This window comes from Candidatus Aquicultor sp. (genome assembly GCA_036504445.1).
Lineage (GTDB): Bacteria > Actinomycetota > Aquicultoria > Aquicultorales > Aquicultoraceae > DASXVE01.
In genome coordinates this window covers 57,672-104,796 of the sequence record DASXVE010000028.1, presented here as the reverse complement: position 1 = coordinate 104,796, position 47,125 = coordinate 57,672, and the positions used below count along the sequence as shown (strand labels likewise).

General features: G+C 48.6%; 40 protein-coding genes (1 of these 40 running past the window's edge). 29 read left to right on the top strand and 11 right to left on the bottom strand.

Going from position 1 to position 47,125, the window contains the following annotated elements:
- Positions 1-181: integrase core domain-containing protein (locus VGK02_10020; protein HEY3375387.1), on the top strand; the 181-nt coding region annotated here is incomplete at its 5' end.
- Between the two features lie 293 nt (positions 182-474).
- Here the strand turns inward: VGK02_10020 and VGK02_10015 are convergent.
- From VGK02_10015 to fliD, 4 genes are all read right to left on the bottom strand, one after another.
- Entirely contained in the window at positions 475-741 is a 267-nt protein-coding gene (locus VGK02_10015) for a hypothetical protein (protein HEY3375386.1), read from the bottom strand.
- Between the two features lie 437 nt (positions 742-1,178).
- Positions 1,179-1,619, bottom strand: a complete 441-nt coding sequence (locus VGK02_10010) for a type II toxin-antitoxin system VapC family toxin (protein ID HEY3375385.1) — start codon at positions 1,617-1,619, stop codon at positions 1,179-1,181.
- Entirely contained in the window at positions 1,620-1,856 is a 237-nt protein-coding gene (locus VGK02_10005) for a type II toxin-antitoxin system prevent-host-death family antitoxin (GenBank protein HEY3375384.1), read from the bottom strand.
- A 236-nt stretch (positions 1,857-2,092) separates the two neighbouring features.
- A complete protein-coding gene (gene fliD / locus VGK02_10000) occupies positions 2,093-3,370 on the bottom strand; it encodes a flagellar filament capping protein FliD (GenBank protein HEY3375383.1) in 1,278 nt (425 codons plus the stop codon).
- A gap of 239 nt (positions 3,371-3,609) precedes the next feature.
- Between fliD and VGK02_09995 the strand changes: the two genes are divergently transcribed.
- The 19 genes from VGK02_09995 to nuoB all read left to right on the top strand — a co-directional run bounded on the left by VGK02_09995 (position 3,610) and on the right by nuoB (position 23,258).
- The gene (locus tag VGK02_09995) at positions 3,610-4,347 is read left to right on the top strand and encodes an ABC transporter ATP-binding protein (protein ID HEY3375382.1); all 738 of its coding nucleotides are present in this window, start codon (positions 3,610-3,612) and stop codon (positions 4,345-4,347) included.
- A complete protein-coding gene (locus tag VGK02_09990; protein ID HEY3375381.1) occupies positions 4,344-5,249 on the top strand; it encodes an ABC transporter permease subunit in 906 nt (301 codons plus the stop codon). Before VGK02_09995 ends, VGK02_09990 begins: the two co-directional genes overlap by 4 nt.
- Entirely contained in the window at positions 5,242-6,219 is a 978-nt protein-coding gene (locus VGK02_09985) for an ABC transporter permease subunit (protein ID HEY3375380.1), read from the top strand. Before VGK02_09990 ends, VGK02_09985 begins: the two co-directional genes overlap by 8 nt.
- Positions 6,216-6,848, top strand: coding sequence for a hypothetical protein (locus tag VGK02_09980; GenBank protein HEY3375379.1), 633 nt, complete (start codon positions 6,216-6,218; stop codon positions 6,846-6,848). The genes VGK02_09985 and VGK02_09980 overlap by 4 nt, the downstream gene beginning before the upstream one ends.
- 222 nt (positions 6,849-7,070) lie before the next feature.
- The gene (locus tag VGK02_09975; protein ID HEY3375378.1) at positions 7,071-8,063 is read left to right on the top strand and encodes a metallophosphoesterase; all 993 of its coding nucleotides are present in this window, start codon (positions 7,071-7,073) and stop codon (positions 8,061-8,063) included.
- Between the two features lie 28 nt (positions 8,064-8,091).
- Positions 8,092-8,766, top strand: coding sequence for a two-component system response regulator RppA (rppA, locus tag VGK02_09970; GenBank protein HEY3375377.1), 675 nt, complete (start codon positions 8,092-8,094; stop codon positions 8,764-8,766).
- Complete coding sequence (locus VGK02_09965) at positions 8,705-9,736, top strand: ATP-binding protein (protein HEY3375376.1); 1,032 nt, start codon at positions 8,705-8,707, stop codon at positions 9,734-9,736. Before rppA ends, VGK02_09965 begins: the two co-directional genes overlap by 62 nt.
- Positions 9,737-9,827: 91 nt before the next feature.
- On the top strand, positions 9,828-10,247 hold the full coding sequence (locus tag VGK02_09960; protein ID HEY3375375.1) for a hypothetical protein: 420 nt from the start codon (positions 9,828-9,830) through the stop codon (positions 10,245-10,247).
- Positions 10,248-10,457: 210 nt separating this feature from the next.
- Entirely contained in the window at positions 10,458-11,153 is a 696-nt protein-coding gene (locus VGK02_09955; protein ID HEY3375374.1) for a hypothetical protein, read from the top strand.
- Positions 11,141-11,857, top strand: a complete 717-nt coding sequence (locus VGK02_09950; GenBank protein ID HEY3375373.1) for an ABC transporter ATP-binding protein — start codon at positions 11,141-11,143, stop codon at positions 11,855-11,857. The genes VGK02_09955 and VGK02_09950 overlap by 13 nt, the downstream gene beginning before the upstream one ends.
- Complete coding sequence (locus VGK02_09945) at positions 11,832-12,518, top strand: ABC transporter ATP-binding protein (GenBank protein HEY3375372.1); 687 nt, start codon at positions 11,832-11,834, stop codon at positions 12,516-12,518. The genes VGK02_09950 and VGK02_09945 overlap by 26 nt, the downstream gene beginning before the upstream one ends.
- Positions 12,496-15,162: an FtsX-like permease family protein gene (locus tag VGK02_09940; GenBank protein ID HEY3375371.1), complete on the top strand. Its 2,667-nt coding sequence runs from the start codon at positions 12,496-12,498 to the stop codon at positions 15,160-15,162. Before VGK02_09945 ends, VGK02_09940 begins: the two co-directional genes overlap by 23 nt.
- Positions 15,163-15,329: 167 nt before the next feature.
- The gene (locus VGK02_09935) at positions 15,330-15,653 is read left to right on the top strand and encodes a metalloregulator ArsR/SmtB family transcription factor (protein HEY3375370.1); all 324 of its coding nucleotides are present in this window, start codon (positions 15,330-15,332) and stop codon (positions 15,651-15,653) included.
- Between the two features lie 93 nt (positions 15,654-15,746).
- Entirely contained in the window at positions 15,747-17,771 is a 2,025-nt protein-coding gene (hyfB, locus tag VGK02_09930; protein ID HEY3375369.1) for a hydrogenase 4 subunit B, read from the top strand.
- A gap of 1 nt (position 17,772) precedes the next feature.
- Positions 17,773-18,723 (top strand): NADH-quinone oxidoreductase subunit H, encoded by a 951-nt coding sequence (locus VGK02_09925; protein ID HEY3375368.1) that lies wholly within the window; start codon positions 17,773-17,775, stop codon positions 18,721-18,723.
- A 1-nt stretch (position 18,724) separates the two neighbouring features.
- Positions 18,725-19,384 carry a hypothetical protein gene (locus VGK02_09920; GenBank protein ID HEY3375367.1) on the top strand — a complete coding sequence of 220 codons (660 nt, stop codon included), beginning with the start codon at positions 18,725-18,727 and terminating at the stop codon, positions 19,382-19,384.
- Between the two features lie 2 nt (positions 19,385-19,386).
- Positions 19,387-20,847 (top strand): hydrogenase 4 subunit F, encoded by a 1,461-nt coding sequence (locus VGK02_09915; protein HEY3375366.1) that lies wholly within the window; start codon positions 19,387-19,389, stop codon positions 20,845-20,847.
- A gap of 2 nt (positions 20,848-20,849) precedes the next feature.
- Positions 20,850-22,439: an NADH-quinone oxidoreductase subunit C gene (locus tag VGK02_09910; GenBank protein HEY3375365.1), complete on the top strand. Its 1,590-nt coding sequence runs from the start codon at positions 20,850-20,852 to the stop codon at positions 22,437-22,439.
- Positions 22,440-22,448: 9 nt separating this feature from the next.
- Positions 22,449-23,258, top strand: a complete 810-nt coding sequence (gene nuoB, locus VGK02_09905) for an NADH-quinone oxidoreductase subunit NuoB (protein ID HEY3375364.1) — start codon at positions 22,449-22,451, stop codon at positions 23,256-23,258.
- 123 nt (positions 23,259-23,381) lie between these two features.
- Here the strand turns inward: nuoB and VGK02_09900 are convergent, their stop codons facing one another.
- Both VGK02_09900 and VGK02_09895 read right to left on the bottom strand, forming a co-directional pair.
- A complete protein-coding gene (locus VGK02_09900; GenBank protein ID HEY3375363.1) occupies positions 23,382-24,062 on the bottom strand; it encodes a hypothetical protein in 681 nt (226 codons plus the stop codon).
- A 525-nt stretch (positions 24,063-24,587) separates the two neighbouring features.
- Positions 24,588-26,501 (bottom strand): S8 family serine peptidase, encoded by a 1,914-nt coding sequence (locus tag VGK02_09895; GenBank protein HEY3375362.1) that lies wholly within the window; start codon positions 26,499-26,501, stop codon positions 24,588-24,590.
- Between the two features lie 298 nt (positions 26,502-26,799).
- Between VGK02_09895 and VGK02_09890 the strand changes: the two genes are divergently transcribed.
- Together VGK02_09890 and VGK02_09885 are read left to right on the top strand one after the other, a co-directional pair.
- Positions 26,800-27,372 (top strand): DUF362 domain-containing protein, encoded by a 573-nt coding sequence (locus tag VGK02_09890; GenBank protein HEY3375361.1) that lies wholly within the window; start codon positions 26,800-26,802, stop codon positions 27,370-27,372.
- 19 nt (positions 27,373-27,391) lie between these two features.
- A complete protein-coding gene (locus VGK02_09885; GenBank protein ID HEY3375360.1) occupies positions 27,392-27,562 on the top strand; it encodes a hypothetical protein in 171 nt (56 codons plus the stop codon).
- 93 nt (positions 27,563-27,655) lie between these two features.
- On the opposite strand, the gene VGK02_09880 is transcribed toward VGK02_09885, so the two are convergent.
- Positions 27,656-28,378 carry a DNA alkylation repair protein gene (locus tag VGK02_09880; protein ID HEY3375359.1) on the bottom strand — a complete coding sequence of 241 codons (723 nt, stop codon included), beginning with the start codon at positions 28,376-28,378 and terminating at the stop codon, positions 27,656-27,658.
- A 313-nt stretch (positions 28,379-28,691) separates the two neighbouring features.
- Between VGK02_09880 and VGK02_09875 the strand changes: the two genes are divergently transcribed.
- The 5 genes from VGK02_09875 (at position 28,692) to VGK02_09855 (ending at position 36,324) form a co-directional block, all read left to right on the top strand.
- A complete protein-coding gene (locus VGK02_09875; protein HEY3375358.1) occupies positions 28,692-29,834 on the top strand; it encodes a site-2 protease family protein in 1,143 nt (380 codons plus the stop codon).
- Positions 29,835-30,119: 285 nt separating this feature from the next.
- Complete coding sequence (locus VGK02_09870; GenBank protein ID HEY3375357.1) at positions 30,120-34,055, top strand: PAS domain S-box protein; 3,936 nt, start codon at positions 30,120-30,122, stop codon at positions 34,053-34,055.
- Positions 34,048-34,410 carry an STAS domain-containing protein gene (locus VGK02_09865; protein ID HEY3375356.1) on the top strand — a complete coding sequence of 121 codons (363 nt, stop codon included), beginning with the start codon at positions 34,048-34,050 and terminating at the stop codon, positions 34,408-34,410. Before VGK02_09870 ends, VGK02_09865 begins: the two co-directional genes overlap by 8 nt.
- A 311-nt stretch (positions 34,411-34,721) precedes the next feature.
- Entirely contained in the window at positions 34,722-35,339 is a 618-nt protein-coding gene (locus VGK02_09860) for a DUF47 family protein (GenBank protein HEY3375355.1), read from the top strand.
- Positions 35,332-36,324 (top strand): inorganic phosphate transporter, encoded by a 993-nt coding sequence (locus VGK02_09855; protein ID HEY3375354.1) that lies wholly within the window; start codon positions 35,332-35,334, stop codon positions 36,322-36,324. Before VGK02_09860 ends, VGK02_09855 begins: the two co-directional genes overlap by 8 nt.
- A gap of 98 nt (positions 36,325-36,422) precedes the next feature.
- Here VGK02_09855 and VGK02_09850 read toward each other — a convergent pair whose 3' ends face one another.
- The gene (locus VGK02_09850) at positions 36,423-37,328 is read right to left on the bottom strand and encodes a DMT family transporter (protein HEY3375353.1); all 906 of its coding nucleotides are present in this window, start codon (positions 37,326-37,328) and stop codon (positions 36,423-36,425) included.
- A gap of 167 nt (positions 37,329-37,495) precedes the next feature.
- A complete protein-coding gene (locus VGK02_09845) occupies positions 37,496-41,683 on the bottom strand; it encodes a PAS domain S-box protein (protein HEY3375352.1) in 4,188 nt (1,395 codons plus the stop codon).
- Between the two features lie 332 nt (positions 41,684-42,015).
- Here VGK02_09845 and VGK02_09840 point away from each other — a divergent pair, with 332 nt between their 5' ends.
- On the top strand, positions 42,016-43,827 hold the full coding sequence (locus VGK02_09840; GenBank protein HEY3375351.1) for a PAS domain S-box protein: 1,812 nt from the start codon (positions 42,016-42,018) through the stop codon (positions 43,825-43,827).
- Positions 43,828-43,842: 15 nt separating this feature from the next.
- Here VGK02_09840 and VGK02_09835 read toward each other — a convergent pair whose 3' ends face one another.
- Together VGK02_09835 and VGK02_09830 are read right to left on the bottom strand one after the other, a co-directional pair.
- The gene (locus tag VGK02_09835; GenBank protein HEY3375350.1) at positions 43,843-45,384 is read right to left on the bottom strand and encodes a PAS domain S-box protein; all 1,542 of its coding nucleotides are present in this window, start codon (positions 45,382-45,384) and stop codon (positions 43,843-43,845) included.
- 154 nt (positions 45,385-45,538) lie between these two features.
- On the bottom strand, positions 45,539-46,420 hold the full coding sequence (locus tag VGK02_09830; protein ID HEY3375349.1) for a polysaccharide deacetylase family protein: 882 nt from the start codon (positions 46,418-46,420) through the stop codon (positions 45,539-45,541).
- Positions 46,421-46,913: 493 nt separating this feature from the next.
- On the opposite strand from VGK02_09830, the gene VGK02_09825 reads away from it, so the two are divergent.
- On the top strand, positions 46,914-47,125 hold the beginning of the coding sequence (locus tag VGK02_09825) for a hypothetical protein (protein ID HEY3375348.1). The gene runs 640 nt beyond the window's last position; 212 of the gene's 852 nt are visible here — the first part of the coding sequence; the start codon lies at positions 46,914-46,916; its stop codon lies beyond the right edge, outside the window.

Below are 47,125 nucleotides of genomic sequence, written 5' to 3'. Positions count from 1 at the left end.
CTTTGGCAGGTTAAAGGATGAGTGGGCGGACGTGTTTGCCGCCGCTCAGAGCGAAAGTGAGGTGATTAAGCTTATCAACAAAGCGCTCTCGTACTATAATGAAAAGCGTCGGCACTCTGCAATCGATTATCTTGCGCCGGATGACTTCATCAAGCGAGAGTTTGCAGGAGTGTCAGCGTAATACCGCCATTCACCTTAGGATTCTTTCCTAACGGTTCAACTTTTGGGACGCGGCGCCATCTCGCACATACGACTCGACTGCTAGGTTCTCGAATACTTGGGTTTGCTTCTTTAGCTGCTCCCATAGCGCAGGCGTGAAGGGCTCAATAGTATCTCGCACCTAGGGTAGATCAATTGCAAAGCGGCCTTCGGCCGTATCAATCAAAGGATTACTTGTTAGTAAAATAAGGACCAATCCAGTGAGCCAATTTGACCCGAATTAGGAATCCTTCGTTTAGAAACCTTGATATAATATCACTGCAGCTCATCGACATACATCTTAAGTTTCTCCAGCTCAGAAAAGTTCAAATAGCGTCCTGTGAGGGCGACCAGAAAGTTCTTATTTGAACTTGAAGAAAAAATTAGATCGAAAGGGTTAGCAAAATCATTACTGCTAGCCTTTTTGCCTTTTATGTGGATCTTTTTGAAGAATGCTTGATTAAACATTCTCTTGGTCTGAGGGACAGCCAGCGCAGGTAATTGCATATTCGATGAAGGCGCAGCAGCGCCTGTATAAAACATACTGGAAGCTAGCAGCAAAAAGGGCAAGTCAAGTTGCCGTAGTAGCTGCCGCAAGGGAGCTAGCTGGCTTTGTCTGGGGCCTTATGGGTGAGAACCTCAACTAAGACCCAAGGTTTGAGCTGATCGGGATAGGCACGAATAAGGAGAAATTTCGGGGACACTATGCGGCGTTAAATCCGCGTGAATAGATTAAGACAGCTCCGGATGAATAATAATCAATGTGGTAGCCAATCCACGAATAGCAGGGCAATCATCGTCGAAGAGCCCTGTCCCGATCAGCTCCTTATTTAAAGGAAGCTTGAGATGTAAATCGTAAGCTTAAATTCGCAAACCGTATAAAAGAGGCCTGGTTGGTATTGACAGTGGCTCACTATAGCAGTGTCTACTAAAGACGACAAAGTTGGAAGATTATTGCTCTGGGGAGCCATAATCTTTTTCTATGGTTTTGATGAATCCTTTACGGACAAACCAATTGCTTTTGCGACTGCAAGCAATTCTTTATCCGACGATAAGAAATCAGCATCGGACACCTTTAATGCTGCCGCTAACTGAAGCGAATCCAATGTCCTTAAATTACGAGTTTTACCATGTTTTACGATAAGGACGGAGGCGCTTCTGAAGTCATCTTGGGATAGATCAATCAACTCAATGTTCTCTGCCTGTGTGTCACTCAAGAACGCTTCCCATATAAGTTGTTGCTCTTGTTCCTGCAGTTCGTTCATTCTGACTTTTTTCATTAATGCCGAGGCGAATTCAACAAGCGACAATTCGCACAGATATAGGCGCTTAGCACTTAGAATCATTTGCTCAACGTTATCGCTATCAGCTTCAGGATAATAATATTTGACCAGAGCGCTTGTATCGACAAAGACATTCAATTACAGGCGCTCCTCTCTGTTCTCGGAAATAATCTGAGATAATGGTGTTCCCGTAGGCTTGATGAGTTTTCTGAGTTGCTCACGACTTGAGAGAGTTTTCGGTTGTTTTACAGGGATAGGTACGATTTTGGCTATTGGTTCGTCTCTTTTTGTAATGATGACTTCTTCGCCTTTTTGGACTGATTCAAGATACTTTGTAAGGTTTTTTCTCATTTCTTTAATGCCAGTTCTAATCATGACTACCTCCAGGTTTACACTAGTGTACACCATAGGATAGCGCCTATCAATAGTCATTTACAAATTTATAGCGATTTCACAAGCTCAGCCAGGAACTCCAAGCTCAAATAGTGTTCAATCAGATGACAAAGTTAATGCCCTTGCGAAAAGTATCTTCGCAAGGGCATTTTATCTTTTGAAAACCAAGATGTGTGAAGACTTGAACAGGACCTAAAACGGTATTTGCTAGCTTAGGGTTACCTGTACATATTTATGAGCTGGCCTGTAGATAGAAACGCCGACAAAAGAGAGGATTGGTTAAGCGAACCCAGGTAGCTGTAAAGAACCGGTGCCGTATCATTTGCCAGCGGTGGCTGGCTTGCATAACTGTTGAGCGGGCTGACGGCGATTGACCGGCTTTGCGCACCGGCGTTGGTGGCAATACTATCAAGGCCGCTAAACGCAGCTTGCACGGACTTGAAATTGTTTTGCAGGGCACTGTTGAGTTTGCTCTGGTCTACCGCCAGTGTCTGATCCGGGTTTTGAGTGATGCCAATCGAGCGAAGGGCCGACATCTGGGACGTAAAGCTCTTATTTAAGCTGCTGGCAACTTGCGGCTTTATATACTGCTGGTTTTCGGCAGTAAAACTAACCATGTTGTTGTAGGCTGAGACAAAGCTGTTAACAGCAGTGCTCACGACTTGTGTGTCATTGGATACGGTGACCGTTGCATTATTGGTGACAGCAGCGATCGTCATCGTAACCTTTGAATTCTCCAGGTATACCGTATTTGAACCAGAGGTATAGTTGGTGCCGTTCACAGTATAGTTCGCATCTGCCGCGAGTGTGGATGCCGAGCTCACACCTGTAGAAGCCACGGCGGTACCGGTCATGTCGGTGATGGTAAAAGCGTTGGCCGTGCCAGTGTTATTCGCGGTGACTTGGAGCTTGCTTGTACCAACAGAAGTACCATTTACAACGGTTGCGGCGACACCTGCTCCCGCCGCGTTGATCGCCTGGGCCATTTTATCCAAAACCGTCTGGTTGGTATCGCCTGAATTGACGGCAAACGAGGTGGCATACGCAACACCGTTGGTTTGAACTTTGAACGTGTAGGTGGCGGCGGCTAGGCTCGTTGTCGCCGAACTCGTCAAAGCAGTTCCCACATTTTGCTGGGCTGCTGCGATCTGGGTTACGGAGACGCTGTAGTTAGTGAGTGTGGCTCCGGCCTGCGCCTTAGCCGTTACGGCGCTCGGTGTAGTTGAGGTCGCACTTCTCTGCAGAAAAACGTTGTCTTGTGTCGTCGGCTGAAAGGGCTTGGAGGCCTGCCATAGCCGGTTGGCGTTGCCGGTGAGTGCCACCAGGGCTTTAGTCATTAATGACGGCTGCTGCCGCTTCCAGGAATTTATCGCCAGGGATTGCTGGGCCACCGAGTATGTCGCCGATAATTGAGAGAGACCCCGACCGGATGTCGTGCTTGAAAGATACGCTGCCGTCCAATTGTTCAAATAACCAGAACTCAATGGACTTACCATTTTATACCTCGCTAAGCCAATAGACGTTAGCTGTAAGTATTGTTTACTTAGTATTATCGTCATTGAGTAGTAAAACCTTTAGATTGAATGTCAGAATATACCATAATGTGGAGGTAAATGGTTATAAGTTAGTTGACGTTCATGAGAAACAGATCAACCGCGCTCCCTCTTCATCCATTCTTCATCTTAAACAAATACAATAGATTTGTTAGGAGATGAGGAGCAATTTGAGTTTAACTATGAAAAATAAGCCTATTATCAAAACACAATCGCTTACCAAGAAATATGGCGATTTTATCGCCCTATCTAATTTAGATTTAGAAATAAACCATGGCGACATTTTTGGTCTGCTGGGTCACAACGGCGCCGGCAAAACAACGACAGTAAGTATCCTTACTACACTATTGCAGCCAAGCGATGGAGTTGCGGAAATATGTGGTTATGACGCTGCGACGAATAGCAAAGAGGTCTGCCGAAGAATCGGTTATTTACCCGAGAACGTTGAATTTTATGACGCGCTGACGCTGCGGGAGAACTTAGCGTTTTTTGGCAAGTTATCCGGTGTCGAGAATACGGAAAAACGAATCAGTGAGGTACTTGAGTTTTTAGACTTCACGGGTCACGAGAATCAAAAACTTGAAGAGTTTAGCAAGGGCATGCGGCAAAGAGCCGGGATTGCCCAGGCGATACTACACAAACCGGAAGTCCTTTTTCTTGATGAACCCACATCGGGCCTTGATCCTCAAGGCGTAAAGCTGTTGCGAGAGAATATTATCCACCTAAATCAAGAGTTCGGGATGACGATTTTCATGAATACCCACTTACTTTCCGAGGTAACAAAAACCTGCACGAGTATTGGCATTTTACGAAATGGAGAGCTGCTGTATCACAATACACTGGAATCGACGCTGCAAGCCTTTCCTGGAGAGCTTTCGCTCGAAGATATATATTTGAAAGTCGATGCAAGGTCAGAATGAAATCCTCTATTTTAGCAATCGCGAAACAAGAAATCAGAATTGCCAGAACCGAGCGTCTACAGATACTGTTGCTCGCTATCTTTGTCGGTATGGTTTTCCTTTCGAGTTTTATCGGTTGGTCTGCACATCACACGGTAATGAATGTTTACACGGAGACTGTGCGGCAAGGTGCAACAGCGGTTGCTAATCCATTCGCAAATCAACCGCAGCTAGAGTTGCTGAAAAATACAGTAATTTATATTGTCCTTATCGGTGCTCTCCTTGCTATTCTCATTGGTGTTAGATCAAGCTTGCACGACCGAAAAGCCGGCGTAATCGACATCATACTTTCACGGCCCTTGAGTATGCGGCAATATATCGCCGGCAAGATATTGGGAGTCCAGATTACCGTTGCATCCATTCTACTTATCACCGGGGTTATTAGTTGGCTTGGCATCAGTATTGTCTTGGCGCATCCGCTTGGTCTTGTATCTACCGTAGCCATTCTGAAGTTTTACCTAACGGCCTGGCTCTTTCTATTTCCATTCTCGATACTGGGGATGGTATTCGGAGCATGTAGCTGCCGTGAAACAACAGCGCTGCTCATCCCCATTCTTATTTGGGTACTGTTTGCTTTTGTAATTCCTCAACTAGGCACAGCTGAGCATCCGTCGGCACTGTTAAATCCAGTACCCGCCCAAGCAGCCTCACAAGGGGAATTTTTTAGCTTTAATCGTTCGATATTGCAGCCAATATCGATAACGGATCGGTTCAAGAGCGCTAGCGGTGCAATATTGCAGTTTAGCGATGCCACGGGACCAGCGGCATATGATTGGGCTGCGCTCACCGGGATTGCGGTTGCAAGTTGTTTTTTAGTTTTGTTCATAACCCCAAAGGCCATGAGAAGAGAGCTATATGAGTAAGAGTATCAGGACGATTATCGCTAAAGAATTGAAAGATATTTTGCGTAGCCGGAGTTTTCTAATCCTTTGCGCGGTGCTTGCCATAGTTGTCATATTGTCCCTCGTTATCGCTTCGATGGATTTCCATGCCCAGTTGGCTGATTATCAACAATATCTGCAAGCTTTACGGCAAAACGGCGGTATGGCAACACAAAGCGCTCCTCAGTTCTTTGCCTTACAACAACTTCGGAGCAGCATCGAATACTTGGAAATCATCGGCGCTATTGTGGCAATCATCGTCGGGTATGGCGTAATCGCTAAAGAGAAGTACCGTGGCACCATGAAGCTATTATTTAGTCGCCCTCTCGGCACTTTCGATATCGCCCTTGGTAAGATTATCGCCCTGGCGATCGTTTGGGCGCTGATTATTTTTGTTTTGGAATTTACCATCATCGCGACCTTGAGGTTTGTCGGCGGCGCAATTCTAACCAATACGGAGTTGCTCAAGCTGACCATTGGCATGGGCATGGCCTGGGTATACTTGCTTTTCTGGACGGCACTTGCAATGGGGCTGGCAGGTTATACAAAACAGCTGACGACCGCGTTAATAGTTAGTTTCATCTTGTGGCTAAGCGTTGTCTTGATTGTCCCTCAAATCGGTGACACTATGGACCCTGATAATCAGGTTCCGGGCGGGCTATTCAAGGCTCTCCAGGTAAATAAAGCGCACGAAAAAGCTGTGCTGGCTCGCTTTCATGGCTACGAAGTAACTCGTAACTATTTAGAAGAAAGCTCACTCAGCAAGCATTTTGAACGGGCCGACTTCGCCATTTTGGGCATCAAGGATGAGTTTAATCAGAAACCTGTCTTTGCAATATTGCTCGCAAAATGGGGAGATATGGTTTGGCTCATATGTAGTTTGCTAGCCAGTATATTGCTTGCTTTGGCACAATTTAATAAACGCACATTAATAAAGAAGGGGATCAGATGAAAAAGAACACGATGACAATTATTGGAGTGGCAGCGGTTGCTGTGCTGGTGATCGCGGCATTGCTGTTCATGCTCAATAAGCCGAATAGCCAGGATCAAACACAAACGAAACTGCAGGATCAAACACAAACGAAACAGGCCGCACCGGTTACCACGAATCCGGTGAGCCAGGATCAAACACAACTGAAACAATCTTTGCCGGTTGCCAGTAATCCCATAAAAAATACCGCTGTAACTGAGGGTCTTGCGATTGCTAGTGCTATGGTTGAAGATAACGTGGACCCGGATACTAACAAGCCGATTGGAGACCGGCTGCAAATCGCAATCAAGAACAAGAGCTCTAAAGCGATGAGCGACTTCGAAGCATTTTATAAAATGACCGACATCGTCACCAACAAGAGTGAAAACTACTATCAGAAATTGACCGATTTCACTCTCAATCCAAATGAAACGAAAACAATATTTTTTGATAACAAAACAGGTCCAAACCACTATCCCGAGAATAAGTACAGTATCTACAGAAACTCAAAAAATGAGGTGCGTTTCTCTATTGAAGTAAGTACACCTGGATTCAAACCAGTGGCTGCTAAGGCAACGAAAGCTAAAGGTACGGGGGAACAGCAGGATTAAAGTCCCATGGGCGACGAAGTTTAGACAACTTAAGGAAGCTTCTGATAAGTCCATTGTTCAAGCTGAGGCGTCAACGGTAACGGGGTAGGTCCAATATCAATACTGCGCTTAATCGGCAATTGACAAAGATAGCTTCATTAGAACGGTGATAACGTCTTAGCTTATGGATATCACTTTACATCGTCATATTTGTGGCTTAATGTTCAGTATATGCAAGGCAAGTTGATACGTGGACGAAACGTCATAATTATCCTGCTTATATGCTTAGCCGTTGCTTTGGCGGCGGTAAGCATCATGCCAAACCTCGGTCGTTTTACAAGCACGCAGGCGCAGCGCGATCGAGTCTCGCAAGCAAGCGTAACAGATACTACCTCGGCGAGCTTACCTTACAGATTTGTTGTCATGGCAGACAGCCGCGGTTCAAACAATGGCGTTAACGACGCGGTGTTAAAACGCGTAATGAAGCAGGTGAAAATGCTATCACCGCAGCCTAAAGCGATATTTTTTGTCGGTGATATGGTAGGCGGCGGCCCTCTTGTATCACAGCAGCTGCAGCACTGGAAAGACATCATGGACAATTACTATCCGCTATCCATGATTTATCCTGCTATCGGCAATCATGAAGGGTTTGAATCCGCATTCTCGAAGGCTTTTGCCTATCTTCCGGATAATGATGTAAAAGGGTTTGGACGCACCGCATATCGCGTTAGCCGGGGCAATATTGAATTTATCGTTTTGAACTCCGAAGAAAACCATAGCATCGACGGTGCGCAGCGTACCTGGTTAACCAAGCAGCTGCAAGACAACAAAGCCCGTCTCAAGTTCGTCTTTTTTCACGAGCCGGCGTTTCCGACGGGCTCCCACGTTGGCTCATCGCTCGACGCTAACCAGCTTGAGCGCGACCGCCTCTGGCAGGTTCTCGATGCAAACGGCGCTAACATGGTTTTTGTCGGTCACGAGCACAACTACACCCGCCGCCATGTCGACGCCTCGATGAACGAGACGGTCAAAGGCCAGAACTTTATATATCACCGTAAGATATACCAGGTAACCGCGGGTTCGGTCGGAGCCCCGCTTACGAAGTCATATAAGAGCCGCAAAAATGTAGACATCGCCCCGAAAGCCGCCTATAATTTTGCAGTTGTCGACGTTACGAGCAAAGGTTTTTATATCCGTGTACTTGACGATCATGGAAAATTGATCGATAAATTCTAAAAAGCAGCGTAATATTCAGAGGCACATTATGAGGATTCTTGTAGTCGAAGATGAAGAGAAGCTAGCGAACATATTGAAAGAAGGTCTGGCCCAGGAGGGTTTCGCCGTCGACTGTATTTTCGATGGCGAGTCCGGTTGGTATCAGATTGACATGTGTCGGGATGAGTATGACCTTATTGTATTAGATGTAATGCTGCCGAAGCTCGACGGATTTAAGGTTTGCGAAAACATCAGGCGCCAAGGTATCAGTGTTCCTATCCTCATGCTCACTGCAAGGGATAGTATGGAGGACAAGGTGCATGGTTTGGATTGTGGCGCGGATGATTACCTTGTTAAACCGTTTGCCTTTGAGGAATTACTTGCGCGGGTCAGAGCGCTACTGAGAAGGCCCAACGCGGTATTGCCGCCGCAGCTGCGAATCAAGGACCTTGTGCTTAATCCGATAACAAAGAAAGTCTACCGGGGTGAAAAAGAAATTGTCCTTACTATGAAGGAGTTTGCCTTGCTGGAGTATCTGATGAGGAATGCAGGGCAGGTTCTGACACGCGAGCAGGTAATAAGTCGTCTCTGGGATTTCAACTTTGATTCTTTTAGCAATGTTATTGATGTGCATATAAAAAACCTAAGGAAAAAGATCGATCATGAGTATCAAGACAAGCTTCTTGAAACGATTCGAGGCGCCGGTTACCGGCTTAGAACGTAATTTGTTTAAACAGGCACGGTTGCGCTTAACGCTATTCTATGTGGCGGTAATTGCGGTAGTGTTGATTGTGGTAAGCGTTGTACTGTATTACAGCTTCTCACAGGACATACAAGACGAGGTAAACGGCGAGTTTTCAAATGAGCAAGCGCAAACAGATTTCGTTGCTAGAACGATTACCGGTCTACAAAGCAAGATTTTTGTCATAGACGGCGCTGTTATCATATTAGTCGCCGGTCTCGGATTCTGGTTGGCCGGGAAAACCATGCAACCCATACAGAAAACGCTTGCTGCTCAAAAGCGTTTTGTCGCAGATGCGTCGCACGAGCTTAGGACCCCGCTGACAATAATGAAAGCAAATCTTGAGGTTGCGATGCGTGGTACTGCGAGTAAGGGTAAGAGCGATGCTGTTCTTGCCAGCAACCTTGAAGAAGTGGATAGAATGAACAAGATCGTCGAAGACCTCCTAGTGCTTTCCCGTATCGATAACAACCAAGAGCAGCTGCAATATTCTAGAATTGAATTGTCTTCATTAGTAGTGCAAAGCGTAGAAACAATCTGCAAATATGCCGAGACAAAAGATACCGTAATACGGAACGAGATCGAAAGCCCGGTTTACATCTCCGGCGATCATCTCAAGTTGGAGCAGGCATTTCTTAACATCCTTAAGAACGCTATCGATTACTCCGGCGAAAACGGTGAAGTGCTGATTCGCGCAAAGCAAGCCGGTAACCAAATACAGATCGCGATTCAAGACAACGGGATAGGTATCGCCCCCGAAGACCTCCCATACGTTTTCGACAGATTCTACAGAGCGGATAAGTCGCGGTCGCGCAAGCTTGGTGGCAGCGGTTTAGGTTTGTCGATCGTCAAATGGATTATCGAACAACATCGCGGCACTATTTCTGCGCAAAGCACCCCAGGTATCGGGACGATTCTCACCATTTCATTACCTCTTCTCACGTCTTCATAGCAACTTCATCTTACCCGGGTACACTGAACCTAGTTTTGGAATACCTGTTCGAACAGTATTGCAAGCAAGTGTAAGAAAGTGAGGTGAAAGTATGAAGACGAAGATTGTGATCCTCTCAGTTGTTGGCGCATTGATTATTACCGGTGGGCTGACAGCACTATCGTTCGCCAATGCCGCACAGCAAGGTGCGGTACAGCAAGCTCCAGTCAAGGTGCAAGCTGCTACTCAGGACAATAATCAGACATCAGGGGTTGAGTCGGCCACGACTCAAGATAAAGCCGATGCCGGTAAGGAAGTAAAGGATGCTAACGAGACATCTGGTACTGAGGCAGTCGATGCACAGGAGAAAGGCGGGGCAGACAAAGATATAAACGAAGTGAACGATAATTCCGGACAGGAATCGGCCACTGAGAAAAAGGGCGAAGTACAGGAAGACAAGAATCTTCCGGGCGGCGGACATCAGGACGCTGAAGGAACTAACGCAGATCACCAATTCGAGGGCGTAGAGTAAGCCTGAAGAATTAAGAACAGTAAGGGCATAATCAAAGGTAATCGGTACTGGCTTTAGCTCGCCAGTACCGATTACCTTTTGGCAGAATAAAAGCTTTAGCAATACACCGAACATCGTTTATAGAGGACGAAGAATGTTTGGAGACAAGGCTAAACGGCTATTTTGAGTTTTTAGAGGACTTTTGTGAGACGAGAAACCGAGGAGAATTATATGAGGACTAAAAGTATGATCGTGGGCGCAATAGTATGGCTGGTTTTGGCGGGCCTCGTAATGCTAAGCGGGTGTGGTCGAACAACGGCAAGTAAGACCAGCACAACGTCTTCTGCAAGCCCCGGTGCTTCGGCGAGTGCATCAAGCACGCAGCAGACTGGAACGGCACGGCCTTTGGGTTCATCCAGCACGACCCAAGCCCAAGCCCCTGTTGCCCCCGAGAAGAACCCTCCGGGAGACATTCCGGATACGCAGGCGTTTGTTGTGTACAAATCAGCTGAGGGGAAATTCCAGATAAAAGTACCTGAAGGTTGGTCTCAAGCTAAAGGGAGCTCGCGCGTCGAGTTTTCGGATAAGCTAAACGGTGTTGCCGTCAACTGGGCACCGAGCGGCTCGGCACCGAGCGTATCACAGGCAAAATCCACCGAGGTGCCGGAACTATCTCGCACCGAGGCGGCGTTTAAGCTCGTCAGTGTCGAGCAGGTTACTTTGCCGGGCGGCCCTGCCGTTCTCATAAGATATCAGAAGAACAGCGAGCCTAATTCGGTAACCGGAAAACAGTACCGGTTGGATGTACTGCGTTACGAGTTTTTCAAAAATGGCGAGCAAGCGAATTTGATTCTCTTATCGCCGGTCGGCGCAGATAACGTCGACCCCTGGCGAATTGTATCGGAGAGCTTCAAATGGCAGTCGTAATTCCTATGAATTCAGATAAAGAATCCAAGCCCGCGATTAAAGCTCAGGAACTCTATCGCTTTTACCACGCGGGCGACGAAGAGACGTTTGCGCTGCGAGGTGTTTCACTCGCCGTTGAGGCGGGTGAGATGGTTGCGATTGTCGGCCCGTCGGGGAGCGGAAAATCTACCTTGCTTGCCTGTCTTGCGGGGCTCGACGAGCCTGACGGCGGCTACGTTGTCATGGCTGGAAATCGCATTACGAGGCGACCGGAGGCAGTACGGGCGGCCTTGCGCGCAAGGTGGATCGGGGTGCTTCTTCAGTCCGGTAATTTGCTCGATCATCTGACGGTCACCGACAATATCAGGATGGTTCAATACTTATCCCCGGGCTCGGATCAAAAGGTTCGCGATCTCTTGGCTGCCGTGGGCTTGGCAGATCGCGCCATGGCTTGGCCTTCGACACTCTCGGGCGGCGAAGCGGCCCGCGCCGGTTTAGCGGTGGCACTTGCAAATAACCCACCGATTTTACTTGCCGATGAGCCGACCGGTGAAGTTGATGTAGCCAACGAAGCGATTATTCTTAATCTTTTGAGCGAGCGGGCAGAACATGGCGGTATTGTAATCGTCGTTACCCACAGCGAGCGCGTTGCTTCTGCAGCCGATCGCATAATCCGTTTGTTCGATGGAAGGATTATTAATGAAGAATCTACTAGTACGGGCTAACAATGTCTCAAAGACATATGGAGAGGGTGAGCGCAGGGTGACTGCGGTCGATAACGTAACATTTGAAGTGCAGGATGAGTCGCATGTTGCGCTGGTCGGTCCCTCAGGAAGCGGGAAGACGACATTGCTCCATCTGATCGCCGGGCTTGATATACCGTCCACCGGCACCATAGAATGGCCTGCTCTGGGAACAAGGAAGCAATTGAAACCCGGATCGGTCACGATGGCCTTTCAGGGACCGAGCCTTCTGCCGGCCCTCACCGTTGTGGAAAATGTCGCACTACCGAGCCTACTTGCCGGTGTCGACGAGCAACAATCGTTTGATAAAGCATGGGCTATGCTAGAGCGGATGTCGTTAACGCAGATCGCATCAAAACTACCCGAGGAGCTCTCCGGCGGTCAGTCCCAGAGGGTGGGTATTGCCCGCGCGTTAGTTACGAAACCTGCACTTTTGCTGACTGATGAGCCGACCGGTCAACAAGACCATGAAAACGCCCAGAAATTAATGAACTTCTTGCTCTCATACGCAAAAGAGATCGGTGGCTGCCTTATTCTGGCCACCCATGATATGGCGGTGGCCGGCCGTTTCTCGACGCTATGGTTTATGGAAAATGGGCGCTTACAAACGGAGGAACAACATGTTCAGTCTCGTATGGATTAAAGGGCTCTCACAACGGCGCATAGCGAGGCTTGCCGGTATGGTTTTCTGTATCGGTTTGGCCGTCACTCTGCTCTTGTCTCTTGGCATGTTCTTCACGTCGAGTAAAGCCAGGATGACCAAAGCGGCAATAGCAGGAGTTCCGGTTGACTGGCAGGTTCAACTATCACCGGGTTCTGACCTAAATCGGTCATTACAAACTATTAGACATACCACCGGCGTACGGGCGGTTCAACCTGTGGGCTTTGCAGATGTTACATACTTTCAGTCTTCCAATGGGGGAACAATCCAGACCACGGGCTCTGGTAAGGCGCTCGGAATCCCTAGAACATATACATCGACATTCCCGGATGAGATGCGGTTTTTGGTTGGGTCCAAAAGAGGAATCCTGTTGGCGCAGCAGACTGCGGCAAACCTTCAGGCCCAAGTAGGAACGATCATAACCATAGGCCGTTCTGGATTACCGCCGGTAAAGCTCCCCGTGAGGGGAATCATAAGTTTACCTGCAGCCGACTCTCTTTTCCAAACCGTCGGCGCTATACCCGGAGCCGGTATTAAGGCACCACCGGACAATGTTGTGCTTATGCCTCTCGATACATGGCATAACCTGTACGATCCGGTCGCAAAGAGCCAACCCACTGCCGTATATACGCAGGTGCATGTAAGGCTTTCGCGCGATCTTCCTCGGGATCCGGGGGCTGCTTTCACTCAACTCGAAAATCGGGCACGTAACCTCGAGGCACGCCTCGCAGGAACCGCTCTCGTGGGCAATAATATTGCGGCTCAGTTAGATGCCGCTCGGGCAGATGCAATTTACGCCCAGTTACTGTTCCTCTTTCTAGGACTGCCCGGTGTGATTCTCGCCGCGCTATTGGCGTCGGTGGTCGGCGCGTCCGGTGGAGATCGCCGTCGGCGAGAGCAGGCGCTGCTTCGCATCCGCGGGGCTTCACCTGTGCTGATTCTCAGACTTGCCTTTGCAGAGACCTTGCTGGTCGGGATATTTGGCACGGGATTAGGGGTATCGGGCGCTGCGTTTGCCGGAAAGCTCTCGTTCGGGACGTATGCGTTCGGTGCAACGGCTTTTCAGGCGTATACGTGGGTTGCGGTGTCCGTGCTCTTAGGAATTTCACTCGCTTTGGCTACCATCATGCTTCCTGCCTGGCGAGATGCCAGAGGCCTCACCGTCCGAGCCGCCCAAGCGGTTATAGGGAAACCGAGCCGACCGCTGTGGTCTCGTATCTATCTCGACATCGTTTTCTTGGCCGGTTCGGGATTGATCTTTTGGCAAGCAATGCGTAACGCATACCAGGTCGTTCTAGTGCCGGAAGGCGTTCCGACTATATCCATAAACTATATAACGCTGCTTGCTCCGCTCATGTTGTGGATCGGCTCAGCTCTATTTACATGGCGCATTTCAAATTTCGCCCTCACGCACGAGAGGCGAGGTCTGTCCCGCATCATTCGCCCTATTTCCCGGGAGTTATCCGGTGTTGTGGCCGCGTCGATGTCCCGGCAGGAAAAGCTGCTGTCAAGGGGCCTTGTTATAATGGCGCTGACCGCATCATTTGCGATCTCCATCGCCATATTCAATATGACGTACATGAATCAGGCCAGAGTCGACGCCCAACTAACCAACGGCTCCGACGTTGCGATCGCAACGTCGGCATCATCTGGTTTGCCAAAGGCATTACCGGCGTCGGCAAAGGAGATAAGCGGAGTCGTAGCGGTAGAACCCATGCAACATCGGTTCGGATATGTTGGAAACGATTTACAGGATCTCTACGGCATTAACCCAAAAACGATCGCTAATGCGGCGCCGATCTCCGACGCGTTCTTTCAGGGTGGTAGCGCCAAACAGGTTCTTGATAAACTCACGTCGCGGCCGGATGCAATTCTTGTGTCCGAAGAAACCGTCAAGGATTTCCAACTTCAACCGGGCGATACGATCAGAATACGCCTGCAATCCGCGCGAGATCGTGCCTACCATGTGGTTCCGTTCCATTACGTAGGAATTGCACGCGAGTTTCCGACTGCGCCGCGGGATTCGTTTCTGATTGCAAACACTTCCTATATTTCTCGCATGACCGGCTCATCGGCGTTTGAGACACTTCTCGTTAAGACGAGTGGATCGCCGCCGGTTGTTGCCAGCCGTATTCGCAAGCTGCTTGGGCCTGCATCGGGAGCGGTCGTTCAGGATATCGACACCCAATTAAAAGTCACGCTATCTGGCCTAACAGCGCTAGATCTCTCAGGGCTTACAAGGCTTGAGCTGGTATTTGCGGTTATCTTAGCCATCGCTGCATCCGGGCTCGTTCTTATCCTGGGGTTTGCGGAGCGGCGCAGGACATTTGCTATCGCATGGGCGCTCGGAGCTCGCGCAAGGCAACTGTCTTCCTTTGTCTGGGGTGAAGCGCTATTTGTAACTATAGGTGGCGTAGGTCTTGGTACTCTTGCAGGGTGGGTATTGTCGCTTGTCATTGTTAAGATATTGACCGGCGTATTCGATCCTCCTCCAGAGCACCTATTCATACCATGGCCATATTTGGCGCTGGTATTGGGGACAGTAGCGATAGCGGTAATAGGAGCGGCGGTTATCACGATCCAAGCTGCCCGTAAGCCTGCATTAGAGGTTATTCGTGATTTGTAAGAGGACGGGAACGGCAAAGTTAAGCCCTTGCGAAAAGCACAATCGCAAGGGCTTATTTCTTAACGTTACAACAGCTTGCACTATGTTAGGGGCCCTGTCCTTTTGGGGATATCCCTTGCACTTAATATTAGCATATGCTAATATTCGAATATAATAAGGAGGGGGTTATGACGCTTAATCAACCAATTTATGAGTTTAAAGCCGGTTTCTTCAAGGCGTTAGCGCACCCTTCAAGAATACGGATTCTTGAACTGCTTCGGGATGGAGAGAAGAGCGTAAACGAGCTTCAACCTGACTTAAAGCTCGAGCTCTCGAACATATCTCAGCAGCTGGCGGTTTTGCGATCGGCGGATATTGTTGTCGGGCGCAAGCAAGGCGCAAACGTTTATTATAGCGCCAAGAACCGGCTGATATACGAGTTACTCGATGCCGCAAAGGCTCTTTTTAACGAGAGTTTAGCGCAGAAAATCGAACTGCTCGGTTCTCTTTAATATCACAAATAGTTAAAGAAGCTAACGTGTATTTGCACGTCATACCTTTGTAGAACATTACTCAACGCGTAAAGTAAGGAGTATTTAGACGTCGTGGCTGAAGCATTTAATATCGTTGTATTTGCGGCATACCTCATCGGTGCCGTGTTGCCACTGGCGTTCTACAAAAACAACCGTATTAACATTCCCATCGCGTATACCTTCTCACTTATCGCATCGACGGCGGGTATTGCAGCATCTCTGGTTGCGCTGGTCAGCATGACTGTCACCAAAATAGAATTGTTTTCGTCGCCGATATTTGGCGTTGTTTCGGTATCTCTTGATTCTCTCTCCGCCTTTTTCTTGCTGACCGTATCGGTCGTGTCGTTCGCGGTATCTATTTATGCACCGCCTTATATGACCAAGACCGCCGGTAAAAGAAGCGCAGGCGGTTTCGGGGCGCTATATAATCTATTCTTATTATCGCTCGTGCTGGTGGTGTCGATCGATAACGCCTTCTATTTTCTCGTCTTTTGGGAACTCATGACGCTTACGTCTTATTTCTTAGTAGTGTTTCATTATAAGCAGAGAGAGACGGCAAGGGCGGGTTACCAGTATCTAGTAATGACACATGTTGGAACGGCCTTTATTCTATTTTCGTTTCTCGCATTATCGGTTCATTCCGGAAGCTTTAGTTTTGCCGGCTTTAAGGAAGCTCAAGCAAGCCTGCCAATGGGATTAAAGAACGTCATATTTATTTCCGCGCTTCTTGGCTTTAGTACAAAAGCGGGTCTTGTGCCTCTTCACGTATGGCTGCCGAGAGCCCACCCAGCCGCTCCAAGTCATGTATCAGCGCTCATGAGCAGTGTCATGATAAAGACAGGTATCTACGGATTGATTCGCGTACTTTTTGATTTCCTATCACCGGCTCCGTGGTGGTGGGGTCTGTTGGTCCTGATTCTCGCCGTAGTGTCCGCGGTATTAGGCGTTATGTATGCTTTAATGGAACATGATATCAAGAGGCTCCTCGCGTATCACAGCGTTGAAAATGTCGGAATCATAATGATCGGTGTAGGGTTTGCCGTAATCTTTTCATCGCTTGGATTTAAAACGGCTGCCCTGTTAAGCTTGACCGCCGGCTTATTTCATCTTATAAATCATGCGATCTTTAAGGGTTTGCTGTTTTTGACCGCCGGTTCGATACAATATGCAACCGGTACAAAAAACATCGAAGACCTGGGCGGACTCATAAAGCGGATGCCAATCACAGCCGCGCTTTTTCTGGTTGGCTCGCTTGCAATATCTGCAATACCTCCATTTAACGGCTTTGCAAGCGAGTGGTTGCTATTTCAGTCTATACTTCAAGCCAATCTTATCGGAGACGTTTCGTTGCGGATAATCTCTCTGTTGTCGGTACCGGCTTTAGCCCTCACAGGTGGCCTTGCGGCGGCCTGCTTTGTCAAAGCGTTTGGAATCACCTTTCTTTCCATCCCAAGAAGCGCACGCGCGACCGATGCTAAAGAGGTTCCGGCGCCAATGCTCATAGGAATGTCCATCCTAGGGCTACTATGCTTAATTTTAGGCATCGGGGCTGCAGCGTTCATTAAGATTCCGTGGCGTGTCGCGGAGTCGTTTATTGGTAAAACCTACGAGATGCCGGCGTTTAACACGCTGCTCTTACGTCTGCCGGATAAGCTCGGTCACGCATCGGCATCTCTTTCAATGGTCGCCGTCCTTTTAGTAATTAGTGCAATGTTGTCCATTTTACTGATCAGGCTGCGCGGACGCCGCTCGGTCATAAAGGGGCCGACTTGGGATTGCGGCATACCGGAGATAACGCCCAGGATGCAATATAGCGCAACTGCTTTTACAAAACCGCTCAGGACAGTATTTAGCGCCATTTACCAGCCGCGACGACAGATAGAGGTCGATCACGAAGCATCGCCGTATTTTTCACATGCTCTTTCTTACGAAGCCTCGCTTTATCCGGTGTTTGAACGCCAGCTGTATCGCCGTTTTATAAATACCTTAGTGCGAGTGGCGAGAAGAGCGAGGGTTATTCAAGCCGGCAATATCAACCTCTACCTGGCATATATATTTGCAACACTCGTGGGTCTATTAGTATTTGTGTGGAGATAACATGGAACTATTATCAACGAAAATTGCTGTGGTGCTCGGGCATGCACTGTTTGTAGTCCTGATAGCGCCGCTTTTTACCGCGTTAATGAAGAAGGTTAAAGCGTATTTTCAATGCAGAAGAGGCCCGGGTTTGTTGCAGGGTTACTACGATATTTGGAAGCTCTTAAAAAAAGATGCCGTGGTATCCGAGCATGCCTCATGGGTTTTTAAGGCCGCCCCCTATATTATATTTTCCGCGACCTTCACCGCCGCTATGATTGTTCCTTCATTTATTGCAGTGCTGCCAACGAGCGCTTTCGGCGACGCAATAGTCGTTATCTATTTGCTTGGATTGGCACGGTTCTTCACCGCGCTCGCGGGGTTAGATACCGGCAGTTCATTTGGCGGAATGGGGAGCAGCCGTGAGATGATGATCTCGTCGCTTGCCGAACCGGTTACTATGACGGGAATATTTGTGCTTGCAGCCGATGTCGGTTCAACCAACTTCAGTGATATTGTTGCAAAATCGCTCTCAATGGGATACGCACAACCGGCGTATATTTTATTAGCCCTGGCGTTCCTGATCATAGCAATGGCCGAAACGAGCCGTATACCTGTCGATAATCCGGCTACGCATCTCGAACTTACGATGGTGCACGAGGCGATGATACTCGAATACACCGGTCGCGATTTGGCACTTATAGAATGGGCGGGAGCAATGAAGCTTACGCTGCTCCTCACAATTATTGCGAACGTCTTTTTTCCATGGGGCATTGCGCAATCGATCAGCCGGCCGGCTATTGTAATCGGTATTACTGCTATAACTATAAAGCTGATTTTATTGGCGGTCGGTATCGCTACTATCGAATCATCGATCGCAAAACTCAGGCTTTTTAGGGTACCGGAACTTATCGGGGGAGCCTTTGCTCTAGCAATGCTCGCCCTCATCATAAAGGTTACAGGGTTGGGATAGCATGATTGATAATCTAGTTGGACCGCAAACACTCAATTTTCTGGGAATTTCGATTCTGGTGCTGACGCTATTGCTGCTCGGCCTACGTAGTTTTAGCCGCAGCCTCAACATATATGTCGTGCACTCGCTGCTTTTGGCTATTATGACGGCTATCATCGGCTATAACGCAACGAACATACACGTTTATATCGCGGCGGTTGCGACGGTCATCATCAAGGTTGTTTCAATTCCGCTGATAATGACCAGGCTGGTTAGCACTTTTAAGACACGACAGGAACGATGGCTCTTGGTAAATGCCCCCACGTCGTTTCTTCTTGCAATTGGATTGATGATGCTCGCATCGCACATGGCAACCATGATCGTACCCGAGCAGGGTCCATATGCGACAACACTAACCGTAGGTCTTGCAGTATCCATGCTTGGAATGCTTACAATCGTTCTTCGTAAGGATGCGGTAGTTCAGGTGATAGGACTGCTCACCATGGAGAACGGTTTATTCTTAGTGGGTCTTATCTTAACCGGCGGCATGCCGTTTTTTGTTGAGGCCGGCATATTTTTTGATGTTCTACTCACCAACCTTTTGCTCTGGGTCTACTTGCGGCGCATGCATTTTGAACTGAAGTCAACCAATACAATGCACTTAAACCAACTTAGGGGCTGATAATGAATCTCGCTATCGCTTTATTGTTCATGCCGTTAATAACTGCTGCACTCTGTATCGTTGTGCGGCGACCTACGATTGCCGAGAAAATTGCCGCCGCCGGTTCAATTCTTACGCTCATGCTAGGAATTGCGGTTGCTTGGGAAGTATCGACTAACGGCAACATATACGGCAACGGGGGATATATAGCGGTCGACCAGCTCAGCATGCTTATGGTGTTACTGATAACATCGATTGGTACCGGCGCAATTCTCTTTTCGCTTAGCTATATTAAAGAAGAGGTTGAGCACGGGCGTTTTAACCGCGACCGCGTCCGGTGGTACTACGCTATATTAAATTTCTTTGTGCTCGCAATGCTGCTCGCTGTGGTTACCGACAATCTGGGAATGTTTTGGGTTGCTATGGAGCTGACCACTTTGACGTCTGCGCTGATGGTTTCATTTTATCGAACCCGAGCTTCGCTCGAAGCTGCATGGAAATATGTAATTATATGCTCTGCCGGTATCAGTTTCGCGCTTTTAGGAACCGTGTTAACGTATTATTCATCTCTTGCCGGAACAACCGGGACGCTTAACTGGTCGGAACTAATGCAGCATGCATCCCGGCTTAATCCTGTGACCATTCGGCTTGCCTTCATATTCATTCTGGTGGGGTACGGCACGAAAGCCGGATTAGTGCCGATGCATACCTGGCTGCCGGACGCGCATAGCCTAGCGCCGACCCCGGTGAGCGGATTGTTGTCGGGTGTGTTATTAAGTTGCGCCATGTATGGGATCATTCGATACGATGCTTTCACGGTCCGTGCAGTCGGCACTACCTACCCCGGAACGCTATTAATCGCTTTTGGGCTGATAAGTATATTAACGGCCGCATTATTTATGCTGGTACAAAAGGATTACAAGCGTCTGCTTGCATATTCGAGCATCGAACACATGGGTATCATAGTGTTTGCGCTCGGTTTAGGAAGTAAGCTGGCACTATACGGCGCGATCTTTCATCTCATCAATCATGCGATAAGCAAGTCGACCCTCTTTTTTATCGCCGGCCGTATAAACCATATCTTTCGTTCTAAGCAGATCGGGCGCATACGAGGGGTTATTGGAGTAACCCCCGTAACAGGTTCGTTTTTTGCCGCCGGGGTTCTGGCCATTGCAGGAGCACCGCCTTTCGGTCTCTTTACCAGCGAATTCATCATCCTTAGTGGCGGTTTTAGCGCGGGCAAAGCGGTCGTAAGTGCCGTAGCACTGCTCTCAATTGTTATAGCGTTTAGCGGTCTGACATATTATCTAAGCCGGATAACGTTCGGACCACGCACAAACAGACCGATTTCTGATTCGCGATACCGCCTGCCCGTAGTGATATTTGCAGTCGGTCTCAGCTCGATGGCGCTGGTAGGCCTGTATATTCCACTTTGGCTTAACAACCTATTAGAGAACATCGCTCGTTCTCTCGGGGGTGTTTAATCATGGCAACGACTAAATGTATAAGAAACACTGAAGATATTATGCGCGTGATACTCGGCAATACCAACGAATATCATGGCGAAGCACGCGAAATAGTGACCGATAGCGAACTTGCGTTTTTACCGGAGCTGGCGCTAGGCATTGTTGAGAAACTGAACGGGACGCTGCAATTCATTTTTGCTGAGGATAACCGGTCGCAAAACAATGCGTTCTCGTTGCACCACGTCTTCAGTATCCCGTCTCACCGTTGCATGCTGCATGTAATGAGCGAGATACCGGCTGATACTCCGGAGTTCCCGTCACTAGCGCTGCGGCTTCCATCGGCAAACTGGCACGAGCGAAAGATTGCAGATATGCTTGGGCTTACACCCGTCGGGCACCCCGATCCGAGGCGTCTCGTGCTTCATGAAGACTGGCCGGAAGGGCTCTATCCATGGCGGACCGACTTTGATCAAACCCAAGCGGTCCCGCGTGTCGAAGGCACATATATGTTCCATAAGATAGATGGTGAGGGCGTCTTTGAAATTCCGGTCGGTCCGGTTCATGCGGGCATTATCGAGCCGGGGCACTTTCGGTTTAGCTCGGTGGGCGAAAAAATCCTCTATTTGGAACTGCGCTTGTTCTATAAACACCGTGGAATAGAACGGTTTATGGAGGGAAGATCTCTGCTCGAAGGAGCGATTGCCGCCGAGCGTATATCCGGTGATGAGACCATTGCGAACGCAGTTGCATATAGCCAGGCGGTCGAGCGTGCCTTAGGTTTGGCGATACCCGAGCGCGCTAAAAGGCTGCGGGCGGTGCTCTTGGAGTTGGAACGAACCCATTGTCACCTTGCGGATATCGGTGGGGCTGTCACCGATGTAGCTTTTGCCGTAGGCGCTGCAAAAGCCGCTATTTTGCGTGAAAAAGTACTGGATTTGTGCGAGAGAATTTCCGGCAGTAGGTTCATGCGGGGAATGATCGTTCCGGGGGGCCTTCGTAGGGACCTCAATAATAGGGCAGTGCTGCAGGTAGCGAACTTCATAGAAGTGGAGCTATGCGCTGTGCAGGAGCTTGAGAGCAGCATATTTAGTCGCAGTTCGATAGTAGACAGATTTACGAGAACCGGTTCGCTCAGCGCCGAACATGCGCTTAAACTGGGTGTTGTAGGCCCGATTGCACGGGCAAGCGGTGTTCCGGTTGATGCAAGAATTAACTACCCGTATGGTTTTTATACGATGTACCCACTAGGGCTTATCACTCGTTCCGAGGGCGATGTTGCTTCCAGGGTCAAGCTAAAGTTTGACGAGATCCGACAATCTCTCGCGGTAATCAAAGCCGCACTCGACGGCATTGAGCAAGGCGCGATTTATGGCGATGATGAGGCAACAATAATCCATAGCCAAGCATTAGGTTGGGTCGAAGCCCCACGGGGGCAGGCCATTTGTTGGGTTGAGATAACAGAGACCTCAAAGATTGCTCAATGTCGTTGGAGAACGCCTTCGTTCAGCAACTGGCCGGCGTTACCGTTGGCGCTCCAAGGTGATATTGTTCCCGATTTTCCTCTGGTTAATAAAAGCTTTAATCTATCATACGCCGGTAATGATCTTTAGGAGGCTGTTTTGCGAAAGTTTAGATGCAAGCGAATTTGCAGGCCTAAAGTAACAATTAAAGATTTAGATCGACGGCCGCCGTCTTATGCCGACCGTTGGGCTCCAATGTTGGCTGGCAACGGCTGTTCGGGTTGTATGGCGTGTGCGGAGGTTTGCCCGACGGGTGCGATAGCGTTCAACAACAGCGGTCAAATACTATTTAAGCATGATGCGTGTATCGCTTGTCGGGCGTGCACAGATCTTTGCGAGCCCGGAGTTCTTATCTTGGGACCCGGAATTGGCGGTGCCGTAACACGAAGTGAACTATCATATGTTGGTTCAACCGATAAAGCCTCGGCGGATGAACCGGCCATACGACCCTTAAAAACCCCGGGACCCTCCAAAACCATAAAGATATTTGCCAAATCGATGCATGTGCGGGAAGTTGACTGCGGTAGTTGTAATGCTTGTGAGCTTGAAATCGCTGCTATCAGTAATCCTGTCTACGACGCGGAAAGGTTTGGCATCAGCTTCGTAGCTTCTCCGCGACATGCCGATGTCTTATTTGTTACCGGCTCGGTTACCAGGCAAATGGAGCTTGCACTCAATAAAACGATGGCTGCGACACCAAGCCCGAAGCTCGTCGTAGCGGTTGGGGCTTGTGCTTGCTCCGGAGGGTTATTCGGGAATACGCAGTTTGCCGGAGCGGGGGTTGATGCGTCTATCAAAGTAGATATTTATATCCCTGGATGCCCGCCTAGCCCGCGTGCTATATTAAGCAGCATTCGGGGCTTGCAGCGGGGCACTATCACCAGGAGCGAACACGATCATAGTCGCTGATGGTTCAAGTTGCACGCAAAATAACGTGATTGAAATGGTAATACGGTTTAATGCTAATCAGCAGAGGAGTTCTGCGGATATGAGGCGGGCTCTATGCCCGCCTCATATGTATTTATTTACCGGTTACTTGTTAATAAAGAAGTTGACCTTCACAATGTTTGATGCCAACCCTAGCGCCTTAAGATCCTTATCGTCAATTTTTCCGTCATTGTTCATGTCCTTTACTTTATTCGGCGCGTCATTGAAGATACCGTCCTTGTTGAGGTCGGCGACTTCAGCGACTAAGAGCGTGCTGTTCTTGCCAACGCCAAAGTTCGGCGCTGTGATGATCCAGGTATCCCATATCTCGATGGTGCTCGAAGATATGTTTGTTGGGCCTGTGATGTTGAAGAGATTAGCCAGATTCTCACCAGGCCCGCCGATCTTGCTCGATGTCGTTGAGAGCAGCACTACCAGGCCGGGGAAGCGATCGTCTTTGCCCGGTGCGAAGCTTCCCGGGAATGGCTGGGCGTTATTGTGCACGCCAGGTCCGGTCAACTGAAATCCGTTGAGGCCGGTTGCTTTAACTGTTTTTGCAACACTTTTATCGAACTCGAGGTCAAGGTCGATAAACCAACCAATTCCTCCCATCCCCGCGTGGTCGCCATTCCCAGGTGCAAATACCTGAACTTTGACCGGCGGAGTAGTCGCAGCAGTCTGCTTTGATGGGCTAGCCGATGTGGATGAGATTGTTAGCCCAACCGCCACAATAACGAGAATGGCCGCGACCAACAGAACGGTCGATTTTAGTATACGTTTCTGCATATTATCACCTCCTTTAAATTGGCTCACACATGTTAGTACACGCATAGCGTCAGCCTCTTACCCAGAATTGGGAGAGGAATAACTGAGATTAACGATATCAACATTTTGCAGGACGGCTCATACCGGACGGATTCATGCCTCCTGTTGCTATCGTACCTGAGGTTAGCCGGAACGCATGTTAATCGCTGGTACGAGGAAAAGGAGGAGCGAACTAATTAAGGCGGCAAGCGTAGCATAAAAACTCACTTGTAAGGACGATTTCATAACGCTGTTCTTCGGAGTCCTCGATGTTGGAAATGGTACGTTTAGTTACTGTAACGCTGGCCATCCACCCGTATTAATAAAGAGGAAAACGAACGAGGTTTGTGCGCTCGATATTACGTCACCGACGATAGCTTCTTTCAAAGAGTTGCGTTACGAAGACAGGCGTGGGGAAGGCGAGTTCTTCAAAGAAGACAGGCTTATGGCATTTATTGAGAGCTTGAAAGGGGTATCGGCTAGGGAGATACCCGAGATGATGCATGCCTATCGCATTCTTTTAGCACGTTTCGGGCCGCCTATAATTATTGAGACTGCATTCGAGCCGGGGCTTTCCATGCCCGATGCATCTATAGCCGATACCCTATAAAAGTATTTGATACCTGTTTTAACGCCTTTATCCGTAAAGCTATTTGCTGCATACGGAATCATAGCTATCTTTTTGTAACTATTCGCATTATTTACTGAACGATATACGGCGTAGCTCTTAAGGTCGGGGCTTATCGAAGCAGCCCAGGAGACCACGATTGAATTGGCTTTTTTGACTGCCCTAACATTTGTAGGGGCCGGAATGACGGAGACGATACTGCCGTTCCCTATATCGAACGCATCAACGCAAACACCGCCGTCTATGGTTACGATTTTTATCGTGTGCTGTCCGGCAGCAGGCCAGGTTTTACTAAAAACGGTTTCCTGAAGTTGTTTGTCCTCGCTATACAGATCGACCGTTGCTTGACGCGTACCGTCGATGTAAACATCAGCCGATCCTGCGTTCATCCCTTTACCGCTAATCCAGTAGATTGAATCGCCGGTAAAACTAAACGTGAGCGTGGCATCCGGCTCTTCGCCAAGCACGTACGCATCACCGCTTGCATCATTATCGCGATACGATCTCCAGGCTCCCGACACAAGAATTCCCGTCGCGCTTTCTTCATACGTAACGAAGTTTTGAGATATTGCTTTCGATGCATCGATTCGCCCGTACCCAAAACGGTCGTCTCGGCCGACATCACCTAAGTCAGTGGTTGAACGAAGGACAATACGGCTAATCTGGTCCATCGTATAGTTTGGGTATTTAGCGGCTATGAGAGCGGCTACACCGCTGATAGCTCCCGCAGCCATCGAAGTACCGGTCATGCTTGCAAAACACGAGCCCTCGTTTGTATCAAAGAGCGTGCTGACTATATCAACGCCCGGTGCGGCAATGTCTATATATTGACCGTAGTTTGAAAATTCAGCCAACGCATCGTTTGCATCGGTTGCCGAAACTGAAAGCACAAGCGGATAGCTTGCCGGATAATATGGAACATCGGTGGCATCGTTACCTGCAGAAGCAATAACCAGACACCCTTTCTGACGGGCATAAACAATGGAATCCTCAACGGTTTTGGAGTATTCTTCGCCACCTAAACTCAAGTTTATTATCTCCGCGCCTTGGTCTGCCGCGTATGTTATCGCTTCGGCAACCGTACTGTCGTAGGCTATACCTTCTCCATCAAGCGCTTTGATAGCAAGGATCTTCGCACTAGGAGCGATTCCCGCGACTCCAAGATTGTTATTTAAAATTGCCGCTATCGTACCTGCGATATGCGTTCCGTGGCCGCAATCATCCATGGGATCAGCGTCGTTATTTGCAAAATCACGGCCCTTGATAACTTTGCCTTCCAAATCAGGATGATTATAATCAACGCCCGTATCTATAACCGCGACGATAACCTCGGGAGCGGACGCGCCATTAAAGCTTTCCCATAATTGGGGCACACCAATTTTCGGCAACGACCATTGTTGGTTGTAGAATGAATCGTTGGGGATACCGAGTGCATGGCACATGTAGTTTGGCTCCGCGTACTCAACACTCGGCAGCTTGCTGTATTCTTCAATCGCACTACTCATGCTGATTGCTTTTGGAATTTTAACGATTTGTACGCCGAGGCGCCCGATAACATCCGTCGCGTGCGCCTGCATCTTTTTATTAGTTGAATTGATGCTGTTCTTGCCATACGGCGTTCGAAGCTTAACAAGAAGTTCGCCTGGTGCCGCGTTGTGTAACGTTTTCCAGCCGGGCGCAAAAGAATCAAACGAGACGGTGTGGGTCGCTGGTACCGCTATTGCATATGGTGTCACCGATACAGCTGAAAAGAAAATGGCCAGCGTCATAATAGCGAAGATACGGTAACGCATAAATACTCCTCTAAACAACAATTAGCGCATATTACATGTAAAATATCGGCATATTATTGCAGAGTATGAGGATAAATACGCGAATAGAACTGATGCTAATACGAAGAATAATGCTGTACGCTTTTATGGGCAGGCGCATATGGTTAAATTATGCGCGAAAACTATGAACAATGTTTTCACACAACGTTACAAATATTTTGTTGAGGGAAACAACCTCGAAAAGGTAATTGAGGTCACAAGAAGGACGGCCGTTCCTTAACCCGCTATCCACGGGTTAAGGATTAGCAGGGGGTATGTCGTGGATTCAAAGAACGCAACCGTCGCAATCGTTAAGGTTTCATCGGCAGATACTGCGGTTGAGCGGGCCATTAATTTGGCCGGAGGGCTGACGGGCCTTCAGCCCGAGATGAGCGTTCTTATTAAGCCAAACGTTAACTCGAACGATCCGTTTCCCGCGACATCGAATCCTGAGACAGTTGCGGCGCTTGTTCGTTACATTAAGCAGCGCTACAACCCGAGGCGCCTTATTGTGGGCGACGCCTCAAACTGGAACTACTTACCGACCATAGAGTCGATGACCACGGCCGGCCTCTATCAAGCAGCGCTGCGTGTGGGTGCAGAAGTAATCGGCTTCGAGCACGACGAGTGGATTAGGGTAAGCCCGGAGGATGCAACGCACTGGAACAGCTTCTCGGTACCGAAGACGCTTCTTGATGCGGATTTCGTGATTTCGCAGCCGGTTCTCTATCCACACGGCGCCCCGCAATGTCTTCTTTATGCGTCTCGCCGAGCTTGGCCTCGCCCGGCCTGCCGACTTCGTATTGCTCGATGGCACGCCGGCCATGGTAAGAGGCGGGCCCTTCCGCGGTGAAGCGGTTGAAACTAATCTTATGGTCGCTACTTCAAATATAACGGCGGCCGACGCTACCGGCCTCGCTATCTTAAAATACCTAGGAACCGAAAGCGTAATTCAAAATACCGACGTGTGGGACCAACCGGTTCTCCGGCGTGGCATCGAGATTGGGCTGGGGTGGGTTCCGGCTCGCAAATCGATCTTGTAAGCGCAGATGTACCGGATATCAATATAATCGCGGGGTTTTTAGAAACACCGGCAGAACAACTTAAAGCGGCGTAAACGGCATTCAACGTAGTGGTTATTTCTTGGTATCCCGCTGCATGGCTGTGCGGCGCAGGTCGTCCGGCATCTTTTCGATGGCGTAACGAAGAGCTGTTCGGGGCATGATCGCTTTCTTATCAATTATGTATTCGAATACTTGCTGCCGGTGCGCTTTACTTGCTTCTTTAAGCATCCAGCCGTAACCCTTTTGAACCAGGTCATCGTTGTCTTGAAGCAGCAAGTCCGCTATTTCGAAAACATCATCCAAGAACATACCGTTTCTGGCCGGCAGGATTAGAGTGACGGCGGAGGCGCGCCGCAGCCAACGGTTATCGGATTGCGTCCACGTTTTAAGGTTTTGAACGTACTTGGGATATTGCTCGACGAACGAGCCCACGGTGTGATTGCAAAATGTATCGCATTTCGCCCAATTGTTCACATACATGAGTATCCATCGTTCGAACGTCTCGAAGTCTGACGGTCGATAATTGCGGTGAAGCCTATCCGTCCAATCGAAAGCAATAAACGCTTCTTCGGTGTAGTCGGATTGCAGGAGCTCCTCGCAGAGGGCGAATATTTCATCTTCGCTTCTATCTTTGATATCCGCAAAAAAGCGTTTTGCAATTTTGCCGACGGTTGCCGACTTAACCCCATAAAAGGATACTTCTTCCTTGAAGAAGCGGTTGTAGCTGTTTTTAGTTGCCTCATCGACGTGAGCTGTAAGCTCATCGCGAACCGCTGAAATAACATCGTTTGGCATAGGTGTATTGTAGCGCAAACAGCGCGCTAAGATGATTAAATAAAGGTTAATACGGTATAGGACTGCAGATTATGGACGAGAGAATAAATGTATATTTAAAGGTAGACAAAGCGATCGCTTAACAAAAATACGTCAATTCGGGTAAATATGAAGATGGATAACCAAAAATGTAACACGGCAAAGCAAACGAAAAGCTTAATAGCAGTAAAGCGTTATGTAATTTAGCGGGCGTAGGATAGAAGGTTTGCGTTTAGTATTTCGTGGAAACAAATAAGCATACGCGAATCAATATAAGGCATAGGTGGGAAGTATTATGAGTGGCAGCTCAATACGGATAGGGAAGGTATTTGGAATAGAGCTACGAATAGATTACACATGGTTCCTTATTTTTGCGCTTATAACGTTTTTGCTGTCGTTCTCGATCTTCCCACAGCTAATACCAGGATTAAGCTTGGGTTCATATATCATTATCGGTGCGATTGCATCGGTCATATTCTTCTTATCAGTTCTTTTCCACGAGCTCATGCATTCGCTGGTCGCACAGCGAAACGGTATTGCCGTCCGGTCGATAACGCTCCTGCTCTTCGGCGGTGTTTCGCAAATAGAAAGCGCCCCGCAGACGCCGGGGGTGGAGTTCAAAATGGCACTTGCGGGGCCACTGAGCAGCATTGTGCTGGGCGCTGTTTTCGTGGGTTTGTATTACGCAACCCGCGGTGTCAGTACAATTGTTGCAGGAACGGCTTTTTGGCTTGGGTATATAAACATAATTCTCGGTATTTTCAATCTGCTGCCGGGATTTCCGCTGGACGGCGGTAGGGTTTTACGGGCGACGCTTTGGTACTTCACCAATAACCTGCGGCAATCTACAGCTATAGCCGCCGGGATAGGCCGGGGGATCGCATATACCATGATCTTCGTCGGCCTGGTGGGGCCGTTCTTCACCGGCAATTTCAGTTTGATATGGTTTATCCTGCTGGGTTGGTATTTGCTTCGCGCAGCACAGGTCGAATACCAGGAAGTGGTCTACCACGAAGCGCTCAAAGGCGTTACCGTTGGTTCGATCATGACGCCGAACCCGATAACCGTGGATCCGCACATCAGCATCGAAGAACTGGCAGGGCAGTACTTTTCTAAACATAATTGGGTAGCGTATCCGGTTGCCGAGCACGGTGCCGTTGAAGGTATTGTGACAACACGAGATATAGCAAATCTACCTCGAGATATGTGGAAAGTAACGCAGGTGAGTAATGTAATGCGCCCGATGTCACTCGATATCGTGACCAGCCCGGACACTGAAGTCTTCGACCTTATACCAGCCATAGCAACAAAAGCCGGGGGGCAGATGCTGGTAATGAAAGACAACCGGCTCGTCGGCATCATAACAGTGACCGATATCGACCGAGCTATCGTGCGAATACTTCACCTGCAAGGTGGAATTGAAAGGCCAGCAGCGTAAACCGAAAGCCAATGCTACATCATACCAAGCAATATTTAAGCCCGCGCTCTATCGTCTTCCTTCTTATTGTTAAAAAGCCAGCCTGGCAGCAGCGTACACAAAAAAAGATGCGGACATAATTGCCATGATTTGGTAATATTATTATAATCGTAGCGGACTGCGCTTTACGGGCAAGCGACTTCTCAGTTTTGATGAAGTTGTTTTCTTGCAACAATTATTCTAGCTCTTAGTATAGCTGTTTCATCAGTTCTATGGAAAAGGCGAACTACATTATGTGAGGACGGCATGGTGAGACGTGCATTAAATATCAGCCGAAAACTTATACTCGTATATTTAATTATTGCGATTCCGATTTTCGGGATTCTTGCGTATGACTATTATTCGAGGTACCAGGCCAGAGTAGATCGAGTCCTCGCAGAACGCACCGAAGTCGCGAAGCTTTGTGAGACAAGCTTTATGCTTTCGATGCATGAGCTGGGAAAGGCTATGAAATATATCGGGCAGAGCTCGGTAGAGAACTCGTATACAGCTCCGAAGATTGAAGCAGCCTACAGGAAACTGGTTAACGATTACCCGGTTGATTTCGTTGTAATTACCGACACCAAAGGCAACGTAACCGTATCGACCGATCAGCGTCTCGCAGGAAAGAATCTCTCGCAGAACGAAGCATTTAAGAGTGTTATCGCCAATTATAAAGAAAATGGAATTAGCCCGACCGAAGTAGTAAACGGTAACAACGGGTTTTATATATCGCAAGTAATCAAGGGCTCAGACGGTTCGGTTCGCGGTATTGCCGGCTCGTTTGTCGATGTAGGCAAGCTGGATTCCACATTATCGATTGATTTCGGATCGGGCGGAGTAAATATCGTTGATTCCGAAGGTTACCTTGTATTCCAGAATCAGTATCCAAACCTCGCGACGCAGAGATCGTATTGGGGCGGCTATCCGTTCGTAAAGAGCGCTCTCGCGGGCAAAAACGCGACAAGCATAAACTTTAAGTTCCCGGTTAATGGGGAAACCCGCTGGATTTCCGAGGTATCTATACGCGAGTACGGCTGGACAGCCGGTTCAGGTATACCTGTCGATGAGATGATCGCCCCGATCCGACAAAATATTGCCAGTGAAGCGGCGGCAACGCTCGCTACGCTTCTGGCGGCGCTGGCAATCGGGATACTTATTGTTCAGCGAATTACGAGATCGCTTAGGCGGCTTGTGCATAGCGCACGGGCTGTCGGCGAGGGCAATTTCGATGAGCCTATCAGGATAGAAACCGGTGACGAAATCGAGGATGTCGGACGGTCGCTCGATGATGCGCGCAAAAACCTAAAAGGCTATGTTGAGGGACTTGCGGGGATAACGGAAACCGGTAGTTTGTTGGCGAGCTCGCTCGAAATAGCGCGCATCAAAGAAACAGTGACGCGTTCAGCTAAACGGCTCTTCGGTGCCGAGGCCATCTGGATATTCGCGATGAACGAAGACAACGGGTTGCTCGAGCCTTTAATGTGGACCGGCTTAGGCGACCAGGAGTTTTCAAAGCTTACGATTCAACCGGGTCACGGCATAATTGGAACTGTATACCAAGCGGGGAAGCCTATGATTATACAGAACATACAGGCCGAACCCGTGGTAATTCAAAAAGAGCTATTCGCGCGATACGGTATCAATTCCGCAGTTGTTTTACCGCTTGCCATTGGTGAGAAGCCGTTTGGCGTTATGGGGCTCTATTCACCGGACGTAGCGACATGGAAGCGCGGAGGCCGCAAGACGGAGCTCTTCGAAACGTTTGCTTCACAAATATCGATCGCGCTTGAAAACGCACGGCTATTTGACGAACGACTCAAGGTAGAGGAGGCTTTATCTTCTGAGCGGGAACGCTTAGCCGTTACCCTTGCCAGTATCGGCGACGGCGTAATCGCAACAGATATAAACGGCACCGTCGTTCTCTTCAACCAAGTGGCGGAAAATCTCACCGGCTGGTTGCAAAAAGAAGCGGCCGGTATGCCCCTGCTCGATGTTTTTAACATCATCAATGAAGAAACGCGCCAGCAGGCCAAGAACCCGGTCGAGGAAACGCTGAAATCGGGTTTGATCGTCGGCCTTGCAAATCACACGGCCTTGATCGCGCGAGACGGTTCGGAGCTTAGCATTGCCGATAGCTGTGCGCCGATTCGTGCGTCAGACGGGAGAGTCCTAGGTGCAATTCTGGTCTTCCGCGATATTACCGCCGAGAAATTAGCGGAAGAAGCGCTTAGGCAGAGCGAAGAGAAATTTAGAGCGCTGTTTAATAACGCGACCGAGGGTATTGTCCTGCATACCGTTCTTTACGATTCGCAAGGAAATCCAGTAGATTACGTTATAGAAGATGCGAACCCGAGCTTCGAGTCAATGACCGGATTAAGAAAAGCAGACGCGGCCGGGCGAAGAGCATCGGTGTTTTATGGTACGGGTGAGGCGCCGTATCTCGATACATATTCCAAGGTTGTGGCGACGGGCGAGTCCGCGAGCTTTGAAACATACTTTGCACCGATGGAAAAGCATTTCAGTGTAGCGGTCTTTTCACCCGGCCCTGGGCAATTTGCTACGGTCTTTAACGATATAACGGAGCGAAAAGCTGCGGAGCGGGCGTTGAGCGATAGCGAGCGCCAGTTCCGCGGAATATTCGAAAACGCCGCGTCGGGTATCGCGCATATCGCTTTAGACGGCTCATTTATTATGAGTAACCAGCGATACGGAGATATCATTGGCTATTCGCAGGCCGAGCTTGCGCGCAAAACATTTCTTGAGATTACTTATTACGAAGATTTGGATACCGATATCGGCTATATTGAGGAACTGCTCAAGGGCGTGTTGGACTCCTATATGATAGATGAACGCTACGTGAGAAAAGACGGTTCCCTTGTCTGGGTTAATGTCACCGGTTCGATTGTTCGCGATGACAACGGTATGCCTCAATATTTCATCATGGTTGTTGATGACATATCAGAGCGCAAAGCGATAGAAAGACTGAACAACGAGCTGAGTGAACTCAACACAGCAATAAGCTCCACTTTGAGCGTTGATGATATCATGCAACATATCGTCGTAAAAGCAGCTGCGGCGATAGGCGTTGAGGCGAGCGCTATTGAGATAAGCGAGGGCGACAGCTGGCCGATAAGATATGCGTATAACCTGGAAGAAGGGCTATTGGGCCAGCAATTAACCGGTGATAAGGCACATATATCGTTGCAAGTTTCTGAGGCTAAAAAACCGATAGTGAGTTCCGATTCCCATAACGATTCGCGTTTCGAAAAAAACATAATGAAGAAAAACAAGATACGTTCATTTCTAGCTATTCCATTGATTGTAAAGGATATGGTTATTGGAAACCTCATCTTCTTCAATCGGCGGCAACCGGTTATATTTAGCGAAGCGCAAATCGATTTTGCCGGTAAGCTTGGCACATCGGTTTCGCTTGCGCTTGAGAACGCCCGGCTTTATGAAGCCGAACGCGATATTGCCGATACGCTTCAAGAAGCGATTTTGACCGTGCCGTCCAGCATTGACGGTATTGGGTACGGCTACTTGTACCGGTCCGCCACAGAAGCAGCGAAAGTCGGCGGCGATTTCTACGATATTTTTGAAATTGAAGAAGGTAGAGTCGGCGTAGTCGTCGGCGATATTTCCGGAAAGGGTTTGAAGGCTTCCGCTCTGACCTCGCTTGTTAAGAACACCCTCCGAGCGTATGCTTTTGAGGGATATTCTCCGGCTACGGTAATGGCAAAAACTAATAATACAATAAAAAGCGTAGTCGGCCAGTCACTGTTTGTAACCGTATTCTTTGGGATACTGGATTCGCATGAAGGAAAGTTATCCTACTGCAGCGCCGGGCATCCGCCCGCAATAGTAAAACGGAATGGCACCGGAATCGAGCTTCTCGAGGAGCATTCTCCGATTATCGGCGCCTTCGCGAATATGGAGTATGTTGAAGGTCGGGCGAAGCTGGAAAAAGGGGACTACTTATTACTTCACACGGATGGAATAATTGAAGCGCGCCGGAAAGACGGCGAGTTTTTCAACCAAGATAGATTGGTTTCATTTTTAAGAGATTTGAAGTCAAAGTCTGCAAGCGACCTGTCTCATGCAGTTTTCAGCCGTGTTATGGACTTTACGGACGGTAGGCTTACCGACGATGTAGCTATCCTAGCATTATGTCTTGATTGCGATGGTGGTAACAATGTTTGATGTTGCGATACGCAATGATAATGCGTCGAACTGCAATATTATTACACTTTCAGGTGATTGGGATCTTTACGAGAAAGAGAAGGTAGAAAGATTATTTGCGCAGGTAATGTCCGAATCTCCGGCAAGCGTAATAGTCGACTTAACCGGGATAAAGTTTTTAGATAGCTCGGCCGTATCAACCCTGATATTCTCCTTTATCGGTCTACAGAAAATCGGTGTGCCGATGGTATTAGTAGCCCGTGAAAACAACTATCTTTTAAGGAAATTCCGCCAACTCGGTATATTCGACGGTACCGGTCTCTTATTCTACGATTCCGTAGAAACGGCGCAAAAAGAGCTTTTCAACCTCCCCTAAATCTCTTATCCCTCTACATTCTAAATGTTCTGAGAAGTTTAGAGCGAGAACGTAAACTACGGCATGGGTGGTTTAAAAGCGGGCACAATTGTTTAAGGCGGATAGATGATATTAGCGTAGCTTATGTAGTGTAGCAACGATGTCGGGCCTACTTGGTAAGTACTTTAAAATTACTTGGTGGTATCACCGATACCATATGCTCTGGTGAATGCGGTTAAAAAACGCCATAGGACTAGCATCAGGCTAGTCTCCAGTTGCTATTTAGCATTTATATATTGTTGCGCGAGTCCGTATATGTTATTTTAATTGCGATGAAACTAAACCTTATCCCAAAGAACGAAATCTATTTCGAACTGTTTAACAAAGCATCAAATAACCTTGCTGATGCAGCTGTTCTATTGCTTGAAGGGCTTAAAACACCGGAAAAATTGAGTGAGAACAGCAAGGCCATCAATGATCTTGAGCATAAAGGCGATAATATAGTTGCAGAAATCAGCCAGAAGCTTGAGAGAACATTCGTAACTCCTTTTGATTCGGAAGATATCCATGAGCTCAGAAGCACGATTGATAATATTCTCGACTCGATCGATTCAATTGCAGAGCGGATAACCCTTTATAACGTCAAAGAAATTCAACCGAAGTCCCTGGAGCTGGCACAGGAGATCGTTAATTCCACATCGTTCCTCACCGGCTTAACAGGGTGCCTCAAGAAAATGCATTGCAATCATACACTGATAGAACAGATCAAGAACAGCGAAAGAACCGCTGATAAGATTTACAGAAAAGCCATTGCAGCCCTCTTTGCTAACGGTACGGACGTGCTTGAGGTCATCAAATGGAAAGACATTTATGAGGACCTTGAGGACACCGTTGATTATTGTCGTGAAGCCGCAATCCTTATCGAAGGAATCATCCTAAAACATGCCTAATCTCGAGATAGTCATTCTTATCATAGCTATTGCTTTGGTATTCGACTTTATTAACGGCTTCCATGATGCCGCCAACTCAATCGCGACAGTGGTGTCTACGCGCGTATTATCGCCACGGCTTGCCGTTGTGTGGGCTGCGTTCTTTAATTTTGTAGCGCTATTTCTCTTCGGGCTTCATGTCGCTACAACGGTTGGCAAGGGAATAGTATTGCCATCCGTAATCGACAATGCAATTATCGGCAGTGCGCTCATCGGCGCTATTGTCTGGGGAATATTTACCTGGTGGAAGGGAATACCGTCAAGCTCATCGCATGCGCTTATCGGTGGGCTGATCGGAGCCGCACTCATTAAGGCAGGGCCGAGCGCCCTCGAGTTTTCAGGCATAAACAAAACCGTTTTATTCATATTCCTCTCACCGTTAATCGGTTTTTTATTGGCAGTCATCCTCTCTAACCTCATCTTTACTATCTTAAAAAACGTGAATACGGAAAGGGCAAATTCGTTCTTTAGGAAGGCACAGCTCTTCTCAGCTGCGGCATACAGTTTAGGGCATGGCGGTAACGATGCTCAAAAAACGATAGGCATAATCACCGCATTACTGTTTTCAAGCGGTTACCTACATGGTGAATTTAGTATACCGGTATGGGTTATATTACTTTCTTACTCAGCAATGGCAATCGGAACGCTCTTTGGCGGTTTTAGGATTGTAAAGACAATGGGTTCACGGATTACCAAACTGAAGCCTGCAGGCGGTTTTATAGCTGAAACATCGGGCGCTATTACACTTTTCTTCGCGTCGTCGCTGGGCGTGCCGGTTTCGACGACTCACACAATAACCGGTTCAATCGTAGGCGTGGGTTCATCGAAAAGGTTTAAAGCCGTCAGGTGGCCGTTAGCATCTCGTATTGTCTGGGCTTGGATATTCACGATTCCCGCATCAGCATTAATCGCAGCGCTTATTATGGTAATTATCCGCGCGCTTTAGCAGTATCCCCTGCTATATACACGTCCCCACGCTTAAATCATCAGGCTGCTTCGATAATCGAAGACAAACGCTGCAAGCATAGCAAAGATGCTGATAGGTTAGACTTCTAAGTGGGCAAGCTCGCCCTCGCGCGCTTGGCGTGGGCCTAATTCGACAAGGTACATTGCGGTTAACACTAGGGCGCCGCCGGCAAGCGTCCTCAAACCCAGATGTTCACCGCCGATGAGTACGGCGAAAATCCCCGCAAAGACCGGCTCCATAGTCAGGACCACGGCGGTTCGGGTGGGGGACAGCACCGATTGCGCCCATGTTTGTATTACGAATGCGATTGCAGTCGCAAATACAGCGGTTATAATGACCGCCCACCATGCGGTTGAGTCCGGCGGCAGGGTGATCCCGCCTGGAAGTGCGGCGATGCCGCTAATAATGGTAACAACCGCAAGCTGGACGATGGCGAGCGCATACGAATCGGCGCCTGCCGACCACTCACCCAGACCTATGATATGAATTGCAAAAAAGAGCGCACAGGTGAGGGTAAGCAGCTCGCCCGTGCCGAGTGCGAATCCGCGAAGCGAAAGAAGCGCGAGGCCTACTGTGGCGAGGCCTACGGCCAGCCATGCCATCCCGCCAATGGGGCGGCGCAAGATAAGCCCTGCGATAAGCGGCGTGAAAACAACGAACATTCCCGTTATAAATCCCGACACGGCGGCAGAGGTATGCTGCAGGCCAAACGTCTGCCCTGCATACCCTGCGCCAAGAGTGATGCCGAGGAGTATGCCGTGGAAACGGCTTTTCGAATCTAAGAGCTTGAGTGCTCGCGGTCGCAACAGAATCATCACGGCAGTAGCCAATGCAAACCGGATAGCCAGAAAATCCATAACCGGCATTCTGGTAACCGCGTCCTTTACCATGACGAAGGTCATTCCCCAGATGGCCGTTACAAAGATCAGCGCTGCTATTGGCAAAATATCACGTCTGAATGCACTATTATCTTGAGAAACCATAATCACCCTGAACTTTAACGAATATTGTTATTGGTATGACGCGGTAGCACAGACGGCCGTTCGTTTTAGAAACGGCTTTTTGCGCTAAACAGCCTTAACTAAATGGCATAACTTAGTGATTATAGTATAAATTATACGATTATTGAATGACCGCAAGAGAGGGTTTATTATCTGGCTCGTCTAATTGATATGGTAAATAGAGCGAGATCATCCGAAAGGGTACCGCCGGTGAAGCGTATCACATCATCGTAAATTAGCTCAGCGATTTGTTGCGGCGGCGCGGGTTTAACGCTTTTCAGAAGGCTAACCAGGCGCTCCTCTCCGTAGAACGTATCGCCGCATCGTGCCTCGATTACACCGTCGGTGTAGAGGATCAATACGTCTCCTGCCCGGAGCGTATTAGAAGATTGCGTGTAGGCAAGGTTTGGAAACGCCCCGATAATAGGCGAAAGCGTTAGGAGTTCGTCCACGATACCGGAGCTTCTTTTGATTATAGCGGGAGGGTGTCCGCCGGAACAGTATATGAATTCTCCGGTAGCCGAATTCAGGGTCCCAAAGAAGACGGTAATAAATGATGACGCGGTAGTTATCCTTGCGACCACATTGTTAGTTCTTGACATAACTTCGTCCACAGGATGCTCTTCGATGCTGTATGCCCTGATACTGTCCCGGACAGTAGCGGTCAAAGCCGCCGCCTCAATACCTTTGCCGGACACATCGCCTAAAACTACGCCGACCTTATTATGTTCTAACTCAAACAGGTCGTAGAAATCACCGCCGACTTTGGCTTCCTCGGTCGCAGAGCGGTACAGGTGCCCGTACTCCAGGTGATCGAGCTTTTCAGGAATGGTCAGGAGTGCATCCTGAAGTGTGTCGGCAACGCGGCGCTCAGCGACATACAAACGCGAATTCTCGATAGCTTGCCCGATAATGTGGGTAATCGCATGAAACAAATCCAACTCATCTTGCGTAAAGTCACGTTTGCCTTCAAAAACGAGGGTGAGAATTCCAGCAACCTCGTCTCTGTAGTCGATCGGCGCGGATACATACCTGTCGTTTGCCATGCCTGCTTGCCCAAGGATGTTTACTCTCTCCGGTGTTAGCTCATCGTCTTTGTCCGTGATGATTCGTTGCTCACGAACGGCGCGTGTTGCAATCAGATTTGCCGCCCCGATAGGCACTTCGCGTATCAACTCAACTGTGGCTTCAGGGAAACCGAAGCTTGCCACTAATCGGATTACCTGATTCTCCTGGTCGACCACACGAATATCGCCGGCTTTAAGACGTAAATGCGTATTAATCGCTTTAAGAATTTCATTAGCCGCTATCGAAAGATCCGGGTTTGCTGTGGCGGCTACGGCGACATCCTGTAAAAGGCGCGTCCGAGCAAGTTCTTCTTGCATTCTTGTGTATAGCTGGGCATATTCTATAGCGATGGCGCAGCGGTCTGCGGCGATTTTAAGTAAATGTAGCTCGCGGTCATCCTCCGGTTGGATGGTCAGCCAATCAACATGGAGCACACCAACGAGATTATCATCTCGCATCATAGGCACGCCCAGCATCGTGTGGATATCGAGCGCTCTAATAATCGGACTTACGGCAAGGGGCCGGGCCTTAGCATCCCTAAGGTAGAGAGGCCGCTTCGTTGCCGCAATAGTGCCGGCAAATCCCTGACCGATAGGAATCGTAATTCGATTGCGAGCCTCTTCTTCTACGCCGACGCTTGCGTAGATGCGTAAAACGCCGTCTTCTTTTAAAAGGACGGTTGCTGCATCCGCACGCATAATATCCTTAAGGCGGTTCATAAGGCTATTGAGCAGATCGTCTAAATTGAGCCCGCTCATCGCCACATCTGTAAGCTGTATCCAGCCGTTAAGCGCATCGAGAAGCCGATCGCGCTCTTGCTCTGCTCTTTTGCGTTCCGAAATATCCTCGACCACTGATATAAAATAGTGGGGCTTTCCTTGTGGGTCTCTAACCAGGGAGACCGTTAGGTTAGCCCATATCAACGAGCCGTCTTTTCGAATGTAGCGTTTTTCAATTGTGAAAGTTGAAAGTTCTCCCGACAAAAGCCTGTCCATGTAGTCGACATCGACGTCTAAGTCCGCCGGGTATGTAACCTGCCGAAACGTAAGCTTGGCAAGCTCATCTTTTGAGTAGCCCAGAATATCGCAGAGTTTTTTATTAACTCGTATCCATCGATCATCGATACCGACTTGGGCAATTCCTACTGCCGCTTGCTCAAGTGTTGCGCGAAATCGCGTTTCGCTCTTGCGCAGCTCTTCAAAAATGCGCTGGCTTTCGGTAATATCACGGACCGCTACGACTGCCAGGATAGGCTCGCCCTCGACGTCAAAAACGAGGCTGCCGTTATAGCTTCCTAAAAACGTTTTGCCGGTATCCTTTCTACACACCTGCATTTTAAAATCGCTTACAGTTTCACCATGAAGGACGCGCGATATCGGGCGTTGTTTGGGTGGAAGCGGTGTACCGTCAGGCAGCTGCGATTCAAACAAACCCATGTAGGCCTCATAGCTCATTTGCGCCGTTTCGGCATTTGGCAAATCATATAGACGCAGAGCGGCCGGGTTCATAGTGAGAACATTTCCCTGAAGGTCGAAGATAGTAATGCCATCCGTTAAGCTATTTAAGATTGATTCCAGTTGCTTGCGCAGGGTCGTTTCAGAGTAGTGATAATTGTGGATGAGCTCGGATACATCGAAACCCTCGGCAAAAACGCCCCGGATATGCCCATTCGCATCGATGTCAGGCATAAACGCGGAAACATAGTAGGTTTTATGTGTTTGCCCCGGTGTAGTGAACGTAAGCATGTGCTGATCGGGTTTACCCGTTTCAAGAACGCGTTTTGCTGCCTCGTAGAGCTGCGGGTTTTCTCTGGCGACCGCCGCGAGGGGATACCCGAGGATGCGTTCCGCGGGATAGCCGAATGCGGCCGCTGCGGCCTTGTTAACCTGCCGAATAATAAGATGCTCATCAAAATAGCTTATCGGAATCGGCACATTTTCGAGTATTGAGGCATAAAAGCGCCGCTGTTCATCGATCTTGCGTGCATCCTCACGCAGCTTTGCTTGTTCCTGCTCTGCATGTTTTCTGTCCGTGATATCCTCACCGATGCTTGTCGTGCCGGCAATCTTGCCTTGGGAGTCTCGAAGAACAATGTTGCTGAAGAAGACGGTCCGCTGGTGTCCGTTTCTTGTAAGGATATCGTTCTCATTGTGGGGAAATATCGCACCTGCCGCGAGCGAATCAAAGAATCCTTGTCGCAACTTTTCACGCTGATCGGCAGGGATAAATACATCAAACCAGTCTCGACTGATAACTTCATCCCTTGTCCAGCCGGTTAGGGTTAACAAGAACTCATTTACATAGGTGATATTGCCCTGTGTATCCAACATTACGGCTACGAGAGATACCTCTTCGAGTATCTCACGAAACCGCCGTTCGCTTTCTTCGAGGGCTTCTTCAGCTTGCTTTCGCTCCGTAATGTCGGCGATATATACGGAGATGCCGTTCTCATAAGGATAAACTCGTACCTCTAACCAGCGACTGGGCGGCAGGAAGGGTGCTTCAAACGAGACCGGTCTCATCTCCGTCTTCGCTTTGCGGTACTCAATTTCAAAAATAGAACCCGCCAGCCATGGTACCGCTTCCCACATGTTTCTAAACAGCAACTCCTCTTTGGGCTTGCCGATAAGTTCCGCGGCTTTTGTGTTTACGTAGGTAAATCGCCAATCGTTATCCATGGCAAAGAAGGCATCATTGATGCTTTCAAGGATATCGAGAACTTGCTTTCGCGATTCTCTGATTTCAGTAGCCGCCTCGTGCTGCTCCTCGTAATAATGTGAATTCTCTACGGCCAACGCCACTTGGTTTGCTATAGCACTTAAGAGACGCATCTCGTCTTCGGTAAAAGTGCGCTTCACACCGGGCTCGTCGGCGACGATTATTCCAAGGAGCCTTCCCGCACGCATAATGGGCACGTTTAACAACCGCAATGCATTAACTTCGTCAAGAGCTTTGCGTGAGGCCGGCGGTAGAGACGGATCATCGTAATCAATAATCAGGACTTCTCCTGTTAGGAGGCGCGCGAAATCAGGATTGAAAGCAAGAAGGTCGACCGGGCGACCGACAAGCTCGCCCGGATATCCATGAACCGCGCTGATTACGATCTCTCCCGATCGTTCGGTTAGATCGATCGCGACGCGAGGAAAGCCGAACGATTCCGAAATTATATCCGCGAGCTGCTGTATCAGCTCCTTTAAATCAAGAGTGCCGCTTATAGTATCGTTTATCGATAATAATATTTTGACCTTATTATGATTTAATAATGTCATACCATCAGCATCCTATCGCTCAACATCCCGCTGCTTAAAGTTTCATTCATTGTTACTTATTTTCCCTAAACCGCGAAAAAATCGCGCACATTCGGCGAAAGCCCGTTAACTTAAAGTTTGCGGGATATTCTTCGGCTACCCGTATAAGCAACCGAAACACAAAGGCATCAATAACCGTAATCACGATGATTTACACGGTGACGCAGTTTACCTATAATTGTAGTAGCATTGCATGGTTGTCTCTTTGCACATCCTTGGCAGGGACACACCACTGCTTTAGAATCAACGGTATAGAGGTAAGTAACGAAATACCCGCTCGGAGATTGGCGCTAATGGAGAACGAACATAATCATATCGCGCAAGAAACGCAAGGGCATGCGCAAGTTGAAAAGCAATTATCGTTTCAGGCTAATGCGCTCGCACAGGTAAGCGATGCCGTAATCGGCACGGATAACGAAAACCGCATCGCATACTGGAACGCGGCCGCCGAGAAGTTGTACGGCCTTTCCGCCGCTGAAGCGATTGGCATACCGCTGCAAGATGCGTACCAATTCAGATGGCTCTCACCGGCAGACGAACAGGCAGCACTGAGTTCGTTTAGGACGGATGGTTTCTGGCATGGTGAAAATATCCATCAAAAGAGAAACGGCGAAGAGATATGTGTCGATATCTCGACTACCGCACTCAAAGATGAGCACGGCAAGAAAATTGGGATGCTTGCCGTCACAAGAGACGTTACTGTGCGAAAACAAGCTGAAACAGAGCTTCGAAAAGCCCACAGCGAGCTTGAAACACAGGTCGCACAGCAAACGAAAGACCTCCAGTTTGCCCTGGAAGACGTGCGTGAATCGCGCACGCAGGTGCTCGATGTCCTTGAGAGTATTAGCGATGGCTTCTTCGCGCTTGATTCACTGTGGCGCTTCACGTACATCAATACGAAGGCACAGCAGCTGCTCGGCATGCGCAAAGAAGAAGTACTCTTTAAGAAAATATGGGATAAACTCCCTAACGCCCAGATCTTGCGCCTCTATAAAGAGCTGATTAGTGCCAGCGAGCAAAAAACCGCCACCGTATTTGAAGAGCTTATCGTGCCGTTGGATAGGTGGTTCGAGTTTCATGTCTATCCGTACGAGAACGGGCTCACGGTATATTTCTCCGATATCACCGTGAAGAAGGAAGCGGAAAAGGAACGCGAACATCTGCTAGAGCAATTAGTGAAGGAGCAAGAGCAGGTAAAGGGCCTTGCGTCGGCGTTGAAAACAGAGCGGGATATCCTCGAGGCGGTTACTGAGAGTACAAGAGCGCAGACCATATACCTCGACCCGGAATTCAATTTCGTCCTGGTCAATTCAGCGTACGAGAAGGGCTCAGGCCACGCAAAAGAAGAACTTTTGGGGAAGAACCACTTTGATATATTTCCCAATGAAGACAACGAGACGATATTTAAACAAGTTCGCGATGCGGGTAAGGCGGTAGAGTATAAAGCCAAACCTTTCGAATACGCCGATCAGCCGTGGCGCGGCGTCACATATTGGGATTGGACGCTGACTCCCATCAAAGACAAAACGGGTATTGTAGTGGGGCTTGTTCTTTCGCTTGTGGATGTCACTGAGAGTATCCGATCAAAGCTGCTCAGTGATACCTTAAACAGCAGCATGAAAGATATCCACTCGTCGTTAAATGTCGCAGAGACAATGGACAAAGTCGTGTGTGACGCTACGCGGGCAATCGGGGTGGAGTCGGCTGCAATCCTTGAGCGAGAAAACGATTACTGGATAGTGCGCTATGCCTACGGTTTTGCAGACAATATTATAGATTTGAAGGTTACCGATGAGCAATCGCCACAGGCAGCCATTGTTGCTGAAACCAAAGAACCGTTAATAGTCGACGACGCATATAGCGATAAAAGGATGAATCAAGAGTTTATTCGGCAGTATAGCTTCCGATCGTTTTTAACTATACCCCTGTTTATAAGGAGAGACATCTTTGGCGTTCTCTACTTTAACTATCACTCCGCACCGGTTGCCTTTTCCGATGCGCAAGTAGATTTTGCCAAGAAGCTTGCATCGTCAATTTCTTTGGCCCTAGAAAACGCCCGCCTGTATGAAGAGGCAGTTGAAGCACGACAACAAGCCGAATGCTAGCACGAAATCACCATTTTACGATTCTGTTGTGATGGACGCTCGAAATATGACCTGGATCGCAGGCTTATTGTCATACATAATCGGCGCTGCTGCCACTTCGGCAGAAAAACTCGTCCCGTCAAGACGGATCATATTCTCTCCAATTAAGCCGACCGGCTTTCCTTGTAATAGTTGCTCAATGCGCGCCCTAATTAGTTCATGGTACTCTTCGTTAAAAAGGCTAAATATTGATCTACCAATAAGCTCATCAGGTGTTTTTGCACCTAGCAATTCCGTGGCTCTGGTATTGGCATAGACAACTCTATCGCCAATTTGCACAAAAAGACCATCGGGTGATTGCTCGACAAGCTCCCGATATCGTTGCTCACTCTTCTTGAGGGCATCTTCTGTCTGCTTGCGCTTAGTAATATCTCGAATAACACTTACCAGAATGTGTTCGCCGCTAATCTCGGCTTGCCGTGAGCTTACTTCGACGGGAAATGTGCGGCCATCTTTTCTACGGTGTGTCGTCTCGAATAGAATCCCCTCGGCTGCCGCTTTTTCAATCTGCTCAGTAACCAACCCCTGGGCTTCTACGCGCAAATCAAAAACCGACATCGAAAGCAATTCATCTTTACTGTACTGATATGCGCTGATTGCGGAATCGTTCGCTTCGATTATCCGTCCATCGCTTTTTCGAACGAAGAGCAAGATATCCCGGGCAGACTGGGCAAAGAGCTGGTATCGCCGCAACTGTTCCTCTACATGTTTTCGCTCAGTGACATCAGAAAAGTAAATCGAGAGGCCGTTCTCATATGGATAGACATGAAACTCAAACCACCGACCAAGCGGTGGGATAAATTCTTCAAATGATGCTGCGGTTTTCTGCGAGGCGGCGCCGGTAAACTCTTTGTAAAGGCGCAATACTTGCGCGTTAGGAAGCTTATCCCATATTCCCTTGAATAAGACATCTTCTTTTACAATGCCCAAAAGTTGCTGTGCCTTGCTGTTTATATAGGTAAAGCGCCAGAGTGAATCAAGCGCGAAGAAGCCGTCGCTGATACTCTCAAGGACATCTAAGACCTGCTTGCGCGATTCTCGAATATCTAATAGCGCATGCTCCTGCTCGGTGATATCGTGAAGAACCATAACGGCTCCGATGATAGCTTCGCCGGCATAGATGGGGAGGGCTGATTCTTCGAAGATAACTTCACTACCGTAGAGATTGTTCGTTTTTAGACGCTCGCTAAGAACATGCTCACCCTTGAGCGCTCGCGTCGAAGGAAGCTCTTCCACGGTGTAGGAGCGGCCGTCTATATGACGTGCGTTAAGTCGTTTAATAGACACAGCCCTGTCTATGACCGTAGGATCAAAGCCATAGATCTCACGTGCTGCCTCATTTACTTTTTGCACGCTGCCTCGTTCATCATAGATGACGACGGGATCGGCTACGGCATTAAGGACCGCATCGAGCTCTGCTAATTGTTCGGCTTTTTTTTCGGCATGGCTCGGTTGCCCATTGGGTATCCGCGATGATTTATGTGAATGCTCTTCCCGATTACTATCAACCTCTGCCAAATTACGCTCCTGATAATTAAGGCATTGCTTGTTTATATGATTGTATCCACAGTCTCTGTTTGTAATACAATATTGATTCCGCAATTCTAAACTTTGAAAACGAAGAGGTAACGTACCCCATTTATGGTGTCACCAGAAAGTAAAGTTTGCAATTCTAAGTTCCGGAGTTCAACAATTCGGAGATGGTCGCAAGCGTATAGCCGTGGCCTCTCAGGTATGCGATAACATCGGGAAGTGCCTCCGCGGTGTGCCATCCTCTACCGTTTGCGTGCATAATGATTATGGAGCCGCCGCGCGCTCCATTCTTCACTGCACGAATAATATTAACGCAGGCTACGTTCCGGTCGGGATCACCTGTCACAACATCCCACTGAATTGCCTTTAAGCCAAGCCCACCGACCATCTTCAAGTTCACAGGTGTATACGAACCGGCGGGAAACCTGAAGTATTTCGGTGTTTTGCCGGTAAGCCTTGTTAAACTCGCTTGCGCTTTCAGAACCTGCTCCTTCGCTTCTTCCGGCGAGATTTTCGTGAAGACACGGTGTGAATACGAATGGTTTCCTATTTCAAAAAGCGGGTTGCCGCTTAAAATCCGTGCGGGCCCCGGATGTGTCTCGGCCCATTTGCCGCCCATAAAAAACGTCGCTTTTACACTATCGGCGGTAAGAATGCGAACGATCTGCGTATCGAATCCAGCGTGGTCACGCTGGGCTTCACAGAGATCGAACGTCAACGCGACGAGTTTTGAGGTCCTTGACCCGTGCTTAACAAGTTCCGGCACAACCGGCGGCAGCCGGACTAAACCACCGCTATCAGAGTTACTATTATTTGCCTGGCCGGTCGAGTCAGCGCCCTGAGGTATGTCTACAGCTACACGCGTTGGCACGTTATCACCACGGGGCTCGGCCTGCCTGTTTTTTAGATAGTTCGATTTTCGGAGATGCTTATGACCCTGCCCATAATATGCAACCATCCCGAAAAGCGTTCCGGAAACCAGTGCTATACACATCGTAAATATTATGACCCGTTTATTCATGGAAGCTCTCTTTCAGATGAAAAGTTTACCCGTTCCGGTCATTCATAAGTTCCGTGATTTATACTATAATCACTTAGTTATCCTTTTAACAGGGTATATAACGAAGAGAAAGGAGAGTGTGAACCCGACGAACTTGCTGCCCACGCAACAACGGGTCTTGCTTTAACGGCCGGGCCAATAATGCCTCCAGGACAAGACTTAAAACTCCTCCGAAACCTATAATACTATCGGCATACCCCTCAACCAATAACGGGTATATAGATACATAGGCCCCCCATCGTTTAAAATGCGTGCGGATACCCATGTATCAAATTGACATATAGACCGCTTCGTATTTCGTTAACCCGCCATGTTATTAATCCTTGCGAGAAGAAATTAGCCGTATCCTAAGTAATTGAAACTTCCCAGAGCTGGCGGTCATAGAACTGAGCTGACATATGATACTATGGTGTTGATGCTGCCAACCGATAGCTACTAGGATGTGGACGTCCCTATGGATGATTTGTACCAACGCCAATACTACTCAATGAGAGTCGGAACAAATCCCAAAGCAAACCTAGATTTAGACATGTTAAGGGAGCTCTTTTTCAGTGTCTACTCTATGTTTGAGGTTAATGCGTATTTCCAAGAGGCATTCGGATATGCTTGTGTAGATACGCCTGGGGGTTGGTTGCCTGGCTCTACGGGGTCAAACCCTGAAGCTTA

Excerpts from the sequence above, each read along its gene's own strand:
- VGK02_10015 (HEY3375386.1), bottom strand. The coding sequence starts at position 741 with ATGTTTTATACAGGCGCTGCTGCGCCTTCATCGAATATGCAATTACCT.
- VGK02_10005 (HEY3375384.1), bottom strand. The coding sequence starts at position 1,856 with ATGATTAGAACTGGCATTAAAGAAATGAGAAAAAACCTTACAAAGTAT.
- fliD (HEY3375383.1), bottom strand. The coding sequence starts at position 3,370 with ATGGTAAGTCCATTGAGTTCTGGTTATTTGAACAATTGGACGGCAGCG.
- VGK02_09995 (HEY3375382.1), top strand. The coding sequence starts at position 3,610 with ATGAAAAATAAGCCTATTATCAAAACACAATCGCTTACCAAGAAATAT.
- VGK02_09990 (HEY3375381.1), top strand. The coding sequence starts at position 4,344 with ATGAAATCCTCTATTTTAGCAATCGCGAAACAAGAAATCAGAATTGCC.
- VGK02_09985 (HEY3375380.1), top strand. The coding sequence starts at position 5,242 with ATGAGTAAGAGTATCAGGACGATTATCGCTAAAGAATTGAAAGATATT.
- VGK02_09980 (HEY3375379.1), top strand. The coding sequence starts at position 6,216 with ATGAAAAAGAACACGATGACAATTATTGGAGTGGCAGCGGTTGCTGTG.
- rppA (HEY3375377.1), top strand. The coding sequence starts at position 8,092 with ATGAGGATTCTTGTAGTCGAAGATGAAGAGAAGCTAGCGAACATATTG.
- VGK02_09965 (HEY3375376.1), top strand. The coding sequence starts at position 8,705 with ATGAGTATCAAGACAAGCTTCTTGAAACGATTCGAGGCGCCGGTTACC.
- VGK02_09960 (HEY3375375.1), top strand. The coding sequence starts at position 9,828 with ATGAAGACGAAGATTGTGATCCTCTCAGTTGTTGGCGCATTGATTATT.
- VGK02_09955 (HEY3375374.1), top strand. The coding sequence starts at position 10,458 with ATGAGGACTAAAAGTATGATCGTGGGCGCAATAGTATGGCTGGTTTTG.
- VGK02_09950 (HEY3375373.1), top strand. The coding sequence starts at position 11,141 with ATGGCAGTCGTAATTCCTATGAATTCAGATAAAGAATCCAAGCCCGCG.
- VGK02_09945 (HEY3375372.1), top strand. The coding sequence starts at position 11,832 with ATGAAGAATCTACTAGTACGGGCTAACAATGTCTCAAAGACATATGGA.
- VGK02_09940 (HEY3375371.1), top strand. The coding sequence starts at position 12,496 with ATGTTCAGTCTCGTATGGATTAAAGGGCTCTCACAACGGCGCATAGCG.
- VGK02_09935 (HEY3375370.1), top strand. The coding sequence starts at position 15,330 with ATGACGCTTAATCAACCAATTTATGAGTTTAAAGCCGGTTTCTTCAAG.
- VGK02_09925 (HEY3375368.1), top strand. The coding sequence starts at position 17,773 with ATGGAACTATTATCAACGAAAATTGCTGTGGTGCTCGGGCATGCACTG.
- VGK02_09920 (HEY3375367.1), top strand. The coding sequence starts at position 18,725 with ATGATTGATAATCTAGTTGGACCGCAAACACTCAATTTTCTGGGAATT.
- VGK02_09915 (HEY3375366.1), top strand. The coding sequence starts at position 19,387 with ATGAATCTCGCTATCGCTTTATTGTTCATGCCGTTAATAACTGCTGCA.
- VGK02_09910 (HEY3375365.1), top strand. The coding sequence starts at position 20,850 with ATGGCAACGACTAAATGTATAAGAAACACTGAAGATATTATGCGCGTG.
- VGK02_09900 (HEY3375363.1), bottom strand. The coding sequence starts at position 24,062 with ATGCAGAAACGTATACTAAAATCGACCGTTCTGTTGGTCGCGGCCATT.
- VGK02_09895 (HEY3375362.1), bottom strand. The coding sequence starts at position 26,501 with ATGCGTTACCGTATCTTCGCTATTATGACGCTGGCCATTTTCTTTTCA.
- VGK02_09885 (HEY3375360.1), top strand. The coding sequence starts at position 27,392 with ATGGTCGCTACTTCAAATATAACGGCGGCCGACGCTACCGGCCTCGCT.
- VGK02_09880 (HEY3375359.1), bottom strand. The coding sequence starts at position 28,378 with ATGCCAAACGATGTTATTTCAGCGGTTCGCGATGAGCTTACAGCTCAC.
- VGK02_09875 (HEY3375358.1), top strand. The coding sequence starts at position 28,692 with ATGAGTGGCAGCTCAATACGGATAGGGAAGGTATTTGGAATAGAGCTA.
- VGK02_09870 (HEY3375357.1), top strand. The coding sequence starts at position 30,120 with ATGGTGAGACGTGCATTAAATATCAGCCGAAAACTTATACTCGTATAT.
- VGK02_09865 (HEY3375356.1), top strand. The coding sequence starts at position 34,048 with ATGTTTGATGTTGCGATACGCAATGATAATGCGTCGAACTGCAATATT.
- VGK02_09860 (HEY3375355.1), top strand. The coding sequence starts at position 34,722 with ATGAAACTAAACCTTATCCCAAAGAACGAAATCTATTTCGAACTGTTT.
- VGK02_09855 (HEY3375354.1), top strand. The coding sequence starts at position 35,332 with ATGCCTAATCTCGAGATAGTCATTCTTATCATAGCTATTGCTTTGGTA.
- VGK02_09850 (HEY3375353.1), bottom strand. The coding sequence starts at position 37,328 with ATGGTTTCTCAAGATAATAGTGCATTCAGACGTGATATTTTGCCAATA.
- VGK02_09845 (HEY3375352.1), bottom strand. The coding sequence starts at position 41,683 with ATGACATTATTAAATCATAATAAGGTCAAAATATTATTATCGATAAAC.
- VGK02_09840 (HEY3375351.1), top strand. The coding sequence starts at position 42,016 with ATGGAGAACGAACATAATCATATCGCGCAAGAAACGCAAGGGCATGCG.
- VGK02_09830 (HEY3375349.1), bottom strand. The coding sequence starts at position 46,420 with ATGAATAAACGGGTCATAATATTTACGATGTGTATAGCACTGGTTTCC.